The sequence below is a fragment of the Burkholderia dolosa genome, assembly GCF_902499135.1.
GTDB lineage: Bacteria > Pseudomonadota > Gammaproteobacteria > Burkholderiales > Burkholderiaceae > Burkholderia > Burkholderia dolosa.
Genome location: NZ_CABVPR010000015.1, coordinates 1 through 56,612, shown reverse-complemented (window position 1 = coordinate 56,612; position 56,612 = coordinate 1). Strand labels below are relative to the sequence as shown.

The 56,612-nt window shown below is 67.1% G+C and carries 53 protein-coding genes and 1 pseudogene (1 of these 54 running past the window's edge); 22 read left to right on the top strand and 32 right to left on the bottom strand.

The features are described from left to right. Together BUB20358_RS09530 and BUB20358_RS09525 are read left to right on the top strand one after the other, a co-directional pair. Positions 1-691: the 3' portion of a polysaccharide deacetylase family protein gene (locus BUB20358_RS09530; protein ID WP_035972245.1), read on the top strand. The gene continues 206 nt to the left of window position 1, outside the view; 691 of the gene's 897 nt are visible here — the last part of the coding sequence; the start codon falls outside the window, past its left edge; it ends in the stop codon at positions 689-691. Positions 692-797: 106 nt separating this feature from the next. Then, positions 798-1,259: a peroxiredoxin gene (locus tag BUB20358_RS09525; protein ID WP_006764169.1), complete on the top strand. Its 462-nt coding sequence runs from the start codon at positions 798-800 to the stop codon at positions 1,257-1,259. A gap of 212 nt (positions 1,260-1,471) precedes the next feature. Here the strand turns inward: BUB20358_RS09525 and BUB20358_RS28665 are convergent. Continuing rightward, positions 1,472-1,698: pseudogene (locus BUB20358_RS28665) on the bottom strand (hypothetical protein); the annotation flags it as partial. Between BUB20358_RS28665 and BUB20358_RS09520 the strand changes: the two are divergent. Both BUB20358_RS09520 and BUB20358_RS09515 read left to right on the top strand, forming a co-directional pair. Then, on the top strand, positions 1,594-3,393 hold the full coding sequence (locus BUB20358_RS09520) for a PhoH family protein (RefSeq protein ID WP_035972243.1): 1,800 nt from the start codon (positions 1,594-1,596) through the stop codon (positions 3,391-3,393). The pseudogene BUB20358_RS28665 and the gene BUB20358_RS09520 sit on opposite strands and share 105 nt — an antisense overlap. 236 nt (positions 3,394-3,629) lie before the next feature. After that, the gene (locus BUB20358_RS09515) at positions 3,630-4,736 is read left to right on the top strand and encodes a C40 family peptidase (RefSeq protein WP_035972242.1); all 1,107 of its coding nucleotides are present in this window, start codon (positions 3,630-3,632) and stop codon (positions 4,734-4,736) included. A gap of 237 nt (positions 4,737-4,973) precedes the next feature. Here BUB20358_RS09515 and BUB20358_RS09510 read toward each other — a convergent pair whose 3' ends face one another. The 10 genes from BUB20358_RS09510 to BUB20358_RS09465 form a co-directional block, all read right to left on the bottom strand. Further along, positions 4,974-5,984, bottom strand: a complete 1,011-nt coding sequence (locus BUB20358_RS09510) for an inorganic phosphate transporter (protein WP_006764167.1) — start codon at positions 5,982-5,984, stop codon at positions 4,974-4,976. Positions 5,985-5,994: 10 nt separating this feature from the next. Beyond that, the gene (locus tag BUB20358_RS09505; RefSeq protein ID WP_006764166.1) at positions 5,995-6,621 is read right to left on the bottom strand and encodes a DUF47 domain-containing protein; all 627 of its coding nucleotides are present in this window, start codon (positions 6,619-6,621) and stop codon (positions 5,995-5,997) included. A gap of 138 nt (positions 6,622-6,759) precedes the next feature. Beyond that, the gene (locus BUB20358_RS09500; RefSeq protein ID WP_006764165.1) at positions 6,760-8,142 is read right to left on the bottom strand and encodes a replicative DNA helicase; all 1,383 of its coding nucleotides are present in this window, start codon (positions 8,140-8,142) and stop codon (positions 6,760-6,762) included. A 135-nt stretch (positions 8,143-8,277) separates the two neighbouring features. Beyond that, complete coding sequence (gene rplI, locus BUB20358_RS09495; protein ID WP_006764164.1) at positions 8,278-8,730, bottom strand: 50S ribosomal protein L9; 453 nt, start codon at positions 8,728-8,730, stop codon at positions 8,278-8,280. A 27-nt stretch (positions 8,731-8,757) separates the two neighbouring features. Continuing rightward, entirely contained in the window at positions 8,758-9,033 is a 276-nt protein-coding gene (gene rpsR, locus BUB20358_RS09490; RefSeq protein ID WP_006486248.1) for a 30S ribosomal protein S18, read from the bottom strand. A 3-nt stretch (positions 9,034-9,036) separates the two neighbouring features. After that, on the bottom strand, positions 9,037-9,336 hold the full coding sequence (gene priB, locus BUB20358_RS09485; RefSeq protein WP_035972240.1) for a primosomal replication protein N: 300 nt from the start codon (positions 9,334-9,336) through the stop codon (positions 9,037-9,039). A gap of 39 nt (positions 9,337-9,375) precedes the next feature. Beyond that, positions 9,376-9,750 (bottom strand): 30S ribosomal protein S6, encoded by a 375-nt coding sequence (gene rpsF / locus BUB20358_RS09480; protein ID WP_006402295.1) that lies wholly within the window; start codon positions 9,748-9,750, stop codon positions 9,376-9,378. A 227-nt stretch (positions 9,751-9,977) separates the two neighbouring features. After that, complete coding sequence (locus BUB20358_RS09475; RefSeq protein WP_035972238.1) at positions 9,978-10,889, bottom strand: anti-sigma factor family protein; 912 nt, start codon at positions 10,887-10,889, stop codon at positions 9,978-9,980. Then, entirely contained in the window at positions 10,879-11,523 is a 645-nt protein-coding gene (locus BUB20358_RS09470; protein ID WP_035972237.1) for an RNA polymerase sigma factor, read from the bottom strand. Before BUB20358_RS09470 ends, BUB20358_RS09475 begins: the two co-directional genes overlap by 11 nt. Positions 11,524-11,677: 154 nt before the next feature. Then, entirely contained in the window at positions 11,678-12,589 is a 912-nt protein-coding gene (locus BUB20358_RS09465; protein ID WP_006764160.1) for a LysR family transcriptional regulator, read from the bottom strand. Positions 12,590-12,753: 164 nt separating this feature from the next. Between BUB20358_RS09465 and gcl the strand changes: the two genes are divergently transcribed. From gcl to lysM, 4 genes are all read left to right on the top strand, one after another. Continuing rightward, a complete protein-coding gene (gene gcl, locus BUB20358_RS09460; RefSeq protein WP_006764159.1) occupies positions 12,754-14,529 on the top strand; it encodes a glyoxylate carboligase in 1,776 nt (591 codons plus the stop codon). 46 nt (positions 14,530-14,575) lie between these two features. Beyond that, the gene (gene hyi / locus BUB20358_RS09455) at positions 14,576-15,385 is read left to right on the top strand and encodes a hydroxypyruvate isomerase (protein ID WP_006764158.1); all 810 of its coding nucleotides are present in this window, start codon (positions 14,576-14,578) and stop codon (positions 15,383-15,385) included. A 41-nt stretch (positions 15,386-15,426) separates the two neighbouring features. Continuing rightward, positions 15,427-16,317 carry a 2-hydroxy-3-oxopropionate reductase gene (locus BUB20358_RS09450; RefSeq protein WP_006764157.1) on the top strand — a complete coding sequence of 297 codons (891 nt, stop codon included), beginning with the start codon at positions 15,427-15,429 and terminating at the stop codon, positions 16,315-16,317. Between the two features lie 495 nt (positions 16,318-16,812). Continuing rightward, a complete protein-coding gene (lysM, locus tag BUB20358_RS09445) occupies positions 16,813-17,283 on the top strand; it encodes a peptidoglycan-binding protein LysM (protein WP_006764156.1) in 471 nt (156 codons plus the stop codon). Positions 17,284-17,373: 90 nt separating this feature from the next. Here the strand turns inward: lysM and BUB20358_RS09440 are convergent, their stop codons facing one another. Further along, the gene (locus BUB20358_RS09440) at positions 17,374-18,396 is read right to left on the bottom strand and encodes an asparaginase (protein ID WP_035972235.1); all 1,023 of its coding nucleotides are present in this window, start codon (positions 18,394-18,396) and stop codon (positions 17,374-17,376) included. A 285-nt stretch (positions 18,397-18,681) separates the two neighbouring features. Here BUB20358_RS09440 and BUB20358_RS09435 point away from each other — a divergent pair, with 285 nt between their 5' ends. The 3 genes from BUB20358_RS09435 (at position 18,682) to BUB20358_RS09425 (ending at position 20,555) form a co-directional block, all read left to right on the top strand. Next, a complete protein-coding gene (locus BUB20358_RS09435) occupies positions 18,682-18,972 on the top strand; it encodes a PsiF family protein (RefSeq protein ID WP_035972233.1) in 291 nt (96 codons plus the stop codon). A gap of 316 nt (positions 18,973-19,288) precedes the next feature. After that, positions 19,289-19,738, top strand: coding sequence for a hypothetical protein (locus BUB20358_RS09430; protein WP_035972231.1), 450 nt, complete (start codon positions 19,289-19,291; stop codon positions 19,736-19,738). Between the two features lie 229 nt (positions 19,739-19,967). Beyond that, on the top strand, positions 19,968-20,555 hold the full coding sequence (locus BUB20358_RS09425; RefSeq protein WP_006764152.1) for a BPSL1445 family SYLF domain-containing lipoprotein: 588 nt from the start codon (positions 19,968-19,970) through the stop codon (positions 20,553-20,555). A 93-nt stretch (positions 20,556-20,648) separates the two neighbouring features. Here the strand turns inward: BUB20358_RS09425 and BUB20358_RS09420 are convergent, their stop codons facing one another. From BUB20358_RS09420 to mltG, 9 genes are all read right to left on the bottom strand, one after another. Continuing rightward, positions 20,649-21,713, bottom strand: a complete 1,065-nt coding sequence (locus BUB20358_RS09420) for a glycosyltransferase family 4 protein (RefSeq protein WP_035972229.1) — start codon at positions 21,711-21,713, stop codon at positions 20,649-20,651. Positions 21,714-21,972: 259 nt separating this feature from the next. Beyond that, positions 21,973-23,154, bottom strand: a complete 1,182-nt coding sequence (locus tag BUB20358_RS09415; protein ID WP_006764150.1) for an AAA family ATPase — start codon at positions 23,152-23,154, stop codon at positions 21,973-21,975. A 27-nt stretch (positions 23,155-23,181) separates the two neighbouring features. Further along, positions 23,182-24,354 carry a mechanosensitive ion channel family protein gene (locus BUB20358_RS09410; protein WP_006764149.1) on the bottom strand — a complete coding sequence of 391 codons (1,173 nt, stop codon included), beginning with the start codon at positions 24,352-24,354 and terminating at the stop codon, positions 23,182-23,184. Between the two features lie 93 nt (positions 24,355-24,447). Continuing rightward, positions 24,448-24,804: a Rap1a/Tai family immunity protein gene (locus BUB20358_RS09405; RefSeq protein WP_006755340.1), complete on the bottom strand. Its 357-nt coding sequence runs from the start codon at positions 24,802-24,804 to the stop codon at positions 24,448-24,450. A gap of 130 nt (positions 24,805-24,934) precedes the next feature. Then, positions 24,935-25,636: an ankyrin repeat domain-containing protein gene (locus tag BUB20358_RS09400; RefSeq protein WP_006764147.1), complete on the bottom strand. Its 702-nt coding sequence runs from the start codon at positions 25,634-25,636 to the stop codon at positions 24,935-24,937. Between the two features lie 42 nt (positions 25,637-25,678). Further along, complete coding sequence (locus tag BUB20358_RS09395) at positions 25,679-26,458, bottom strand: TatD family hydrolase (protein ID WP_006764146.1); 780 nt, start codon at positions 26,456-26,458, stop codon at positions 25,679-25,681. Positions 26,459-26,592: 134 nt separating this feature from the next. Further along, on the bottom strand, positions 26,593-27,621 hold the full coding sequence (locus BUB20358_RS09390; RefSeq protein ID WP_006764145.1) for a DNA polymerase III subunit delta': 1,029 nt from the start codon (positions 27,619-27,621) through the stop codon (positions 26,593-26,595). A gap of 18 nt (positions 27,622-27,639) precedes the next feature. Further along, complete coding sequence (tmk, locus tag BUB20358_RS09385; protein ID WP_006764144.1) at positions 27,640-28,260, bottom strand: dTMP kinase; 621 nt, start codon at positions 28,258-28,260, stop codon at positions 27,640-27,642. Next, complete coding sequence (gene mltG / locus BUB20358_RS09380; RefSeq protein WP_035972228.1) at positions 28,260-29,279, bottom strand: endolytic transglycosylase MltG; 1,020 nt, start codon at positions 29,277-29,279, stop codon at positions 28,260-28,262. Before mltG ends, tmk begins: the two co-directional genes overlap by 1 nt. Before the next feature lie 77 nt (positions 29,280-29,356). Here mltG and ygfZ point away from each other — a divergent pair, with 77 nt between their 5' ends. Both ygfZ and BUB20358_RS09370 read left to right on the top strand, forming a co-directional pair. Further along, positions 29,357-30,391 (top strand): CAF17-like 4Fe-4S cluster assembly/insertion protein YgfZ, encoded by a 1,035-nt coding sequence (gene ygfZ / locus BUB20358_RS09375; RefSeq protein ID WP_006764143.1) that lies wholly within the window; start codon positions 29,357-29,359, stop codon positions 30,389-30,391. A 74-nt stretch (positions 30,392-30,465) separates the two neighbouring features. Further along, positions 30,466-31,311 (top strand): NRDE family protein, encoded by an 846-nt coding sequence (locus BUB20358_RS09370; RefSeq protein WP_006764141.1) that lies wholly within the window; start codon positions 30,466-30,468, stop codon positions 31,309-31,311. Positions 31,312-31,327: 16 nt separating this feature from the next. On the opposite strand, the gene BUB20358_RS09365 is transcribed toward BUB20358_RS09370, so the two are convergent. The 4 genes from BUB20358_RS09365 to BUB20358_RS09350 form a co-directional block, all read right to left on the bottom strand. After that, entirely contained in the window at positions 31,328-31,768 is a 441-nt protein-coding gene (locus BUB20358_RS09365; RefSeq protein WP_006764140.1) for a GNAT family N-acetyltransferase, read from the bottom strand. Between the two features lie 34 nt (positions 31,769-31,802). Next, positions 31,803-32,762 (bottom strand): alpha/beta hydrolase, encoded by a 960-nt coding sequence (locus BUB20358_RS09360; RefSeq protein WP_006764139.1) that lies wholly within the window; start codon positions 32,760-32,762, stop codon positions 31,803-31,805. Positions 32,763-33,173: 411 nt separating this feature from the next. Beyond that, complete coding sequence (locus tag BUB20358_RS09355; RefSeq protein WP_006764138.1) at positions 33,174-33,653, bottom strand: PaaI family thioesterase; 480 nt, start codon at positions 33,651-33,653, stop codon at positions 33,174-33,176. Next, positions 33,650-33,964 (bottom strand): Dabb family protein, encoded by a 315-nt coding sequence (locus BUB20358_RS09350; protein WP_006764137.1) that lies wholly within the window; start codon positions 33,962-33,964, stop codon positions 33,650-33,652. The genes BUB20358_RS09355 and BUB20358_RS09350 overlap by 4 nt, the downstream gene beginning before the upstream one ends. Positions 33,965-34,952: 988 nt before the next feature. Here BUB20358_RS09350 and BUB20358_RS09345 point away from each other — a divergent pair. From BUB20358_RS09345 to BUB20358_RS09330, 4 genes are all read left to right on the top strand, one after another. After that, on the top strand, positions 34,953-36,176 hold the full coding sequence (locus BUB20358_RS09345) for a leucine-rich repeat domain-containing protein (RefSeq protein WP_006764136.1): 1,224 nt from the start codon (positions 34,953-34,955) through the stop codon (positions 36,174-36,176). Between the two features lie 46 nt (positions 36,177-36,222). After that, positions 36,223-37,095, top strand: coding sequence for a DUF4232 domain-containing protein (locus BUB20358_RS09340; protein ID WP_123806833.1), 873 nt, complete (start codon positions 36,223-36,225; stop codon positions 37,093-37,095). A gap of 596 nt (positions 37,096-37,691) precedes the next feature. Beyond that, a complete protein-coding gene (locus BUB20358_RS09335; RefSeq protein ID WP_123806832.1) occupies positions 37,692-37,901 on the top strand; it encodes a hypothetical protein in 210 nt (69 codons plus the stop codon). 70 nt (positions 37,902-37,971) lie between these two features. Continuing rightward, positions 37,972-40,116: a glucosidase family protein gene (locus BUB20358_RS09330; protein ID WP_006764135.1), complete on the top strand. Its 2,145-nt coding sequence runs from the start codon at positions 37,972-37,974 to the stop codon at positions 40,114-40,116. 96 nt (positions 40,117-40,212) lie between these two features. On the opposite strand, the gene BUB20358_RS09325 is transcribed toward BUB20358_RS09330, so the two are convergent. The 5 genes from BUB20358_RS09325 to BUB20358_RS09305 all read right to left on the bottom strand — a co-directional run bounded on the left by BUB20358_RS09325 (position 40,213) and on the right by BUB20358_RS09305 (position 47,711). Next, positions 40,213-41,613 carry a GGDEF domain-containing protein gene (locus BUB20358_RS09325; protein ID WP_045552429.1) on the bottom strand — a complete coding sequence of 467 codons (1,401 nt, stop codon included), beginning with the start codon at positions 41,611-41,613 and terminating at the stop codon, positions 40,213-40,215. A 250-nt stretch (positions 41,614-41,863) separates the two neighbouring features. Further along, positions 41,864-43,042, bottom strand: coding sequence for an acetyl-CoA C-acyltransferase (locus BUB20358_RS09320; protein WP_006764133.1), 1,179 nt, complete (start codon positions 43,040-43,042; stop codon positions 41,864-41,866). Between the two features lie 49 nt (positions 43,043-43,091). Further along, a complete protein-coding gene (gene pncA, locus BUB20358_RS09315) occupies positions 43,092-43,724 on the bottom strand; it encodes a bifunctional nicotinamidase/pyrazinamidase (protein ID WP_035972224.1) in 633 nt (210 codons plus the stop codon). Between the two features lie 57 nt (positions 43,725-43,781). Next, on the bottom strand, positions 43,782-45,866 hold the full coding sequence (locus tag BUB20358_RS09310; RefSeq protein ID WP_006764131.1) for a 3-hydroxyacyl-CoA dehydrogenase NAD-binding domain-containing protein: 2,085 nt from the start codon (positions 45,864-45,866) through the stop codon (positions 43,782-43,784). A 201-nt stretch (positions 45,867-46,067) separates the two neighbouring features. Further along, complete coding sequence (locus BUB20358_RS09305; protein ID WP_035972222.1) at positions 46,068-47,711, bottom strand: 3-(methylthio)propionyl-CoA ligase; 1,644 nt, start codon at positions 47,709-47,711, stop codon at positions 46,068-46,070. A 145-nt stretch (positions 47,712-47,856) separates the two neighbouring features. On the opposite strand from BUB20358_RS09305, the gene BUB20358_RS09300 reads away from it, so the two are divergent. The 5 genes from BUB20358_RS09300 (at position 47,857) to BUB20358_RS09280 (ending at position 51,676) form a co-directional block, all read left to right on the top strand. After that, entirely contained in the window at positions 47,857-49,425 is a 1,569-nt protein-coding gene (locus BUB20358_RS09300; protein ID WP_035972219.1) for a protein adenylyltransferase SelO, read from the top strand. Between the two features lie 38 nt (positions 49,426-49,463). Then, a complete protein-coding gene (gene msrB, locus BUB20358_RS09295) occupies positions 49,464-49,895 on the top strand; it encodes a peptide-methionine (R)-S-oxide reductase MsrB (RefSeq protein ID WP_006764128.1) in 432 nt (143 codons plus the stop codon). 139 nt (positions 49,896-50,034) lie between these two features. Further along, positions 50,035-50,565 carry a septation protein A gene (locus BUB20358_RS09290; RefSeq protein WP_006764127.1) on the top strand — a complete coding sequence of 177 codons (531 nt, stop codon included), beginning with the start codon at positions 50,035-50,037 and terminating at the stop codon, positions 50,563-50,565. A gap of 1 nt (position 50,566) precedes the next feature. Then, positions 50,567-50,875, top strand: coding sequence for a BolA family protein (locus tag BUB20358_RS09285; RefSeq protein ID WP_006764126.1), 309 nt, complete (start codon positions 50,567-50,569; stop codon positions 50,873-50,875). An 18-nt stretch (positions 50,876-50,893) separates the two neighbouring features. After that, complete coding sequence (locus tag BUB20358_RS09280) at positions 50,894-51,676, top strand: peptidylprolyl isomerase (RefSeq protein ID WP_006764125.1); 783 nt, start codon at positions 50,894-50,896, stop codon at positions 51,674-51,676. A 150-nt stretch (positions 51,677-51,826) separates the two neighbouring features. On the opposite strand, the gene BUB20358_RS09275 is transcribed toward BUB20358_RS09280, so the two are convergent. Both BUB20358_RS09275 and purL read right to left on the bottom strand, forming a co-directional pair. Then, complete coding sequence (locus BUB20358_RS09275) at positions 51,827-52,378, bottom strand: GNAT family N-acetyltransferase (protein ID WP_035972217.1); 552 nt, start codon at positions 52,376-52,378, stop codon at positions 51,827-51,829. Positions 52,379-52,385: 7 nt separating this feature from the next. Further along, positions 52,386-56,450: a phosphoribosylformylglycinamidine synthase gene (purL, locus tag BUB20358_RS09270; protein WP_035972215.1), complete on the bottom strand. Its 4,065-nt coding sequence runs from the start codon at positions 56,448-56,450 to the stop codon at positions 52,386-52,388. Positions 56,451-56,612: the final 162 nt, after the last annotated feature.

The following is a 56,612-nucleotide window of genomic DNA, read 5'->3' as shown; positions in this document are numbered from 1 at the left end:
TTACGGCGTCAAGCAGCTGATGTACGGCGTGCTGCTGCCGGGCCCCGACATCGGCCGCCGCGCGATCGCCGACATGCGCGCGATCCACGAGGCCGGCTTCGAATGTGGAATCCACACGTGGGATCACGTGTACTGGCAGGACAACGTGCGCGCGCGCGATCGCGACTGGACCGCGCGTGAAATGCAGAAGAGCCATGCGCGCTTCGTCGAGATCTTCGGCGCGCCGCCCGTCACGCACGGCGCCGCAGGCTGGCAGATGAACGACGCGGCATTCGAGCAGATCGATGCGTGGGGGATGCGCTATGCGTCCGACGGTCGCGGCCATTCGCCGTATCTGCCCGTGGTCGGCGGCCGCACGCTGTCGCACGTGCAGATGCCGACGACGCTGCCGACGCTCGACGAAGTGCTCGGCGTCGACGGCATCGACACCGGCAACGTCGCCGCGCATCTGCTGCAGTTCACCGAAACCAATCCGCACGACCAGGTGTTCACGCTGCATGCGGAACTCGAAGGCCAGAAGCTCGCGCCCGTGTTCGAGCAGCTGCTCGCCGGCTGGCGCGCGCAGGGCCACACGTTTGCGACGATGGGCGACTACCACGCGACGCTGGACCGCGACTCGCTGCCATCGTACCCTGTCGCGTGGGGCGAAATTCCCGGCCGCTCCGGCGAACTGATCGTCCAGCCTGACTGAGTTCGCGCGCGAGCCCGCGCCGTACGCCCGCCGTGCGGGCGCTGCCGCCGCGCCCGCCGAACCGCGCCGCCGTCGCGGCGCCTTTCCATAACAACAGGAGAAATACGTGTCCGTCGAAGTTGACCGTCAAGTTCCCGAATTCACCGCACCGGCCACGGGCGGCGACATATCGCTGTCCGACCTGAAGGGCAAGAAGCTCGTTCTGTATTTCTATCCGAAGGACAACACGCCCGGCTGCACGACCGAAGGCCTGCAGTTTCGCGATCTCTATCCGAAGTTCAAGAAGGCCGGCGCGGAAGTGATCGGCGTGTCGCGCGACAGCCTGCGCTCGCATGACAATTTCAAGGCAAAGCTCGAACTGCCGTTCCCGCTGATTTCCGATGCCGACGAAGCGCTGTGCACGCTGTTCGACGTCATCAAGATGAAGAAGATGTATGGCAAGGAAGTACGCGGAATCGAGCGCTCGACGTTCCTGATCGACGCCGACGGCGTGCTGCGTCGCGCATGGCGCGGCATCAAGGTACCGGGCCATGTGGAGGACGTGCTAAGTGCTGTACAAGCGCTTTGAGGCGCGTTATATTGGGCCGCAATGAATGCCAGTTCGCCCCATATTTCTCGTAGCTGCGCCGGTGCCCGGTGCGTTGCTTGCCGGCACCTGACGCGCATCACGACGGTATCAGCCGAGCCGCATGTCCCGGTCCACGGGGCAGCGGCTTTTTTTATGGACTGCGCGCCGGCTCTCGGTCCGGCCCTTACCTCGTCAAGGAGCTGATCGACATTTTTAGGCGAACCGGCTAGACGAAATTCCTGTGCGCCACCGCGCGCAAACTGCATGCATCTCCGTCACGCAGGATGCGATCAGCGGCGCACGCCATGCGACACGATTCCTCCCGAGGGACACCATGCCTTTGCCTACTCCCCCCAGCAAGCTCGGCAGCCTGCTGCCGCCCGACGAATACAAGGCGAAAGCGCGGCCCGCGAAAGCCGCGAAGAAATCCGCCGAAGGGGACGCATCCACTGCCGGTGACTATGGCCCGGCCAGCGTGGCCCAACCGATGACCGAAGCCGCGAACACGGCCGCGCCGCTGCGTGCGGTCGCGTCGTCGACGCAAGACGCCGCAAGCGCATCCGCGCGCGGCCGCAAATCGAAGCAGACCGCCGCACTGCTGCAGCCGATGCAGGCGCCGCACGAACCGGCAGCGCCCGTCGCGCGCGACGACCAGCCGGCCGCCGCGAAACCGGCCGCCGCGCCCGCGCGCGATGCGGGCGCAGCGACGAGATCGCGCGGCCGCAAGAGCGCCGACGCCGAACTGCAGAAGCTGTTCGTGCTCGACACCAACGTGCTGATGCACGATCCGAGCAGCCTCTTCCGTTTCGAGGAGCACGACGTCTATCTGCCGATGATGACGCTCGAGGAGCTCGACAACCACAAGAAGGGGATGTCCGAAGTCGCACGCAACGCGCGCCAGGTCAGCCGCACGCTCGACGCGCTCGTCGCGGACGCGGGCCCGATCTCGGCCAGCATTCCGCTGTCGCGCCTCGGCAACCGCGACGCGCTCGGCCGCCTGTACTTCCAGACCAAGCTCGCCGACATCGCGCCGGTCGAAGGCCTGCCCGAAGGCAAGGCCGACAACCAGATCCTCGGCGTCGTGCGCGCACTGCAGCGCGACCGTCCCGACCGGCAGGTCGTGCTGGTGTCGAAAGACATCAACATGCGGATCAAGGCGCACGCGCTCGGCCTGCCCGCGGAGGACTACTTCAACGACCAGGTGCTCGAGGACAAGGATCTCCTCTACACCGGCGTGCGCGAACTGCCGCAGGATTTCTGGACCAAGCATGCGAAAGGCATGGAAAGCTGGCAGGACACGAAGACGGGCACCACGTACTACCGCGTCACGGGTCCGCTCGTCGCGTCGATGCTCGTCAACGAGTTCGTCTACCTCGAGCCGCAGAACGGCGAGCCGACGTTCCATGCGATCGTCCGCGAGCTGAACGGCAAGACGGCGCTGCTGCAGACGCTGCGCGACTACAGCCACCACAAGAACAACGTGTGGGGCATCACCGCGCGCAACCGCGAGCAGAACTTCGCGCTGAACCTGCTGATGAATCCGGAGATCGACTTCGTCACGCTGCTCGGCCAGGCCGGCACCGGCAAGACGCTCGTCGCGCTCGCGGCCGGCCTTGCGCAGGTGCTCGACGACAAGCGCTACAACGAGATCATCGTGACGCGCGCGACCGTGCCCGTCGGCGAGGACATCGGCTTCCTGCCCGGCACCGAGGAAGAGAAGATGCAGCCGTGGATGGGCGCATTCGACGACAACCTCGAAGTGCTGCAGAAGACCGACGATGCCGCCGGCGAATGGGGTCGCGCGGCGACGCAGGAGCTGATCCGCTCGCGGCTGAAGGTCAAGAGCATGAACTTCATGCGCGGCCGCACGTTCGTCGACAAGTATCTGATCATCGACGAGGCGCAGAACCTGACGCCGAAACAGATGAAGACGCTCGTCACGCGCGCCGGCCCCGGCACGAAGATCGTCTGCCTCGGCAACATCGCGCAGATCGATACGCCGTATCTGACCGAAGGCAGCTCGGGCCTCACGTACGTCGTCGACCGCTTCAAGGGCTGGGGCCACAGCGGTCACGTGACGCTCGCGCGCGGCGAACGTTCGCGGCTCGCCGATTACGCGTCCGATATCCTGTAACTCGGCACGCCGGCCGGTCGGCCGGCTCCAACGTCTGACGGCGCTCCCTTTGCGGAGCGCCGTTTTTCTTTTCAGGGTCGCAAGCCCGTTCGCGCAACGTCACGCAGCAACCACACTTAGCCGTCAAACTTCAAGTAAATTCTCAGGAATGGTTGCCTAAGCCCCGTCGGAGCGTCTACCATCGGGTCTGTCTGTCGTCATACGATTCGCGAGCGCATCGCTCGCCCGCCTCGTCCATGCTTCGAATCTGGGTTCCCGTCGCCGTCGTTTCGCTGCTCGCGGCCTGCTCGAGTGTGCCGCCGCAGTCGGCATCGCGCCCGTCGGGCATGAAGATCACGACGCCGCGCGCGTTCCCGCCGCCCGCCAATTTCCCGAAGTTCGTCGATCACAGCGTCGGCCAGGAAGAGATTTCGATCCAGGCGATGAGCCTCGTCGGCGTGCCGTATCGTTGGGGCGGCAACACGCCGACGAGCGGCTTCGACTGCAGCGGGCTCGTGCGATACGTGATCGGCCGCGCAGCCGACGTCGAGCTGCCGCGCACGACCGCCGACATGAGCAGCCGCGGCGTGCCGATCGAGCCCGACCAGATCGCGCCCGGCGATCTGATCTTCTTCAACACGACCGGCCGGCCGCATTCGCACGTCGGCATCTACGTCGGCAAGCTGCGCTTCGTGAACGCGCCGTCGACCGGCGGCACCGTGCGGCTCGACTACCTGACCAATCCGTATTGGGCGAAGCGCTTCGACGGCATTCGGCGCGTCGCGCCGTCGCGCGCGACGCCGACGCCGTTCGATGCGCCGACCTACGAAGCGCGACGTGACGAATCCGTTGCACCGGCCGCCGCGGTCGCCGCCGCGCCGGTTCCGGCACCGCGCGTATCGGGCGCACGGCCGGCGCCCGCGCCTGTCGCCGCTACGGCGTCGACGGCGGCGCCCCGCGCTGCCGCCACGGATCCGTTCGAGCCGCCGCCAGCGCGCATTGCCGCCGCGCGTCAGCAGGCCGAATCGGCCGGCGCGATTTCGCCGCCGGTTGCGACGGCAGCCACTGCCGCGACCGGCGCCGATACGTCGATCGACACGGCCTCGCAAGCGCGCGACGTGCCGGCAACGCCCGCTCCCGCTGGCGTGACGATCCCGACGATCGCGATCCAGCCGTCGGACGCGCTCGCCGCCGCCGGCGACAAGTTCGAGCCGCCTCCCGCGGCGCGGGCCGCTGCGCAGCAGGCGTGGTCGCGCGAGCCGGCTGCTGCGCCGGTGCAGATCATGCGCGCATCGACGCAATCGGCACCGGTCAATGCGGCCGCCGACGATCCGATCGCACGATTCGCGAACGGTAGCTATTGAGCCGGTCGCGCGCGCACGGTCGACCTCATCCCCGGCGCATCGCCGCACGCTTCGTCCCGCACCCTGAACGCATCGAGCGCACGAGCGCGCCGCGGCCATCACGAAGAAGCCGCATGCGCATCCACGTGTGCGCCCTCGCCCCGGAACTTCGAACGCCATAAAAAAAGCGCCGCAGCCTTTTTTCGGCATGCGGCGCTCGTCGCGTCCGGAAAGCGGCGACCGGATCGCGCGTTCGAATCAGAAAATCCTGTGACCGAGCCACCATCCGCCGGCCGCGATCAGCGCGGACGCCGGAATCGTCAGCACCCACGCCCACACGATGTTGCCGGCAACCCCCCAGCGCACCGCCGACAGCTTCTGCGTCGCGCCGACACCGACGATCGCGCCGGTAATCGTATGCGTCGTCGACACCGGAATGCCGAGGAACGACGCGAGGAACAACGTCATCGCGCCGCCGGTTTCTGCGCAAAAACCGCCGACCGGCTTGAGCTTCGTGATCTTCTGGCCCATCGTACGCACGATGCGCCAGCCGCCGAACAGCGTGCCGAGGCCCATCGACAGATAGCACGCGCCGATCACCCACGCGGGCGGCGCATCGGACGTCGCCGACGCGTAGCCGGACGCGATCAGCAGCATCCAGATGATCCCGATCGTCTTCTGCGCATCGTTGCCGCCGTGACCGAGGCTGTACAGCCCGGCCGACAGCAATTGCAGGCGCCGGAACCGCCGATCGACCTTGCTTGGCGCGGTGCGGAAATACAGCCACGACACGCCGAGCATGAACAGCGAACCGAGGATGAAGCCGAGCAGCGGCGAAATGAAGATGAACGCGACCGTTTTCATCAACCCGTCGAGGTTCAGCGAGCTCCAGCCCGATTTCGCGAGCGCTGCGCCGACGAGACCGCCGATCAGCGCGTGCGACGAGCTCGACGGAATCCCGTAATACCAGGTAATCACGTTCCAGCCGATCGCACCGACGAGCGCACCGAACACGACATAGTGGTCGACGATCTCCGGGTCGATCGTGCCCTTGCCGACGGTCTGCGCGACCTTCAGATGGAAGATGAAATACGCGATGACGTTGAATGCGGCCGCGAACACGACGGCCTGCTGCGGCTTCAGCACCCCGGTGGACACGACGGTCGCGATCGAGTTCGCCGCGTCGTGGAAGCCGTTCATGAAGTCGAATACGAGCGCGACGAGCACCAGCGTCGCGACCATCCATAGGGCGAGTTGTATCGAATGCATCGTGATCCGCTCAGGCGTTTTCCAGCACGATGCCTTCGATGATGTTCGCGACGTCCTCGCATTTGTCGGTGATCTCTTCGAGCAGCTCGTAGATCGCCTTCAGCTTGATGAGCGTCTTCACGTCGTCTTCTTCGCGGAACAGTTTCGACATCGCCGCGCGCAGCACGCGGTCGGCCTCCGACTCCCAGCGGTCGATCTCCTCGCACGCCTTCAGGATCTGCGCCGACTGCTTCATGTCGGACAGCAGCGCGACCGCCTGCTGCACGTGCTGCGCCGACTGCGTGACGATGTGCGCGAGCTGGCTCGCCTCCGACGTGACGGACTGGACGTCGTACAGCGACACGGCCGTCGCGACGTCTTCCATCAGGTCGAGGATGTCGTCCATCGTCGTGATCAGCTTGTGGATCTCATCGCGGTCGAGCGGCGTGATGAAGGTCTTGTGCAGCAGATCGATCGCTTCGTGCGTGAGCTTGTCGGCGGCCTTCTCGGCCGTCTGCACGTTTTGCTTGTGAATCTCGGCGTCGGCGAGATTGTCGATCAGCAGTTCGAGCTCGCGGCCACCGGAAACGATGTGCTTCGCGTGCGCGTTGAAGAGTTCAAAGAACTTGCCCTCGGTGGGCATGAATCGACCGAACATGGGATTCCTGAGAGGTGGTCAAACGACTGTCACGAAAACGGGCGACATTGTACCGTTTCCGGTCGCGGCGCGACGCGCGTATATGCGCGCGCCGGGATGGGATACAACGATTGGTGAAATAACGGTTTACAACCGGCCTTACTCGCCGTAAAAGTTCTGCGCCCCTGCAAAGTTGTCGAACTTCGTGTATTGCCCCAGGAACGTGAGCCGAACCGGCCCGATCGGGCCGTTACGCTGCTTGCCGATGATGATCTCGGCCGTCCCCTTGTCGGGGCTGTCCGGGTTGTACACTTCGTCGCGATAGATGAACAGGATCACGTCCGCGTCCTGTTCGATTGCACCCGATTCGCGCAAATCGGACATCACCGGACGCTTGTTCGGCCGCTGTTCGAGGCCGCGGTTCAGCTGCGACAGCGCGATCACCGGCACGTCGAGCTCCTTTGCGAGACTCTTCAGCGATCGCGAGATCTCCGAGATTTCGGTCGCGCGGTTTTCGCCTTGCGACGAACCCGACATCAGCTGCAGGTAGTCGACGATGATCAGGCCGAGCTTGCCGCATTGCCGCGCGAGACGCCGCGCACGCGAGCGCAATTCCATCGGGTTCAGGCCGCCGGTTTCGTCGATGAACAGTTGCGCCTCGCTCATTTTCTGCACGGCGTGCGTGAGCTTCGGCCAGTCCTCGTCGGTCAGGCGGCCGGTACGCATCCGGTGCTGGTCGAGCCGGCCGATCGAGCCGAGCATACGCATCACGAGTTGCGTGCCGGGCATTTCCATCGAGAACACCGCGACGGGTAGCCCGTACTCGACCGCGACGTATTCGCCGATGTTCATCGAGAACGCCGTTTTACCCATCGATGGCCGGCCGGCCACGATGATCAGTTCGCCGCCGTGCATCCCGGACGTCATCCGGTCGAGGTCAACGAAGCCCGTCGGCGTGCCGGTAACGTCGCTCGGGTTCGCGGTGTGGTACAGCGTATCGATGCGCTCGACGACCTGCGTGAGCAGCGGGCCGATCTCGAGGAAGCCCTGGTTGCCGCGCGCGCCCTCTTCGGCGATCGAGAACACCTTCGCCTCGGCCTCGTCGAGCAGTTGGCGCACCTCCTTGCCCTGCGGGTTGAACGCATCGGCCGAGATTTCGTCGGCGACCGACACGAGACGGCGCAGCACCGCGCGGTCGCGCACGATTTCCGCATAGCGGCGGATGTTCGCGGCGCTCGGCGTGTTCTGCGCGAGCGCGTTCAGATACGCGAGCCCGCCGACTTCGTCGGCCTTGCCGGACGTGGTGAGCGCTTCGTACACGGTCACGACGTCGGCCGGGCGCGTTGCCGCGATCAGCCGGCCGATGTGCTCGAAGATGATCCGGTGGTCGTAGCGGTAGAAGTCGCCCTGCGACAGAAAATCGGCAATCCGGTCCCATGCCGCGTTCTCGAGCAACAGGCCGCCCAGCACCGACTGTTCGGCTTCGACCGAATGCGGCGGAACTTTCAGCGATTCGATTTGAGGGTCTTGCGGCGCGTTCATGGGTTGGGATTATCGCGAATTAGGCAGGTGAGCGCTACATACGATTGCCGGCGAGCACGCAACAAAAAAGGCAGGCCCGGTTGCCCGGACCTGCCCTGTCGGGACGGCCAAGCCGCCCGGCATGATTGCGTACGCTTAAGCGTGGTCGCCGATCACGTTGATCGTGACGTCGACGACGACGTCCGTGTGCAGCGCGACCTGAACCGTATGCTCGCCGATCATCTTCAGCGGGCCTTCCGGCATGCGAACCTGCAGCTTCTCGACGTCGAAACCTGCCTTCTTCAGCAGTTCGGCGACGTCGCCGTTCGTGACCGAACCGAACAGACGGCCGTCGACGCCCGACTTCTGCGTGACTTCGAACGTCTGGCCGTTCAGCTTCTCGCCGACCGCCTGTGCGGCAGCCAGCTTCTCGGCGGCGACCTTTTCGAGCTCGGCGCGACGCACTTCGAATTCGGCGATCGCTTCCTTCGTTGCACGGCGAGCCTTGCGGTTCGGGATCAGGAAGTTGCGAGCGTAACCGTCCTTGACCTTGACGATATCGCCGAGGTTGCCCAGATTGGCGACTTTTTCCAACAGAATGATTTGCATTCGAATTCTCCTTATTGCGTCGCCTGATTACGCCTTGTGCTGATCGGTGTACGGCAGCAGCGCGAGGAAACGCGCACGCTTGATTGCCGTGTCCAGCTGACGCTGATAGTGGGCCTTCGTACCCGTCAGGCGAGCCGGCGTGATCTTGCCGTTTTCGCCGATGAAGTCCTTCAGCGTTTCCGTGTCCTTGTAGTCGATCTGCTCGACGCCTGCAGCCGTGAAACGGCAGAACTTCTTGCGCTTGAAGAGCGGGTTTTGTTGCTGACGACGCTTGTCGAATTTCTTACCAGTCGGGCGGGGCATGATTCAGTCCTTTCCAATGTCCTGCAATGCTGTGATGTGAAACACCAAGGTTCTCGCGTTGCGGCTCTTCTTTGCGAGGAAGCCCGTGAACAGCGTCTCGACGCCCATCTCACGACTTTCCAGGCTGCCGCTCGCGTCGCCGGCCGCCACCGCCTCGATCGTCATTTCGACCTGGCGGCGAATGCCTGCTTCGACGACTTCCGTGCGGTGATGCAACGTGGCGCTTGCGATCGGAACGCCGGCCGGCGTGTATCGCACCGGTGCGCGCTCGACGACGCTCGCCGTCAATTGCAACCTGTTCACGTGAGTGGCGCGCTCCTTGGTGGCTTAATGACTACGAGCTTAAGCCTGCGCTTCGGTCGGCTGAGCAGCAGCCGCCTTCTTGGCTTCTTCGCGCTGAACTTCCTTCATCATCGGCGACGGGCCGGTTTCGGCCTTCTTCATCTTGACGATGAGGTGACGCAGCACGGCGTCGTTGAACTTGAACGCGTGTTCGAGCTCGTCGAGCGTCGTCTGGTCGCACTCGATGTTCATGCAGACGTAGTGAGCCTTCGCGAGTTTCTCGATCATGTAGGCCAGTTGGCGACGGCCCCAGTCTTCGACGCGGTGGATCTGACCGCCGTGCGACGTGATCGTGGTCTTGTAACGCTCGATCATCGCGGGCACTTGCTCGCTTTGATCGGGGTGCACGATGAAGACGATTTCGTAATGACGCATTACACACTCCTTGTGGATAGAAGCCACCCGGGCGTCTGAACCGGTGTGGCAAGTGAGAAGCCGGAGATTCTAACCCGGATACGGGGCGCGTGCAATACGAATCGACAATTCGCGGCCGGATTCGGCCGTGTTTTCAACGACTTGAACGCGCGATCCGGTAGAAGCGGCCGGGATCGCGGCGACGAGAAAAACAGGGTCGGAGCGACAGGACACTTCCGACCCTTCCGTCACTCGCTGCGCGCGCCCGCGAGCCGCGCGTCGAGCGCCTCCCTGAACGCCGTCAGCGCCGACGGTTCCGCATCGGTCACTGCCCACCACGTCATTCCGGCCGCGTTCCAGCGATCGAGCGCGTAGCCTTCCGAGACGGTCGCGTACGGTTCGCGCCCCCGCCCTTCGGCCGACGGCAGTACATATACGTCGATCACGTGCTGCCGATAGCGGTACACGAGCACCGCGACACGGCGGCGCCCGACATAGTCGAGCCGGCCGCCGGCCAGCGCGAAGCCGCTCGCGGCGAGATCCTCGACCGGCGGCGCATAGTCGAGGCGGCCGTTGAACCATGGCTTGACCGTGTGCCGATCGGTCGAGATCACGTCGATGTCGCGCGCCGACAAGCCGGCCCGCACGTGGCTCGCAACGAGTTCGTCGACCATTCGGTCGGTGTCGGCGTGGCGCGCAGACAGCGCGACTCCGGCCGCCGCCGCGGCAATCGTCAATGCGACAGCCCAGCCCAGCGCCGGCCACGCCACGACATGCGAGCCGACGCGCGTGCCGTGGCCGGCGGCCGCCGAACGCGGCGATATGCCGCGACCGGCCGGCCAAGAGAACCAGCGGCGGCCGCGCGGCTGCGGCTGCGGTTGCGGCTGCGATCGAGATCCCAATTCCGATCGCCGCGCCGATTCCGCCCCGCTCGCACCGCTCTCGACCGGCAGACGCGCGAGGATGCCCGCTCGCAACCCATCGGGTGTGCGGTGATAGTCGGCCTGACGCACGGCCCGCGCGAGCGCAACGATCCGCTCGCGTTCGCGACGGCACGCATCGCACCGTTCGACGTGCCGCTGGACGCGCAACGCGTCGGGCGCCGACAGCTCGCGGTCGACGTCCGCGTCCAGCCACGCTCGCGCTTCGTTACAGTCCATCGATAGCCTCCGATGCGGTTCCGCCCGCCGCCGCGCGCGCTGTCCTCGTGCCGGACGACGACGCCTGCGCACCGTCGCCGAGCAGCGCGGCGAGCCGGCGCCGGCCGCGCGAGAGCCGCGACATCACCGTGCCGACCGGCACGTCCGCGATCGCCGCGATCTCCCGATAGCTGAGGTCTTCCATCTCGCGCAGCACGAGCACCTCGCGATATTCGGCCGGCAGCGTCGCGAGCGCGGCGTTCACGAGCCGGACGTTCTCGCCGCGCAGCAACTGCGCGAGCGGATCCTCGGTTGCCGGCTGCCAGTCGTCCGGAACGTCGGTGTCGTCGAGCGTGTCGGGCAGCGCGACTTCCTGCGCATGCGTGCGGCGGCGCCATTCGGTGTACCAGGTGTGGCGCACGATCGTCAGCAGCCATGGCCGCGCGTTGTCGCCGCGGCAGGCATCGACGAAGCGCAGCGCGCGCATGCACGCGTCCTGCACGACGTCGTCCGCGTCGCCCGCGCTGCCGGTCAGCCAGCGCGCGAGGTTGTACGCGGCATCGAGATGCGGCAGCACGAGCGTGCGAAACCGCTCGCCGCGCGCTGCCGCGTCGTCCGCTGCGCTGTCGTCCGCCGCCTGTCCGGCTTGCCCCACGTGACCTCCGTCGTCCCGGCGGCCGAAGCCGCGTCCGTTGCCGCATCGTGCCGGACTCGCCGACCGCGTCCGCTCGATCACCTTACCGCCGCTGCGTCGAGTTTATTCCCGCCGAACGCGGATGGAACGCAACAACCGAAGCGGCCCGCCGCCGTTACGGCGTGCTGCTCCAGTAGCCGGGGCGCGCGTACGCGTCGCGCAGATAGTCGATGAAATAGCGCACGCGCGCGGGCACGTAGCGCTGCTGCGGATAGACCGCGAGGATGTCGTAGTCGGGCAGCGCGTAGTCGTCGAGCACGGTTTCGAGCTCGCCGGTTTCGAGCTGCGCGGCAATTTCCCACGTCGAGCGCCAGCCGAGCCCGAGGCTCTCGGTCACCCAGCGATGCAGCAGCTCGCCGTCGTTGCAGTCGAGATTGCCGGTCACGCGCATCGTGACGATCTTGCCGTGGCGCTGGAAATACCAGCCGCGGTTCTGACCGCCCTGCAGGTTGAACGCCAGGCAGTTGTGCTTCAGCAGGTCGTCGAGCGACTTCGGGCGCCCGTGGCGGCGGAAATACTCCGGCGTGCCGCACACGACGCGCCGGTTCGACGCGAGCTTCACCGCGACGAAGTTCGGGTCGACCGCGCCGCCGATCCGGATCGACAGGTCGTAGCCTTCGCGCACCAGATCGACGACGCGGTCGGTCAGGTTGAACGACAGCTGCATCTCCGGCTTGTCGGCAAGAAAACCCGGCGCGTGCGGCGCGACGTGCTTGCGGCCGAACGCGGCCGGCGCCGACACGATCAGATGCCCGCTGACCGCGCGCCGCCCGGCGGCCAGCTCGTTCTCCGCCTGATCCCATTCGGACAGCAGCCCGCGGCAGCGCTCGAGGAACGCCGCGCCTTCCTCGCTGACGACGAGCCGCCGCGTCGACCGGTACATCAGCTTCACGCCGAGGCGCTTTTCCAGCGCGTCGATGCGCCGGCCGAGCACCACGGGCGACACGCCCTCCTCAAGTGCCGCGGCCGCGAGGCTGCCCGCGTCCGCGACGCGCACGAACGTCTCGATCTGCTTGAACCGATCCATCTGTCGTCTCCGCTGCGACGCCGGCCGAACGCCCGTCCGGTCGTCATTCCATACTTTTAGTTTCGAAATAAGCGACTTCGGCGGATCTTATCAAACCTTTCCTGCATCCCTAAAGTGTCCGCAACAGATCGATTCGCCAGATCCGCACATTCAAGGAGACATTCATGGCCAAGATGAGAGCCGTCGACGCCGCCGTTCTCGTGCTCGAGAAAGAAGGCATCCAGACCGCGTTCGGCGTGCCGGGCGCCGCGATCAACCCGTTCTACTCGGCGCTGCGCAAGTCGGGCGGCATTAGCCACGTGCTCGCCCGCCACGTCGAAGGCGCGTCGCACATGGCCGAAGGGTTCACGCGGGCCGCGCCCGGCAACATCGGCGTATGCATCGGCACGTCCGGCCCGGCCGGCACCGACATGATCACCGGCCTCTACTCGGCATCGGCCGACTCGATTCCGATCCTCGCGATCACCGGCCAGGCGCCGCGCGCGCGTCTGTACAAGGAAGACTTCCAGGCCGTCGACATCGAATCGATCGCGAAGCCCGTCACCAAGTGGGCGGTCACCGTGCGCGAGCCGGCGCTCGTGCCGCGCGTGTTCCAGCAGGCATTCCACCTGATGCGCTCGGGCCGCCCGGGCCCGGTGCTCGTCGACCTGCCGATCGACGTGCAGCTCGCCGAGATCGAATTCGACATCGACACGTACGAGCCGCTGCCCGTCTACAAGCCGGCGGCCACCCGCGCGCAGATCGAAAAGGCGCTCGCGATGCTCAGCGACGCGGACAAGCCGCTGATCGTGTCCGGCGGCGGCGTGCTGAACGCGGCCGCCGAGGATCTGCTCGTGCAGTTCGCCGAAACGGTCGGCGTGCCGGTGATCCCGACGCTGATGTCGTGGGGCGCGATTCCGGACGACCATCCGCTGATGGCCGGCATGGTCGGACTGCAGACGTCGCACCGCTACGGCAACGCGACGATGCTCGCGTCCGACTTCGTGCTCGGCATCGGCAACCGCTGGGCGAACCGCCACACCGGCAGCATCGACGTCTACACGAAGGGCCGCAAGTTCGTACACGTCGACATCGAACCGACGCAGATCGGCCGCGTGTTCGGCCCCGATCTCGGGATCGTGTCGGACGCGAAGGCGGCGCTCGAACTGTTCGTCGCGGTCGCGCAGGAATGGAAGGCGGCCGGCAAGCTGAAGGACCGCAGCGCGTGGGTCGCCGAATGCCAGCAGCGCAAGCGCACGCTGCAGCGCAAGACGCACTTCGACGACGTGCCGATCAAGCCGCAGCGCGTGTACGAAGAGATGAACAAGGTGTTCGGCCGCGACACGTGCTACGTGAGCACGATCGGCCTGTCGCAGATCGCCGCCGCGCAGTTCCTGCACGTGTTCAAGGCGCGCAACTGGATCAACTGCGGGCAGGCAGGCCCGCTCGGCTGGACGATTCCCGCCGCGCTCGGCGTGCGGGCGGCCGATCCGTCCCGCCCGATCGTCGCGCTGTCCGGCGACTACGACTTCCAGTTCATGATCGAAGAGCTCGCGGCGGGCGCGCAGTTCAAGCTGCCGTACGTGCACGTCGTCGTGAACAACTCGTACCTCGGGCTGATCCGCCAGGCGCAACGCGCGTTCGACATGGACTACTGCGTGCAGCTCGCATTCGACAACGTGAACGCGCCCGAGCTGAACGGCTACGGCGTCGATCACGTGGCGGTGGCCGAAGGCCTCGGCTGCAAGGCGCTGCGCGTGTTCAAGCCGGAGGAGATCGAGCCGGCGCTGAAGCACGCGCAATCGCTCGCCGAACAGTTCAGCGTGCCGGTGATCGTCGAAGTGATCCTCGAGCGCGTGACGAACATTTCGATGGGCGCCGAGATCGACGCGATCAACGAATTCGAGGCGCTCGCCGAAAAAGCCGAGCATGCGCCGACCGCAATCTCGATGCTCGATTGACACGCACGACCTTTTGACCGACTGACCGACCGAAGAGGCTTAGCTCATGCCGAAGTTTGCTGCAAACCTGACCATGCTGTTCAACGAGGTGCCGTTCCTCGACCGCTTCAACGCGGCCGCGCAGGCCGGCTTCGACGCCGTCGAGTTCCTGTTCCCGTATCCGTACGCGAAAGAGGAACTCGCCGAGCGGCTCGAAACGCATCGCCTGCGCGTCGTGCTGCACAACCTGCCGGCCGGCAACTGGGACCAGGGCGAGCGCGGAATCGCGTGCCTGCCCGATCGCGTCGGCGAGTTCCAGGAAGGCGTCGGCCGCGCGATCGACTATGCGAAGGCGCTGAAGGTGCCGCAGCTGAACTGCCTCGTCGGCATTCCGTCGGCGAGCACCGCGCGCGACAAGACGTTCGTCACGATCGTCGACAACCTGCGCTTCGCGGCCGATGCGTTGAAGCGCGAAGGCATCCGGCTGCTCGTCGAGCCGTGCAACAGCTTCGACATCCCCGGCTTCGCGCTGAACCGTTCGTCCGAAGGGCTCGACGTGATCCGCGCGGTCGGCTCGGACAACCTGTTCCTGCAGTACGACATCTATCACATGCAGCGCATGGAAGGCGAACTCGCCGCGACGATCGAGCGCAACCTCGCATCGATCGGCCACGTGCAGCTCGCCGACAATCCGGGCCGCAACGAACCGGGCACCGGCGAGATCAACTACGCGTTCCTGTTCGCGCTGCTCGACCGGCTCGGCTATGCCGGCTACGTCGGCTGCGAATACAAGCCGCGCACCACCACGACGCAAGGGCTCGGCTGGCTGCAAAGCGTCGCCGGCTGCGCACCGGGCTCGGCGCGCCGCGCCGCCTGAATTCCGCCGTTGCGTCATTCGCCCCTATAGGAGACTTTCACATGGCAATCATCGGTTTCATCGGACTCGGCATCATGGGCGCGCACATGGCGCGCAACCTGCTCAAGGCCGACCATCAGCTCGTCGTGAACGGCGCGTTCCCGGTCCCCGACGACCTGCGTGCGAGCGCGAAGGTCGTCGCGAACTCGACCGAAGTCGCGAAGAACGCGGACATCGTCATCTCGATGGTGCCGGACACGCCGGACGTGCGTAACGTGCTGTTCGCCGACGACGGCGTCGCGAACGGCCTGACGGCCGGCAAGCTCGTGATCGACATGAGCTCGATCTCGCCGCTCGACACGCAGGAATTCGCGAAGCAGATCAACGCGCTCGGCTGCGACTATCTCGATGCGCCGGTGTCCGGCGGCGAAGTCGGCGCACGCGAAGCGTCGCTGACGATCATGGTCGGCGGTCCGCAGAAAGCGTTCGAGCGCGCGAAGCCGCTGTTCGAGAAGATGGGCAAGAACATCACGCTCGTCGGCGACAACGGCGCGGGCCAGACCTGCAAGGTCGCCAACCAGATCATCGTCGCGCTGAACATCGAGGCGGTCGGCGAAGCGCTGCTGTTCGCCGCACGTTCGGGCGCCGATCCGGAACGCGTGCGTCAGGCGCTGATGGGCGGCTTCGCGGCGTCGCGCATTCTCGAAGTGCACGGCGCGCGGATGACGAAGCGCACGTTCGATCCGGGCTTTCGCATCGAGCTGCATCAGAAGGATCTGAACCTCGCGCTCGACGGCGCGCGCAAGCTCGGCCTCGCGCTGCCGCATACGGCAAGCGCGCAGCAGCTGTTCAGCGTGTGCGCATCGCACGGCGGCAAGGCATGGGATCACTCGGCGCTCGTGCGTGCGCTCGAGATCATGTCGAACTTCGAAATCGAGAAGACGCAGAACTGACCGGCGCGCGGCCGCGGCTCGGCGGCCGCACGACGGATGCGATACCGCGCGATCCGCCGCGATGGCGGACGCGCGACAGCGACAGAAACGAGCAATGCGGCCGCGAACGGTCGCAGCGGTGCGCGGCACGTTCGCGCATCACGGTGGGGCGCCCCGCCGCGCACGTCGAACGCATGCGCGATGGGGCGAAAAACGCCGCTCTGGGCTGAGAGCGGCGTAGTGGGGTCCGCAGCGGCACCCGGCGACGCCGGGGAAGCCTTGGTCGGTCAGACGTCGTCGTCGGGTGTCCGCCTGTCGGATTTCGCGTATTACATTTCTTGACGTTCGTACGCGCGATTTTTCATGCAATCGTCGCGGTAAACGCCTACACTTTCGCCACGCCTTCAGAGAAATCCGCCGCGCTTGCGCTTCACCTTCGGTGCCGCGCGTCCAGCGCGGTGTTCTTTTCGCCACTTCACGGCGCGTTTTCTTTTCAACCACCCAAGGAGTGCAACGATGGGTCTTCTTTCGTTTATCAAAGAGGCGGGTGAAAAAGTGCTCGGTCATGCCGACGCACAGGCGGCAGCAGATCCGAATGCCGCGAACCGGACCGCGGCCGACGCAATCAAGCACTACATCGACACGCAAGGCATCGACACGTCGAACCTGACCGTCGCATTCGACGGCGCATCGCGCACCGTCACGCTGTCGGGCAGCGTCGCTGATCTCGACACGAAGGCAAAGGTCAAGGTTGCGGCCGGCAACGTGCAGGGTGTCGCGAGCGTCAACGACGACAACCTGCAGCCGGACGATCCCGAAGTTCGATATCACGACGTGAAGTCGGGCGACACGCTGTCGGCGATCGCGAAGGAAGTGTATGGCGACGCGAGCAAGTATCCGGTGATCTTCGAAGCGAACAAGCCGATGCTGTCGAGCCCGGACCGCATCTACCCGGGCCAGAAGCTGGTGATTCCGCCGCTGTCCTGATCATCGGCGCGGAATCGTTTTGGCGAAATGGCAGGCCTGAGGCCTGCCATTTTTCATTGGCGGTGCGCACCGGCGATCGGTGCACGCCGATCACAGCGTGTCGAATGCGCGCTGCAATGCGTCGCGCGCGACGATGCCGTTCGCGAGCGCGAGCATCAGCAGCACGCGCGCCTTGAACGGACTCAGCGACCCGGCGCTCACGAAGCCGAGCGCATCGTCGTTCGCGGCGCCGTTGTGCATCACGTGCCCGGAACCGACACGCGACGCACGGACGACGGCGACCCCGGCGTGCGCGGCATCGGCGAGCGCCGCCTGCAGCGCCGCATGGATCGAACCGTTGCCGGTGCCTGCGACGACGAGCCCGCGCACGCCCGCTGCGACGAACGCATCGACGGCCGTGCGCGTCGCGCCCGCGTAGCTCGCGACGACCTCGACCGGCGGCCATGCCGTCGCGATCGTCAGCTGCGCACCGCGCGAGCGCGTGACGCGGCGCGCGAACTCGACGCGGCCATCCTGCACCCACCCGAGCGCACCGAGTTCCGGCGACTGGAATGCGTCGACCGCGTAAGTGCTCGTCTTCACGACATCGCGTGCGCCGTGGATCCGGTTGTTGAACGCGACGAGCACGCCCTGTCCGCGCGCGGCCGGATGCGCAGCGACCGTCACCGCATTGAGCAGGTTGAGCGGTCCGTCGGACGACAACGCGGTCGCCGGCCGCATCGCGGCGGTCATCACGACCGGCTTGTCGCCGTTCACGACCAGATGCAGCGCATATGCGGTTTCCTCGAGCGTGTCGGTGCCGTGCGTGATCACGATGCCGTCGATCGCCGGGTCGGCCATCAGTGCGTCGATCCGCGCGGCAAGCGTGTTCCACAGCGACAGCGCGAGATCCTTGCTGTCGATGCTCGCAATCTGTTCGGCGTGGATGTGAGCGACCGACGCGAGCGCCGGCACCGCGTCGAGCAGGAAACCGACGCCGAGTGCGCCGGCCTGATAGCCGGCCGTGCTGGCGGCGTCCGGCGCGGCGCCGGCGATCGTGCCGCCGGTCGCGAGCACGGCGATGCGCGGCAGCGGCGCCGCGGAAGAAGGAGATGCGGGATTCGGAGTATTCATGGCCGCGATTGTAATGGCTCGCGGCCAACGTTCGGCCGATTCGGCGCGAACCGCCGACCGCGGCCGCGCCGCGCGCACTTCGCGAATACCTAATGGTTTGTCCCGATCGTCCGGCCGCTTGCGCGGTCAACGCGGGCGTCGCACGTGACGTTATAGGAATGCCGTTCTGGCTTTTTCACATTGATTTGCCATAATCGGAGCACGCGGCGCGATGTGGCCCTATCCGGTTGCGATGCGCTGCGTAACGGCGTCGACAATACGCAATTCACCCATGGGAGTGTCGAAATGAAAATCCAATCGCTCGTAGCCGCGGTGCTGCTCGGCGGCGTGCTGGCTTCCCCCGCATTCGCGGCCAACAGCCAGCAGGACAAGATGAAGGCCTGCAACACGCAGGCAGCCGGCAAAACGGGCGATGAACGCAAGGCGTTCATGAAGGACTGCCTGTCGGCGAAGCCCGCGAAGAAGATGACGCAGCAGGAAAAGATGAAGGCGTGCAACACGCAGGCCGCCGACAAGAAAGGCGACGAGCGCAAGGCGTTCATGAAGAGCTGCCTGAGCAGCCAGCCGGCCGCCTGAGTTTCGGCGCTCCCGACGACAATGCCGCGCACCGCTTCGGCGGGCGCGGCATTGTCGTTTTCGTTGCATGCGCATCGACGTGTCGCGCGGTCGGACACGTCGCGCATGCCGGTCGACAACGGCCGCTGGGCGATCGCGGCACGGGCCGCGCGGGCCCTCCCCGCTCTTGGCGACCGACGTGCGAACGCCGCCACAGGGTGCGGCAATTCGCCGCGTTTTCTTCTATGATGGCTGCAACGCGGCCCACCCAAGTACAAGAAGCGCCATCGGGCCGCCCTCGACACGGACGCGCGTGCCGCGTCAAACGGAGGCATGGATGGCATGGAGACGACACCGCTGGTTCCGCCGTTGGCTGATCGTGATCGTGTTCTGGGCCGTGCCCGTCGCGATCGTCGCGGTACGCGAGATCCGCGAGGAAATGGCCTATAACAACGCCGATCTGCGGCTTGCGCTGACCACCTGGCAGCTCACCGACGCGCAGCGTGCGGCCGGCGCCGCCGCGAAGTGTCACGGCGACCCTGACGAAGCGCGCGCAGCCGGTTGCCCGGCCGACGTGCTCGCTGCGAATGCGCCGCGCCAGCAGGCGGCGCGCGACGAATACCGCGTGCGCCGCAATACGCTCGCCAGCTATCTGTGGCATGCGTTCGTCGGCTACTGGGTCGTGCCGGCCGCGTTCCTGTTCGCGTGCGGCGTCGTGATCGCGCTGATCCGCCGCGCGCTGCGCCGGCCGCCGATCAAGCCGCCCGTCCCGCCGGTTCCGCATTGACCGGCGACACGCCCGCCCCGCTTCCCTTCCGTGACCGGACGCACCACGCGCACAACGCGACGGCGCCTGCGCGCCGGTACGTCCGTTGGCACGCCGCGACACGCCGAGACGATTTGACGCTTTTTCATGTTCGGGTGAAAAGCAGCTGTAATCCGCTGTGATATAACTGCCGACGTGATCCGCTCCTTGAGCGAGACTCACTCCAAACGTCATCCGATGGAGAAGAACGATGCAAAAACGGAATCTTGTGCTGAAAGCCGCCGCCGCGCTCATCGTCGGCAGCCTCGCGCTCGCCGGCTGCACCACGACCCCCGACAAGCCCGACAACGCGGCGACGAACGCGTCGAAGCGTCAGGCGATCGACGCGAGCGTCGATGCGACGCTGTCGCGGCTCTATTCGACGGTCAAGGGTTCGCGTGAACTCGTCGCGAAATCGCGCGGCGTGCTGGTCTTCCCCGAGGTGCTGCAGGCGGGCTTCATCGTCGGCGGCCAGACCGGCAACGGCGCGCTGCGCGTCGGCGGCAGCACGGTCGGCTACTACAACACGTCGTCGCTGTCGGTTGGCCTGCAGGCCGGTGCGCAATCGAAGGCGATCGTGTTCCTGTTCATGACGCAGCAGGCGCTCGACGAATTCCGCAACTCGGACGGCTGGGCCGCCGGCGCCGGCGCGTCGGTCGCGCTCGTGAAGATGGGGGCGAACGGCGCAGTGGACACGAATACCGCGACCGCGCCGGTTCAGGTGATCGTGCTGACGAACGCAGGCCTGATGGGCGACGTGTCGATCAATGGCACGAAGGTCACGAAGCTGAAGATCTGAAGCTGCATCGCCCGCACCGTGCAGGCGCGGGCGATGCCAAAACGGCGATGTCGTCGCGGACATCGCCGTTTTTTTATCCGCGTGCGCGGCGCGTCACGTCGTCGAATCGATGACCTTGAAGCGCGAGCGCTTCTGCGCGCGGATCACCGACTGATAGACGTCGACGTACTGCTGCGCCATCCGGCGCGACGTAAAGCGTTCCTCGAAGCGCTGCCGCACGCGCACGCGCGGCAGCAGATGGAGCCGGTTCACCGCGGCCACCGCGCTGATCTCGTCCTCGACGATGAAGCCGGACACGCCCTCGTCGATCACCTCCGGCACCGCACCGCGATTGAACGCGATCACCGGCGTGCCGCACGACATCGCCTCGATCATCACCAGACCGAACGGCTCGGGCCAGTCGATCGGAAACAGCAGCGCATGCGCGCCGGACAGGAACTCGGCCTTCTGGTGATCGGCGATCTCGCCGATGTATTCGACGTGCGGCAGCGCGAACAGCGGCTTGATCTCGCGTTCGAAGTATTCCTCGTCGGCCGCGTCGATCTTCGCGGCGATCCGGATCGGCAGCCCGCATTGGTGCGCGATGCGGATCGCCGTGTCCACGCGCTTCTCCGGCGAGATGCGGCCGAGAAACGCGAGATAGCGCGGCTCGACCGGCTGCGGCAGATACAGCGTGTCGGGCAGCCCGTGATAGACGGTGGTCAGCCATTTCGCCTGCGGCAGCGGCTGGCGCTGCGAATTCGAAATCGAGATCACGGGCGCCGTGTTGAACGTGTCGAACACCGGCTGCTGCTCGGGCAAATCGAGCCGGCCGTGCAGCGTCGTCACGTACGGCGTTTCCTGACGGTTGAACACCGAAAACGAGTAGTAATCCATGTGGAAATGGAGCACGTCGAAGTCTTTTGCCCGACGCGCGACCGTCTCCATCAGCAGCATGTGCGGCGCGACGCGGTCGCGGATCGACGAGTCGAGCCGCAGCGCGCGCGGCCATACGGGCTCGAGCTTCGCGCGCGTCGTCGAATCTCCGCTCGCGAACAGCGTCACGTCATGGCCGAGATCGACGAGCGCCTCGGTGATGTACGACACGACGCGCTCCGTGCCGCCGTACAGCTTCGGCGGCACGGATTCGGTCAGCGGCGCGATCTGCGCAATTCTCATGATCCTCGTCTCCTGTGCTGTGCGGGCGCGGTGCGCCCGTGTCGCGTGCAAAGCGGGCCGGCATCGCGCCGACCGGACATTTCGTCATTATTCGCGATCCCGATGCGCGGGACCTGGCGTCTTTCATTTTATGGGCGTTGTTACAGACGCGATACATTCGGCGTCGTGTGCCGCGTACCGGCGCGAAGATGGGACCAATCGATTCTTCGCAACCGATAGCGATCGCGATAGCCGAAGCGCGGGCATGCGTGCCTGCCGGTCAGCGCGACGGCCATTTCCACGGCGGCAGGTCGCGCGTATCGGCATCGACGAGCGCGGTCGCGCCGAGCTGCTTGTCGAGCACCAGCGATTCGCAGTCGGCGTCGCGTTCGAGCGTCGCGATGAGCCGCGCCGCATGCGACACGACCAGCACCTGCGAGCGCCGCGCGGCCTGCGCGATCAGGCGGCCGAGCGCCGGCAGCAGATCGGGATGCAGGCTCGCTTCCGGTTCGTTCAGCACCATTAGCGCGGGCGGGCGCGGCGTCAGCAGCGCGGCGGCCAGCAGCAGATAGCGCAGCGTGCCGTCGGACAACTCCGCCGCCGCGAGCGGCCGCAACAGGCCCGGCTGGCGCATCAGCACGTCGAAGCGGCCGCGGCCGCCCGCATGGTCGATGACGACCGACGCGCCGGGAAACGCATCGTCGATCGCCGCATCGAGCGCCGCGCCGTTGCCGATCTCGCGAATCGTCTGCAGCGCGGCGGCGAGATCGGCGCCGTCGTCGGCCAGCACCGGCGTGTGCGTGCCGATCTGCGACTGGCGCGCGGGCGCCTGCGCGTCGGTGCGGAAATGATCGTAGAAGCGCCACGAGCGAATCCGTTCGCGCACGGCGATCATCTCCGGCGACCCGACCGGATCGGCGAATTCGGTCATCATGCTGTCGAAACTCGCGACCGGCTGCGGCACCGTGCGCCAGTCGCCGGACGCGGTGCGCGTGCGGATCTGCGCGCCGTGCCGGTCGACCAGCAGCGCGGACGGCCGCAGCACGTCGCCGGCCCAGATGCATTCGCGCTTGACGACCGGATCGAGCGCGAACTGCGAGCCGCTCGGCACCGGCAGCCCGAGATCGATCGCATAGCCGAAATCGCCGCATGCGAAGCCGAGCTTCAGGCTCACCGGCCGGTTGCGCACCGTGCCGGTCACCGGCGCGTCGCCGGCCAGCATCGCGCGCGAAAAGCGCTCGGGCCCGGCCCACAGCGTCGACGGCAAGCCGCCCTCGCGCGCGAGCGACGGAATCACGCGGCCCTGTGCGGTATCGGCGAGCAGCCGCAGCGCGCGGTACACGCTTGACTTGCCGCTGCCGTTCGGCCCGGTGACGACGTTGAGCGCGGCAAGCGGCACGATCAGCTCGCGCAGCGAACGGTAATTGGCGACGGCGAGCGTCTTCAGCGCGATGGTGGTCATGGATGGCAGCGATTGTGCGCGGTGCGCTCAGCGCCCTTCGGCCGACTTCGGATCGGCAGCCGTATTGGCCGCCGTGCTCGCCGCAGGCGGTCGCGCATGCGGCCGCTCCGGGTTCGGCGCATCGGGCGCTCCTTCGTGCGGATAGAGCTCCATCCGGCTACGCGGCAGGCATTGCGGATAGTTCGCCTGCAGATACGCGATCAGCCCTTCGCGCACGCGGCAGCGCAGGTCCCAGCATGCGGACGAGTCGGCCGCGCTGACGAGCGCACGCAGCTGCATCGTGCGCTCGGTCGCATCGGTCACCTGCAGCACCTGAACGCGACCGTCCCATTCCGGCGCCGCGTGCACGAGCCGCGCGAGTTCCTCGCGCAGCGGCTCGAGCGGCGTGCAGTAGTCGACCGACAGAAACACCGTGCCGATGATCTGCGAGCTGCTGCGCGTCCAGTTCGCGAACGGATTCTCGATGATCCACTGCAACGGCACGACGAGGCGCCGCTGGTCCCACAGGCGCACCGACACGAACGACCCGGTGATTTCTTCGATGCGCCCCCACTCGCCCTGGATCACGACGACGTCGTCGAGCCGGATCGGCTGCGTGAGCGCGATCTGCAGCCCGGCGATCAGGTTGCCGAGCACCGGACGCGCGGCGATACCGGCGACGAGACCCGCGACGCCGGCCGACGCGAGCAGACTCGCGCCGATCTGCCGCACGTTCGGGAACGTCATCAGCGCGGCGCCCGTGCCGATGATCACGATCAGCACCATGATCGTCCGCACGAGCACCTTGGCCTGCGTATGAATGCGTCGCGCGTGCAGGTTGTCGGCCGTATCGATCGGATGCGCCTGGATGATCGCGTCGCCGACGCCCGCCGCGAGCCGCACGAGCAGCCACGTCAGCGACACGATCGAGCCGACGGCCGTCGCCGTGCGCACGCCGCGCACGAACGATATGCCGTCGTCGGCCTGCAGCCACACGAATTCGAGCGCGAGCAGCGCGAGCACGACGAGCGACGGCTTGTCGATGTAGCGCAGGATCACGCTCATCAGCGGATACGGCTGCGCGATTCGTTTGACGATGCGTGCGCCGAGACGATGCACGATCGCCACGACGACGACGACGATGACCGACACGGCGAGCGCGCCAAGCCATGAATGAAGTGGCGCATCGGCGATGCGCTGCAGTTCCTCGAGTGAAATCATCGGCGCCCGGATGCTTCCGTTATGAGGCGCGAGGCCTCGTGCTGAATGCGTCGGCGCTGTCCGGGCGGCGCATGCGCCCGGACACGGCATCGATCAGCTGCCGCCCCTGCAGGGAAACGCCTTGCCGAGACCGAGCGACACCGCGGTACTCGCGTTGTAGTCGGCCAGCTTCGGGTTCTCCGCGATGTACTTGCGCACCGCGTCGGTCATCTGCTGCGCCCGGATGTCGGGCGGCAGGCAGAAATACTGTCCGACGCGCGGCCCGGTGGTGCCGCCGATCGCGTCGATGGTGTTGTAGACGCCGTCGGCGGCGCCTTCGATGTAGGCTGCGCACGACGCCCGCGACTTGACGTCCGTCTTCGCGCACAGCCGGTCGAGATCCGCGCCCGTGAAAGCCGCCGCCGACAACGGCACGGCAAACGCCGCGGCACAAAACATAGCCCGCAACATGGTGTTCCTTATGTCAATGCGGTTCGAGACCGCTTGCTGCGCTGACCGGTGCGGCGCCGGACACGCGTCTCGCCGGCCGTCGCCCGACCGGCCGCGTGCCCTGCCGCACCTCCCCGGCCGCACCAAACCGTTATTTTGCACTCTTTTGCGCATCCGCCGGCGACGATGCGCCGATGCGCACGGTACGCTTGCTCAGGATGTCGATCGCGTCCGGCGCCTTGTAGTGCTTCGCGAAGTCGAGCGCGGTGAGCCCGAGCTGGTTCTTCACCTGCGGATCGGCGCCCTGGTCGAGCAGCAGGTTGACCGTCGACGCATGGTTGCCGCGCGCGGCCATCATCAGCGGCGTCGTGCCGTTCGGCGACGCGGTGTCGATATACGCGTCGTGGTCGAGCAGCACCTTGACGACGTCGTCGTGGCCGTTGGTCGCCGCGTAATGCAGCGGCGCCCAGCCCTTCTTGCTGACTTCCGCGCCCTTGTCGATCAGCAGCTTCACGAGCCCGACGTCGCCGTTCAGCGACGCGAGCATCAGCGCGTTCTCGCCGGCCTTGTCGGTCTTCTCGAGGTCGACGTTCGGCGCGGTCGCGAGCGCGGCGGCGACCTTGTCGGACTTCTCGCGCGCGGCGATCACGAGCAGCGGATCGCCGTTCGGCGCGAGCGTGTTCGGGTCGAGGCCGTTCTTCAGCTGCTTGCCGATGTCGGCGATGTCGTCGAACTTGACCGCCTTGACGATCGCGTCGAGCGATTCGGCGTGCGCGCCGGCGGCGCCGAACAGGGCGCTCGCGACGAGCGCGGCGGCGACGAGTGCGCGTGCGGACAGATGTTGGGTCGTCATTGTTGTGGGCTCCTTCCCTGGGTTGTCGGCTGCGCCGCGTGCTCAGCGCGCGATCTTGAACAGCCGGAAAAAGTTTCGTGTCGTTGCGTCGGCAAGCGTTTCGACCGGAATGCCGCGCTCGGACGCGATAAAGCGTCCGACATGGCTCACGTACGCAGGTTCATTCGGCTTGCCGCGATACGGCACCGGCGCGAGGTACGGCGAATCGGTCTCGATCAGCAGCCGGTCGAGCGGCACGCGGCGTGCGACGTCCTGCACGTCCGTCGCGTTCTTGAACGTGACGATGCCCGACAGCGAGATATGGAAGTTCTGCGCGAGCGCCTGCTCGGCAACCGGCCACGGCTCGGTGAAGCAGTGCATCACGCCGCCCGGCACGTGCGCGCGCTCCTCGGCCATGATCCGCAGCGTGTCTTCGGACGACGCGCGCGTATGGACGATCAGCGGCTTCATCGTCGCGGTCGCCGCGCGGATGTGCGTGCGGAACCGTTCGCGCTGCCACTCCATGTCGGCGATCGACCGGCCTTCGAGACGGTAATAGTCGAGGCCCGTTTCGCCGATCGCGACGACTTTCGGATGCGCGGCGAGTTCGACGAGTTCGGCGAGCGTCGGTTCCCGCGCATCCTCGTGATCGGGATGCACGCCGACCGACGCATAGACGTTGTCGTGCGCCTGCGCGATCGCGAGCACGTCGGGCAGCGTCTCGAAGTCGACGGACACGCACAGCGCGTGCGTGACGTCGTGCTCGCGCATGTTCTCGAGCACGGCCGGCAGGCGGTCGGCCAGCCCCTTGAAATTGATGTGGCAGTGAGAGTCGACGAACATCGTGTTTCCTGAATACGTGAGGCAGCGCTCATGCGCGCGCCGGTGTGCGTCGGCCGGCGGCCGGTGCGGGCCGGCACGAGGCGCGGACGTGGAAGGCGGTCATCGTTTCGCAACGCATGAGAAACGATGCCGGCTCACGCGAACATTTCCCGATATCCGAGAAACAGTTCCTCGAATACGAGCCGCGCGTTCAGCGGATGGTTTTCGACGGTGCGCTGCCGCGTGACGGCCTTCATGAAGCGCGCGAACGCGTTCGCGTCGACCGATTCCGCACAGCGCGCGAGCGCCGCCGCATGCGCGGGAAAATAGCGCGGCGCGCCCGCCATGCGCTGCGCGAGCAGATCGTACAGCCAGCGCTGCAGCCAGCCGAGCACGAGCGGCACCGGCAGCTTCTGCAGCGTCTCGCCGCACGCGAACGCGTCGCACGCGGCGCCGGCCGCAAGCTGATTGAGCGTGAAGTCGCGCAGCGGGCGGTTCTCGTCGCTCGCAAGCGCGAGCGCGGCGAGCGGCGCGCCGCCGGCTTCGGCGAGCAGCGCATGCGCGTCGTCGACGCGTTGCGCGGCGAGCCACGCGGCGGCCGCGTCCGGCGCCGGCACCGCCATCGGCCACTGCCGGCAGCGGCTGACGATGGTGGGCAGCAGACGATCGATGCGCGCCGACACCAGCAGGAACACGACGCCGGCCGGCGGCTCCTCGAGCGTTTTCAGCAGCGCGTTCGACGCGGCGACGTTCAACGCCTCCGCCGGATACAGCACGACGACGCGCGCGCCGCCGCGATGCGAACCGACCCCGCAGAAGTCGAGCAGCGCGCGCACCTGCTCGATCTTGATTTCCTTGCTCGGCGCGCGCGTCTTCTTGCCGCCGTCGTCCGCGTCGGCCGGCTTCGCGTCGTCCGCGGCGCCCGGCGCTTCGCCGGCAAGCGCCTCGGGCAGCACGATCCGGTAGTCCGGATGATTGCCCTGCGCGAACCACGTGCACGCCGCGCACGTGCCGCACGGCTCGCCGTTCGGCTGCGGCGACTCGCACAGGAAGCCCTGCGCGAGATGCTGCGCGAACTGCAGCTTGCCGATTCCGGCCTGACCGTGCAGCAGCAGCGCATGCGGCCATTGCGCGCGCAACTGCTGCAGGCGGTTCCAGTCGTCGGTCTGCCACGGATAGATCATCGGTGCATTCCTCGCGGGTTACAGCGCGGCGAGCACGCGCTCGAGCTGCTGCCGGATCTCGGCGATCGACTGCGTCGCGTCGACGATCACGAAGCGGTGCGGCGCCTCCTCGGCGCGCCGCAGATACTCGCCGCGCGTGCGCGCGAAAAACGCGTCGGACTCGCTTTCGAACTTGTCGGGCGCGCGCACCGCGCCGCGGCGCTCGCTCGCGACCTGCGGCGCGACGTCGAACAGCACCGTCAGATCGGGCTGGAAGCCGCCCTGCACCCAGCGCTCGAGCGTTTCGAGCTTGTCGCGCGGCAAGCCGCGGCCGCCGCCCTGATACGCGAACGTCGCGTCGGTGAAGCGATCGGACACGACCCAGTCGCCGCGCGCGAGCGCGGGCTCGATCACGCGCGCGAGATGCTCGCGGCGCGCGGCGAACATCAGCAGCGCTTCCGTCTCGAGATCCATCGGCTGGTTCAGCACGATGTCGCGCAGCGTCTCGCCGAGCTGCGTGCCGCCCGGCTCGCGCGTGACGACGACATGGCGGCCGGCCGCGGCCAGCTTCTGCTGCAGCCGCTCGCAAAACCAGTTCAGGTGCGTCGTCTTTCCCGCGCCGTCGATCCCTTCGAACGTGATGAATTTACCGCTCGCCATCATTGACCTCGTATGTACTTGTCCACGGCCTTGTTGTGATCGCCGAGCGTGTCGGAGAACACGCTCGTGCCGTCGCCTTTCGCAACGAAATAGAGCGCGCTCGTCTGCGCCGGATTGACGGCCGCCTGCAGCGCAGCGACGCCCGGCAATGCGATCGGCGTCGGCGGCAGCCCGCGTCGGGTGTACGTATTGTAAGGAGTGTCGATCTGCAGGTCGCGCTTGCGCAGACGGCCGTCGTACGCGTCGCCGAGCCCGTAGATCACCGCCGGGTCCGTCTGCAGCGGCATCCCGATGCGCAGCCGGTTCGCGAACACCGCCGCGACGAACGCGCGGTCCGACGCGTGGCCCGTTTCCTTTTCGACGATCGATGCGATCGTCAGCGCGTCGTAAGGCGTCTTGTACGGCAGACCCGGCGCGCGCGCGGCCCACGCCTCGTCGAGTCGCGTCTGCATCAGCCGGTACGCGCGCCGATAGATGTTCAGATCGCTCGTGCCCTTGTCGAACAGATAGGTGTCGGGAAAGAACAGCCCTTCGCCGCTGCCGCGCCGGATCTCGCTGTCCGATGCGCCGATCGCGCGCAGCAGCTCGGCATCGCTCATGCCGGCCGTCGTGTGCGCGAGATCGGGATTCGCGTCGAGCTCCGCGCGCATCCGCTTGAAGGTCCAGCCCTCGATCACGGTCGCGACGTACTCGTTCACGTCGCCGCGCGCGATTTTCTGCAGCACTTCGTAAGGCGTGACGCCGGTCTTGAATTCGTAATTGCCGGACTTGAGCCGGCTCGACAGCCCGAGCACGCGCGTCATCGCGACGAACGCGAAAGGCTGGATCGGCACGCCGCCGCGCCGCAGCTGCTGCGCGACGCTCTTCACGCTGCTGCGCGGCTTGATCGTGACGTCCAGCGACGCCGCGCCGAGCAGCAGCGGCCGGGTCGCCCAGTAATATCCGCCGCCCGCGCCGGCAGCGGCCACAACGACGGCCAGCACCGCGATCGCCGCGGCGCATTTCTTCAGTAGGGACATGGAAACGTGACTTGGGTAAGACCCATATAATACTTGCTCGCCTCCGTCAAAGTCAGAGTTGACTGTTCCCTCATTCCATGAGCACACCGTCCGTTTCACCGGCTGCCCAGGCCGCTTCCGCCTCGCTCCCCGTTTTTCCCCGTCCGTCCGCCGCCGATTTCGACGCGCCGGCCGCCTGCATGCCGCTCCCGCAGTTCGGCGTGATCGACGTGGCCGGCGACGACGCCGCGACGTTCCTGCACAGCCAGCTGACCAACGACATCGAGCACCTCGATGCGGCGAGCGCGCGGCTGTCCGGCTACTGCTCGCCGAAAGGCCGGCTGCTCGCGTCGTTCCTCGCGTGGCGCGCCGGCCACGACGTGCGCCTGCTCGTGTCGAAGGACGTGCAGGCGGCCGTGCAGAAACGGTTGTCGATGTTCGTGCTGCGCGCGAAGGCGAAGCTGACGGACGCGAGCGAAGCGCTCGCGGTGGTCGGCTTCGCGGGCGACGTGCGCGATACGTTGTCGCGCATCTTCGACGCGCTGCCGGACGGCGTGCACGTGAAAGTCGACGGCCCCGCCGGCGTGCTGATCCGCGTGCCGGACGCGGCCGGCCGCAAGCGCTATCTGTGGATCGGCCCGCGCGCGGAAGTCGACGCGCGCATCGCCGCGCTCGGCGATGCGCTGCCGGTCGTGTCGCCGGCCGTGTGGGACTGGCTCGACGTGCGCGCCGGCGAGCCGCGCATCACGCAGCCGACGGTCGAACAGTTCGTGCCGCAGATGGTCAACTTCGACGTGATCGGCGCCGTTAACTTCCGCAAGGGGTGCTACCCGGGCCAGGAAGTGGTGGCGCGCAGCCAGTACCGCGGAACGATCAAGCGCCGCACCGCGCTCGCGCACGTCGCGGGCGAAACGGACGTCGCGCACGCCGGCGTCGAGCTGTTTCACGGCGACGATCCGGGCCAGCCGTGCGGGATGATCGTCAATGCGGCGCCCGCGCCCGGCGGCGGCGTCGACGCGCTGGTCGAGATCAAGCTCGCCGCGCTCGACAGCGGCACCGTGCACGTCGGTTCGGCCGACGGTCCGGCGCTCGCGTTCGACGCGCTGCCGTACGCGTGGCCGACGGAAGCATGACACGCTGACAACCCGTTCGCGCACCGGCGCGCATTGCCGCCGGCGTCGCGGACGTTTCCTGCGAGATTCGCCTGATGTGCCTGATCGCCTTCGACTGGCAGCCCGATGCTGCCTCCGGTCCCGTCTTTACGCTGACGGCCAATCGCGACGAGTTCTTCCGTCGCACGAGCGCGCCGCTGTCGTGGTGGGAAGACGTGCCGGGCGTGCTGGCCGGCCGCGATCTCGAAGCGGGCGGCACGTGGCTCGGCGTATCGCGCGACGGCCGCTTCGCGGCGCTGACCAACTACCGCGCGCCGTTCGACATCCGCGCAGGCGCGCCGACGCGCGGCAAGCTCGTGTCCGATTTCGTCGGCGGCACGCCCGTCGCGCCGCTCGCCTACCTCGAACAGCTTGCCGAGCATGCGGCCGTCTACAACGGCTTCAACCTGCTCGTCGGCGACTGGAAACGGCGCGAACTCGCGTGGTTCTGCAACCGTGCGCCCGAAGGCGAAACCGGCGTCGCGGCGCCTGTCCTGGTCACGGCCGGCGTGCATGCGCTGTCGAACGCGCGGCTCGACACGCCCTGGCCGAAAGTGGTGCGCAAGCGCGCGGAGCTCGGCACGCTGCTGACCGACAACCCGACTCCGTCGCTCGACGAGTTGATCGAGCTGATGCGCGACACGCACGTCGCCGACGACGACGCGCTGCCGCACACCGGCATTCCGATCGAGCGCGAGCGCGCGCTGTCGGCCGCGTTCATCGAGACGCCCGAATACGGCACGCGCGGCACGACCGCGCTGCGTGTGACGATGAAGGAAGGCGTGCGCCTGACGGTCGAAATCAAGGAACGCTGCGACGACGACGGCTCGCACCGTACCGTGCGCCCCGGCACGTTCGAGCGCGCGTTCACGTTCGATATCGACGCGACGCGGCCGCGCTGAACGCGTGCAACGCGCTTTACGGCGCGCGCGCCATCTCGACGTGCGGCACACCCGCTTCGACGAACGGCTCGCCGATCGCCGCAAAGCCGTGCCGCAGATAGAACGGCACCGCCGAATCCTGCGCGTAGAGACGCACGACGGCGTCGCCGCGGCGGCGGGCCGCGTCCAGCAGCGCGGCGAGCACGGCCGATCCGATACCCTGCCCGCGCGCATCGGCCAGCACCGCGACGCGGCCGATCGTGCCGGACGGCAGCAGCCGCCCCGTCGCCACCGCGCGGCGTGCGCCGGTGGCCGGATCGATCCGGTACGCGACCGCGTGCACCGACAGCGCGTCGTCATCGTCGAGCGCCCATTCCGGCGGAATCTGCTGCTCGCGCACGAATACCGCGTCGCGAATGCGCGCGGCATCGCCGCCCAGCGTCGCCCAGTCGCCCGTTTCCACTACGCGGTCCGTCATCGCTCGCCTCCTGCGGCGTCGGCGCCGCCCGCCGTCAAACGTCGTCGAACGCCGCCTTCAGCGCCGCGACCGCATCGGCATGGGCGGCGCGCACTTCCGGCACGTAGCCGCCCATCTTGAAGAATTCGTGAATCATTCCCGGATAGCGGACCAGCGTGACCGTATTGCCGGCGGCGCACAGTTTGTTCGCGTACGCAGCGCCCTCATCGCTCAGCGGGTCGTATTCGGCGATCGCGATCCAGGCCGGCGCGACGCCCGCGAACGACGGCGCGCCGCGCGTGCCGTCGAGCGGCGCGAAGCGCCAGTCGTCGCGATCGGCCCGATCGCGCACGTATTGCGAGAAAAACCACTGGATCGTGTCCTGCGACAGCAGATAGCCGTTCGCCAGCCGCGCGTGCGATTCGGTGTCCTGGTAGCCGGTCACGCCCGGATAGATCAGCATCTGCAGCGCAAGACGGATGCCCGCGTCGCGCGCGAGCACCGCGCAGACGGTCGCGAGCGTGCCGCCGGCGCTGTCTCCGCCGACTGCCAGCCGCGACGCGTCGATTCCGAACGACGCCGCGTTGCGATGGAGCCAGCGCAATGCGTCATCGGCGTCGTTCACCGCGGTCGGAAACTTGTGCTCCGGCGCGAGCCGGTAGCCGACCGACAGCACCGCGCATTGCGCGTCGCGCGCGAACATCCGGCACAGCGCATCGTGCGTATCGACGCTGCCGACCGTGAAGCCGCCGCCGTGGTAGTAGACGAGCGCCGGCAGCGGCTCCGCGAGGCTCGGCGCGACCGGCAGGTACAGCCGCGCGCCGATCGTGCGGCCGTCGCGCGTCGGCACCACGCATTCGTCGACCGCGTGCATCGGCGCGGGCGCCACGTCGAGAATCGGCGCGCTCTTCTCGTATGCGGCACGCGCCTGCTGCGGCGTCTGGTGGTGATAGGACGGACGTTTTGCGCGCTCGATCATGTCGAGCACCTGGGCAATCTTCGGATTCAGCGGCATCGGTGAAGACGGCGCACACACGGCGCCGTGAACGATCAAGCGTCACATGATGCCATGTCCGCGTCGGACGGGCTGGACGCGCTGCTTGCGGAATTGCGGCCCCTTGGCAGCCGGAGAAACGCTTCCGGCGGCCGCGTTCGTTCGAGCCCGTACGCGATCGTCTCGCCGTCATGCAGCGGCTGCGTCGCGACGAGTTCGCCCGGCCGGCGAGCGCGGGCGCCCGCGCGTCGGCGTGCTCGAACGCGGTGAAGCGCGGTATCGTCGGCTGCGAGTGCAGGATCCGCGCCCGATCCGCGAGCGGCGCGGCCGCGCCGTGGCCGCACGAGGCGATCGTTCCGCAAGAAGACGCGGGCGCGTGTCGTCGAGCGAAGCGGCCCTGCCGCTACCGGACAGCGCCGCGCCCTTGCGCGCTTACGCGTCGCTCGGACCGGGCTGCACGTCCGGCGCCGTGCGCGTGCGTTGCCGCTTGATGTCGCGGCCGACCGCGAGCCGCCGCATGTACTTGAACGTGCCGAGCGCCTTCGCGACGAAGTTGCCGTCGCTGTCGCGCACTTCGCCTTCGCAATACGCCATCGTCGTCGAGCGATGCATTACGCGCCCGTACGCGCGCAGCTCGCCACGCCCCGGCTGCATGAAGTTCACCTTCATCTCGACGGTGACGACGCCGACGCCGTCGTCGGTCAGGCTGCGCGCGGCCATCGCGAGCGCGATGTCGGCGAGCGTCATCGTCACGCCGCCGTGCGCGATGCTCCACGTGTTCATGTGCCGCTCTTCGAGCGCCAGCGCGATCTCGCTCGCGCCGTCTTTCGCGGACACGAGCTGCACGCCGAGCAGATCGACGAACGGGCTTTCGATCGACGGACCGTCCGTCCGGGATGCCGTGTCGCTCATCGCGGGCCGTCGACCAGATAGTCGACGCACTGGCGCGATTCGACCACGTTGACGACGAACTTCTTCACTTCCTGGTGAACCGGATGCACCTGGTACGCGTCGAGCGCCGCGCGATCCGCGAAATCGGATACGAGCACGACGTCGGACGTCGCTTCGAGGCCCGGCGTCGCGACGCCGACGTCGAGCTGCAGGATGCCCGGCACGATGTCGCGGCAGCCTTCGAGCTTTTCCTTGAGCTTCAGCGCGTTCTGCGCGCGCGTCGCGCCTTCCGCCGATTCCTTCAACTTCCACATGACGATATGTCTGATCACTTCGTTCGCTCCTGTCCGTGGCGGTTCGGCGATTGGCCTGGCACCCTTGCCAGTCGGCCGCCGGCCGCCCTTTCATCGTTCGCTCACGCTCGTCGGAAATCGCGCCAAGCCGAGAAAAGCGGGTATCCAAACGCGCAGGCTTTGAACTTCCAGCGACGATAGCGGCTTTTTCCGTGTCGCGTACGGAAGTCCGGATCCGACGAGCGAAAGCAGGCGACAAGCGTACCAAACTTGCCGACGGCAATGGACTGTATCTCGAGGTCCGTCCACGTTGGCCGATAACCGCCGCTCGGATGCCGGCGCGATCCTCCGCGCTGGCATCAGACATCAGAACAGTCCGACGGGCTGCGCCGAATCATCCCAACCGAAGACGATCAACGCGTTGCGCGCGACGCCCTTGGCCCGCGTCGGCCGGGTGCTGAATGGGCACTGTCTCGATGTGAAATTCGCCGGACACGCGACGAACTTTGGCTGGTCGTTCAAGCCCACAGCGTCGATAAGAAGCACTATCACTATTCCCGATCATGCAGGAAGGTAACTGTCAGTTTCTATAGTTTGGAACGATGGTTTTTCGTGTTCTTATCTTTATCGGGCTACGCGTATTTTGTGCCTCGGTATTCGCTCGTAGCGGCATCCTGGTTGCCATTAATGCTCGGACCGCGTTAGCCGTCCGAGCATGAGACACCAGACGCCGGCCGCTCGTATTAGCCAGGACGGAAATGAAAGCGTGTCTTGGTACAGCACGGCGGACTGCGCTGCCCGATTCTTGTAGTTGAGTCCCGCGTCGGATGCCGCGCGCATTTGTCAGTGCCGGAAAATGTTTGCCGACGCGGCATTTTCGCGCGTCATGCCGCATCAGCTGAATTGTTTTTGCACGACCCGTTCCGCACGCCGAATCCGCGACTGGCACGTCGGATTACGCCGGCCACGATTTCAGCGACCCACCATCGGAATCGCGATATTCGCGATTTAAAGTAGAGGATCGCGCATGAAAGCCCTTGCTTTCTGCTTGCCGGCCGTCACCGCGCTCACGCTGCTGTGCGGCCCCGTCACGTCCGACGCGCAACCGTCCGAGCGCGCGAAGCACGCTGCATCGTCGGCACCTGTGTGCCCGACTTACACGCAAGACGGTGTGGTCTATGCGGACATTCGAGACCGGCACCTGCTGAACGCGCTCGATACGTTCATCGTGCCCGACAAGGCACTGGGTACGCCGCTGACACCGGACGAACTCGCTCACAATCTTCCTTTCGCGCTCGACCTCTCCGAAAACGGCGGATGGCTGATATCCGATCTGAGCGGTATCCAGTGCGCATCCAGCCTCGGCATACTCGATATCGGCAACAACCGTGTCTCCGATTTCACGCCGCTGTCGGGCATGACGAGCCTGCACGAGCTGCTGGCGGACAACAACCGCGTCACGAACGCGAGCCTCGACAGTCTCACCCATCTGCCCAACCTTCGGCTCTTGTCGCTGGCACGCAACAAGATCAGCGACATCCGTCCGCTCGTCGCGAACCTTGCGCAATTGGCGTCGCTCGATCTTTCGAGCAATGCGATCACCGACATATCCGCACTCGCGGCGCTCCCGCTCTCGGAGCTGTTTCTCAGCTCGAACGCGATATCGGACCTGTCGCCGCTGTCGAAGATCTCCACGCTCGAAAACCTGTCGCTCGACGGCGTCGGAATGTGGGATCTATCCATACTGAAGCCGCTTGCCCAGCTTCAAAACCTTTCTCTTGCCGGCAATCGCATTCAGGATCTCTCGCCGCTTGCGGATCTGCAGCAATTGATCAGTCTGAACCTGGACGGCAATCGCATCACCGATCTTTCGCCGCTGATCGCGCTGGTTCAGCGCGACCACACCCTCGAACAACTGCAACTGGCGAACCAGACGCCGACCCTGCAGTGCGCGACGACCGTATACGAGCGGGCCGAGATGCGGCTGAGCGATCTATGGAAGCAGTTCAAGCTGGGAAGCGGGCAAAAGAATCTGCATATCACCGGCCCGAATCCGGCTCACGGCGGCCCGACGCGGATGTACGACACGGACAAGATCGTCTGGAAGATCGCCAGCGGTCAAACAGTGGTGCCCGTCAACGTCGAGGCAAGCACGAACATCGCCAATTTCCCGGCGCTTTATTCGGCCTACGCGACGATCCCTCTGGCACCACTGGGCTGTCCGGGTACCGCGACCGGGGCGCGCCAGTGAGCGTCCTTTATCATTGCGTTCAATCGAACCCACCAGCCGGCAAACCATGAAACCCATCGCTATCGGCACTAGCGTGTGTAGTCTCTCGGCATTGGCGCTGACGCTTCTGTTCCAGGGATCCGCTGTGGGCGCCGACGCGACGCCGGGTCAACCGTCGGTCGAGCGGATTACGCCGCATTGCGGCGCTGCCGACGGCCCGGCGCTTGCCAACGCCGACACGATCGCCGCGGGCCGATTCGCGAAGGCCGTGTGTCCCCGCCCCGAGATTCTTGGCACGCTAAAGCGTATCGATACACTCGCGCAACGACTGATGCCGCAATTGCAGCCGGCGTGGCGCGCGACGCTGAACGCACAGCAAGCCGCCTTCGCGCAGACCGCCAATAACTGCCCGAGCGATCAAGCCGGGCTCGCGCGATGTCTGGCCGACGCAATCGATCAACGCCTGAAAGACCTCGAAGACCTGCAAGCCGGCATCGAAGATCCGGCACCTCCATGCACGTCTGCGGACGTTTCCATCGTCGATGCACATGCCGGCGACGCCGGCATGTCTCATCAATTTTCCGCCTGGCTGTTCCGATATCACGGATCGTCCAGATGCCGGATAAGCGGATATCCAGCGATAGCCGTCTCCGACGTCAGCGGCCGCCCTCGCCCTTCGCTCGCCGTCTATTCCGGCAATACCTATTTCGCGCAGATGACGGGCACACCGCTCCCGGTGACGCTTTCCGCCGCGAACCGATCGGCGTGGTTCGGTATCGAGACCGCGTCCGCGTGCGATCCGCCGTCCTCGCTGACGGTCAAGGTCGCGTTGCCCGGTTCGACAACGTGGCTGCATACACTCTCGTTCCCTTACGCGAACTGCGCGGTCACAGTCACGCCCGTTGCTGCGATGTCGACGTTGCACGCGTTTCTGCAGTAGCGCCGGGACCGTATTGCTGTTCGTTGCCACGTCCGGGTCGGCGTTGGCGCGATAGGTCGCGTCGACGGGATTCGCGATTGAACCGGACGATCGGGGCCGGCGGCAGCGGCTTGCCGCGACAATGCGCGTATCGAATCGTTGCCTGCGTCGGCTTGCGACGACGATGCGCGTTTTTTGCTGCGTCGATGTGCATGGCGCGCGGCCCGCAGGCCGTGGTAGCAGGCCGAACAAACCTGGCGGTTCGCACGAGTGCAGCATTCGGTTCGCGGGCGCCGCAGCGACAGTCGGGAACATACGTTGCTCGTGTTCGCGCACCGCCTTTGCAACGCATGTCGGCGTTGCCCGATAACGACAGGAAATGAATACGGATATCGAACGTATGTCCGGCATCAATTGCCGAACAAGCGATTTTCTCGGCCACCTATTCCGCGCGTATTCCTATTTCGTCTCGTCCCGCCCATTAATTCGCATATTTTACCTATCGCCGCAGTAATAATTGCAACGGCACCGGCAATTAAATTCAATAGAAAAGCGCCGATCACGATTGACGCCCACTTTTACAGAAAACTAGAATCGCGTACGACGACTCGCATTTCATGTCTTCGCGCCATGAAACCATCGTTCCGTTCATAAGGAAAGGAGGCGTTCTCCAGCGACTGGTCCTGCATCGCGGCGACGCACTGCCGTTTCGTTTCATTCCTTTTCGGTATTTATCGATCGCCCGATTATCTGCCGCTCAATTCATCAATCCGCGCGCCGCGTTGCAACCGACACCGCAAATTCGTCCGAATAGCCGCATTCCATAACGATACGAAGCCGATATCCGCGCATTAGAACATTCCGATAAAAACCGCAGTCATCAGGAGGGTCATCAACATGCATCGCTTTGCGAAGTCGCTGTGTGTCGCGCTCGTCAGCGCCGGCCTGCTTGCCGCGTGCAACGACGACGACGTCAAATCGACCGCCACGCCGCCGTCGTCGAGTACCGCGCTGTCGTTCCGGATGGACACCGGCGGCCAGATCAACGCGTTCTTTCGGCAGGATCAGGTCGCCGCGCACCTGCTGGTGCGCTCGTCGACGAAGCCGCGCCTGCTCGTCGTGTTTCCGGCCGGCAACAGCGGCACCGGCGTGTGGTTCGACGACACCGCGCAGCCGGTGAACTGGAATCTCGACACGCCGCCGTCCGCGCTGTCGGCGCCCGACCCGCACGGCCGGCCGCTGTACGGAATCGGCGCGGACGTGTCGGTCGACACCGACACGCTGACGATCCGTCAGGGCCTGCTCAGCAACGTGCGCTTCCTGCGCGACTTCAACGGCAACGCGACGATTCCGCAGCAGATCGTCACCGCGCCGGCAGTCCAGGGCAGCACCGTGCAATGGCAGCGCGATCGCGTCGACGGCGCCCCCGGCTATGCACTGCGCATCACGCTGCGCGACGGCGGCACCATCGCATCGGCTGCCGGCGGCAAGCTCGTGCTGCGTGCGCCGGCGGGCTCGCGCACGCTGAAGCTGCACGTCGACGCGTTGACGGGCGAGATGCCGCTCGCGCCGATCACGCACGCCGATCTGTTCGCGCCGTCCGTGAATCCCGACCCGGTCAGCCAGAACGTGCTCGAATTCCTGAGCTTCCACGACAAGCTGCTCGCGGGCTCGTGGCAATACGACACGTACTTCGGCCGCGACACGCTGATTTCGGTCCGCATGCTGATGCCGGTGCTCCAGCCGGCGGCGATCGAGGCCGGCCTGTCGTCGGTGCTGAGCCGGCTGTCGGACGACGGCAAGGTCGCGCACGAAGAAGGCATCGGCGAATTCGCGCTGATCGACAACCAGAAGAACGGACGGTCGAACGACGCGTCGCCCACCTACGACTACAAGATGATCGACAGCGATTACCTGCTCGCGCCGATCGCGGCCGCGTGGCTGATCGACGATCCGCGCGGTCAGGCGCGCGCGGCCGAGTATCTCGCGCAACGCGGCAGCGACGGCCGCACCAACGGCAGCCGACTCGTCGTCAATCTGCTGCACGTCGCGACGACCGCGCAGCCGTTCGCGCAGCAGCCGTCGGTCGCGAACCTGATCCGGCTGCGGCCCGGCGAAATCGTCGGCAACTGGCGCGACAGTACCGACGGGCTCGGCGGCGGCGTCTACCCGTACGACGTGAATGCGGTGCTCGTGCCGGCCGCGCTGCGCGCGGCGAACGCGTTCCTCGCGCGCGGGCTGCTCGATCCGTACCTCGATGCCGGCCAGCGCGCGACGCTCGCGAACACGGCAGCCGAAGCGGCGACGTGGGAGCAGCAGGCGCCGCCGCTGTTCCAGGTGAGCGTGCCGGCCGCGCAGGCGGCTGCCGACGTGGCCGCCTATGCGCCGTCTGCCGGCGTGCCGGCCGGCGCGGCGCCGACCGCGCCGCTGACGTTCTACGCGCTGTCGCTCGACGCGCAGGGCAACCCGATCCCGGTGATGAATTCGGACGGCGGCTTCGCGCTGTTGTTCGGTACGCCGCCGGATGACGAACTGCAACGGATCGTCGCCGACGTCACGCGGCCGTTCCCGACCGGGCTCGTCACCGATGTCGGGATGCTGATCGCGAACCCGGCCTATGCGAGCCAGGCGCTGTGGCCGAAGTTCACGAGTTCCGCGTATCACGGCACGGTGATCTGGTCGTGGCAGCAGGCGATGTGGGTCGCCGGGCTCGATCGCCAGCTCGCGCGTCAGGACCTGTCGGCCGCCACGCGCTCGCTGCTGTCGCAGGCGCGGCAAACCGTCTGGCAGGTGATCTCGAACGGACGCGACATGCGCACGTCCGAGATGTGGACGTGGTCGTACGTGAACGGTCAATACCAGGCCGACGCGTTCGGCACGCGCAGCGCGGATGCGACCGAGGCGAACGCCGCGCAGCTGTGGAGCACGACGTATCTCGCGATCCGCGATCCGCAACTGCGTGCGGGCAAGTACTGGTGGCAGGCGTCGCAGTCGACGCCCGACACGCAGCCGCAGCGCGCGACGGCCGTCGCGTCGCGATAGTTGCAACCGCAGCGCGAGCGCCCGGCCGCTCGCGCTGCGCGCAGGCCGGGCGACGTCGGCGGCGGCGCGCCTGCCGCACGTAACGGCGTAATGCCGTCAGTGCGCGACCACGCGATTGCGCCCTTCCCGCTTCGCCTGATACAGCCGCTCGTCGACGACGCGCAGCAATGCATCGACGGTGCTGCCGTCGACGCCGTACTGCGCGACGCCGACGCTGACGGTCACCTGCACGCGCTTGAAATCGAGGCCGAACGGCGCGCTCGCGATCGACGAGCGCACGCGCTCGGCGGTCATCCGTGCGCCTTCGAGCGGCATCTCCGGCAGCAGCGCCATGAATTCCTCGCCGCCGACGCGCGCAAGGCCGCCGGCCGGCCGGATCGCTTCGAGACACTGACGCACGACGCCGCGCAGCACCTCGTCGCCGATCTGGTGTCCGTACGCGTCGTTGATGTGCTTGAAGTTGTCGAGATCGAGTGCGAGCAGGCAGAACGGCGTGCCGTCGCGTTCGGCGCGCACGATCTCGCGCTCGACCTGCGCGATGAACTGGCGGCGGTTCGACGCGCCGGTCATCGGATCGGTCGCGGCCATGTATTCGAGCTTCTGGTTCGTGCGGCGCAGTTCCTGCAGCGCGCTCTCGGTGCGCGCCATCGATTCGGCGAGCCGGCTCATCAGATCCTGCTGGCTGTAGATCGCCGAGAACGAGCGCGTGGTCTGCAGCGCCTGCACGACGCCGTAGCTCAGCAGAAAAAAGCCGCCGGCGAAGATCGCATGCGCGAGCCACCACATGTGATTCCACGGCTTGCCGAGGATGAACGCGAACGACGACAGCGCGAACGCCATGATCGACACGCCGTAGATCACCATCAGCGGCGAGCGGATCCGCCGCGCGAGCATCAGCGCGACGTTGAGCAGCGAAAACACGAGCGCGCCGCCTTCCATCGACAGCCGCGTGCCGAGCGCACCCGCGACCGGCGAATACGCGATGTACGCGACCGCCACGTCGACGATAACGAACAGCACGATCCACGGCACCCACGTGCGTGCGCTCGTGCGTTTGTCGGCGCGATCGGGCGGCCGCGAATACGACAGCAGCCCCGTGAACAGCAGCACCGACATCACGAACCGCGACGCGGGGCCGTACAGCAGAAACAGCCAGATGTTGTGGTGCGCCATGCCGGTGAACATTCCGTGCAGCGCATAGATCATCGCGAAGCCGAGAAACCCGAGCGTGAGCCAGCGCAGCAGCGGCTCGCCGGACGACCGGTAGCAGACCCACGTCACATACGTGACGAACGCGCCCTCGAGCGTCGCGGCGGCGATTGCGAATTCATGGAAGGTATGGTTCTCGAACAGCGTGCGTGGATCGCTGAAGAACCACAGATAGGCGATCAGATAGGCAGGCAGCAACGCGAATCCGATCAGCAGGCATTTCGCGTAGAGCTTCGCGGCCGCGCTGACGACGCGCGGCGGTTCCCCGGCGGCATAGGTCGTACTCATTCGGTCCCCGATCGGTCTGCTGCGTGGTTCGAACGCTCGCGGCGCCGGAATGCGCGATGAGGCGCTGCGCCGGCTGCCGGACACGCGCGTCGCGCCTCGGCAGCGTGCGCGCGGCGGCCCCGTCTTGCCGAAAGCCCGATGTCAGAGCAAGTATAGGTGGGGCGATTCGTTTGACAAGTGAGGGGAAACGGCAGCGTCGTCGTCGTTCTGCGTGCTGCGGCGCGGGCGTTGCGCGCCGCCCGCGCAAAGATCAGACGATTTCGAACAGCCCGGCCGCGCCCTGTCCGCCGCCGATACACATCGTCACGACCGCGTATTTCACGCCGCGCCGCTTGCCTTCGATCAGCGCGTGACCGGTCAGCCGCGTGCCGGACACGCCGTACGGATGACCGACCGCGATCGCGCCGCCGTTCACGTTCAGCCGCTCGTCGGGAATCCCGAGCGTGTCGCGGCAGTACAGCACCTGCACCGCGAACGCTTCGTTCAGCTCCCACAACCCGATGTCGTCGACGCTCAGCCCCGCCTGCTTCAGCAGCTTCGGCACCGCGAACACCGGCCCGATTCCCATTTCGTCGGGCTCGCAGCCCGCGACCGCGAAGCCGCGGAATACGCCGAGCGGCTGCAGCCCTTCCTGCTGCGCGCGCTTCGCGCTCATCACCACGCACGCGGCCGCGCCGTCCGAGAACTGGCTCGCGTTGCCCGCGGTGATCACGCCGCCGGGCAGCGCCGGCCGGATCTTCGATACGCCGTCGAGGGTCGTGTCGGGCCGAATGCCTTCGTCGGCCGACACCGTCACTTCCTTCGTGAACAGCCGCCCGGTCGCGTTGTCCGCGACGCCGGCACGCACGGTGATCGGCACGATCTCGTCGCGAAAGCGGCCGGCTTCTTGCGCGGCCGCAGCCTTCAGCTGCGACTGCACGCCGTACTCGTCCTGCCGCTCCTTCGCGATCCCGTAGCGCTTCGCGACGTTCTCGGCCGTCTGCAGCATCGTCCAGTAGATTTCGGGCTTGTGTTCGAGCAGCCAGCCTTCGTACGCCATGTGCCGGTTCATCTCGTTCTGCACGCACGAGATCGACTCGACGCCGCCCGCGACGTACACGTCGCCTTCGCCGGCGATGATCCGCTGCGCGGCGAGCGCGACGGTCTGCAAGCCGGACGAGCAGAAGCGGTTCACCGTCATCCCCGGCACGGTGACCGGCAACCCGGCGCGCAACGCGATCTGCCGCGCGATATTGCCGCCGGTCGCGCCTTCGGGGTTCGCGCAGCCGACGATCACGTCCTCGACCTGCGCGGGGTCGAGCTTCGCACGCTCGAGCGCCGCGGCGACCACGTGGCCGCCGAGCGTCGCGCCGTGCGTCATGTTGAAGGCGCCGCGCCACGACTTCGCGAGCGGCGTGCGGGCGGTCGATACGATTACGGCTTCGGTCATGCGAGTCTCCTTCGGTCCTGCCGGATGTCCTGAATCGAACGGAAATGCGCTACGCGCGCGGGCGCGCGCCGGCCGCCGTCGCGCGCGCGACGCCCGCTGCCTGCAGCTGCTGCCACGCGTGCGCGAGCGACCCGTTCAGGTCGATGGCGCGGCACGCATCGTCGATCACAGCGGCGTCGAAGCCGGCCGCACGCGCGTCGAGCGCCGACCACGCGACGCAATAGTCGGTCGCGAGCCCGCAGCACCACACGCGCTTCGCACCGAGCTCGCGCAGATAGCCGGCCAGGCCCGTGCGCGTCGTGCGGTCGGCTTCGACGAATGCGGAATAGCTGTCGACCTGCGCGTTGCCGCCCTTGCGGATCACGAGCCGCGCATGCGGGATGTCGAGATCGCGATGCAGCGCCGCGCCTTCGGTGTCCTGCACGCAGTGCACGGGCCACAGCACCTGCTCGCCGTACGGCAGCGCGAGCGTCGAGAACGGCTCGCGTCCCGGATGGTTCGCCGCGAACGATACGTGCTCGCGCGGATGCCAGTCCTGCGTCAGCACGACGTGGTCGAAGCGCTGCGCGAGCGCATTGATCGCCGGCACGATCGCGTCGCCGTCGGGCACCGCGAGCGCGCCGCCCGGCATGAAGTCGTATTGCACGTCGATGACGAGCAGCACGTCGTCGGTGCGTGTCATTGCATCTCTCCTTGCGAAACGTGACGCGTTGCGCGGCCGACGACGCGGCCGACGTCGTCAGCCGTTGAAACCGCGGCCGGCCTTCGCGAGCTCGACGATCGACGGCGCGATCTGCCATGCGTCGCCGTTCGGCGCGGCCGCGTAGCGGCGGATCGCGCGCTCGACGTTGTACAGGCCGACCATGTCCGCGTACAGCATCGGGCCGCCGCGCCAGATGGGAAAGCCGTAGCCGGTCAGATACACCATGTCGATATCGGACGCCTTCGACGCGATCCTTTCCTCGAGAATCTTCGCGCCTTCGTTGACGAGCGCGTACACGAGCCGCTCGACGATCTCGTCGTCGCCGATCGTACGCCGCGCGATGCCGCGTTCGTTCGAATACGCGCGCACCATCTCGTCGACGAGCGCCGACGGCCGTGCGCGGCGCTCGCCCGGCGCGTAGTCGTACCAGCCGGCGCCCGTCTTCTGGCCGAAGCGGCCCTGCTCGCACAGGCGGTCGGCGATCTTCGAATAGTGGAGATCGGGCTTCTCGACGTAGCGGCGCTTGCGGATCGCCCAGCCGATGTCGTTGCCGGCGAGGTCGCTCATCCTGAACGGCCCCATCGCGAAACCGAACGCCTCGATCGCGCGATCGATCTGCGCGGGCAGCGCGCCTTCCTCGAGCATGAACAGCGCCTGGCGGATGTACTGCTCGATCATCCGGTTGCCGATGAAGCCGTCGCACACGCCCGACACGACGGCCGTCTTGCGGATCTTCTTCGCGACGGCCATCACGGTCGCGAGCGCGTCCTTCGCGGTCTGCGCGCCGCGCACGACCTCTAGCAGCTTCATCACGTTCGCGGGACTGAAGAAATGCATGCCGACGACGTCGTGCGGCCGCTTCGTGAACGACGCGATCCGGTTCACGTCGAGCGTCGACGTGTTCGACGCGAGGATCGCACCCGGCTTCGCGACTTCGTCGAGCCGGCGGAACACCCGCTCCTTCACGTCGAGCTCCTCGAACACCGCTTCGACGATCAGGTCCGCGTCCTTCAGATCGTCGTACGACAGCGTCGGCGCGATCAGCGCGATGCGCGCGTCGCGCTGATCGTGCGTGAGCTTGCCCTTCGCCACCTGGGCGTCGTAGTTCTTGCGGATCGTCGCGAGGCCGCGCTCGAGCGCTTCCTGCGTCGTCTCGAGCAGCGTGACGGGCAGCCCCGCGTTGACGAAGTTCATCGCGATTCCGCCGCCCATCGTGCCCGCGCCGATCACGCCGACACGGCGGATCTCGCGCACCGGCGTGTCGGCCGGCACGTCGGGAATCTTGCTCGCCGCGCGCTCGGCGAAGAACGCATGCCGCATCGCGCGGCTTTCCGGCGTCATCATCAGCGCGACGAAGCCTTCGCGTTCCGCGGCGCTGCCCTTGTCGAAGCCGTGCAGCACGCCGGCCTCGATCGCGTCGATGCAGCGGTGCGGCGCAGGGAAATTCGGCGCGGCCGCCTTCACCGAATTGCGCGCGAACTGGATGAAGCCCGCCGCGTTGTCGTGGACGATCTTGCGATCGCGCACGCGCGGATGCGGCCCCGGCCGCGCGCCGACCTTGCGCGCGAACGCGAGCGCCGCATCGAGCAGGTCGCCGCCGGCGATGTCGTCGAACAGTCCGCTGTCCGCGAGCTGCTCGGACGGCACCGGCGTACCCGACACGATCATGTTCAGCGCCGTTTCGAGGCCGACCGCGCGCGGCAGCCGCTGCGTGCCGCCCGCGCCCGGCAGCAGGCCGAGCTTCACTTCGGGCAGCGCGATCTGCGCGCGCGGCGCCGCGATCCGGTAATGCGCGCCGAGCGCGAGTTCGAGGCCGCCGCCCATCACGACGCCGTGCAGCGCCGCGACGACCGGCTTCGCGCTCGCTTCTACCGCGCGGATCACGGTGTGCAGCGTCGGCTCCTGCAGCGCCTTCGGCGTGTTGAATTCGGTGATGTCGGCGCCGCCGGAGAACGCGCGTCCCGCGCCGGTGAGCACGATCGCCGCGATCGACGGATCCTGCGCGGCGCGATCGAGCGCGTCCATGATGCCGAGCCGCGTCGACAGCCCGAGCCCGTTGACCGGCGGATTGTCGAGCGTGATGACGGCCACGCCGTCGCGAGTCGAATAGTCCACTGCCATCTGCCTGCCTCCATGCATCGCGCGCCACGGCGGCTGCGCTTGATCGTGCGCGGTCGAACGGCCGCATGTCCGGATCGAACGCAGGCAGCATACAACGAAAAAGAACGGTCGTTCAATTTGAATTTGCATGCCGGTCCGGCAAGCGGACCGGCACGCGCATCGGCGGCCGCGATGCAGGCCGCGGCGGCTCGCGCGAACGGATTACGACGCGCAGACCGCCGTCGGCAGCACGTAGTCGCGGAACATCTCGCGCAGCTTCAGTTTCTGCAGCTTGCCGGTCGCGGTGTGCGGCAGCGATTCGACGAACACGACGTCGTCCGGAATCCACCACTTCGCGACCTTCCCTTCGTAGAACGCGAGCAGCGCGTCGCGCGTCAGGTTCGCGCCGTCGCGCGGCACGACGACGAGCAGCGGCCGCTCGGTCCATTTCGGATGGGCGCACGCGATGCACGCGGCCTCGGCGACGCCCGGATGCGCGATCGCGACGTTCTCGACGTCGATCGAGCTGATCCACTCGCCGCCCGACTTGATCACGTCCTTGCTGCGATCGGTGATCTGCAGGAAGCCGTCCGGATCGATCGTCGCGACGTCGCCGGTCGGGAACCAGCCGTCCGAGAGCGGCGATTCGTCGCTACCGAAATAGTGGTCGATCACCCATGGGCCGCGCACCTGCAGTTCGCCGAACGCGACGCCGTCCCACGGCAGCTCGCGGCCGTCGTCGCCGACGATCCGCATGTCGACGCCGCAGATCACGCGTCCCTGCTTCTCCAGCAGCCGGCGCTGCGCGTCGAGCGGCCGCTGCGACTGCGCCCAGTTCAGCTTCGCGAGCGTGCCGAGCGGCGACAGCTCGGTCATTCCCCATGCATGGATCACGCGCACGCCGTATTCGTCCTCGAACGTGCGCAGCATCGCCGGCGGGCACGCGGAGCCGCCGATCACCGTACGGTTCAGCGTCGAGAAGCGCACGCCCGCATCGCGCATGTAGTTGAGCAGGCCGAGCCACACGGTCGGCACGCCGGCCGAAAACGTCACGCGCTCGGCCTCCATCAGCTCGTACAGCGACTTGCCGTCGAGATCCTTGCCGGGCAGCACGAGCTTGCCGCCGGTGAGCGGCACCGCGTACGGCAGCCCCCACGCGTTCACGTGGAACATCGGCACGACCGGCAGCACCGCATCGAGCGCGGACAGGTTCATCGCGTCGGGCAGCGCGGCGCCGTACGCGTGCAGCACCGTCGATCGATGCGAATACAGCACGCCTTTCGGGTTGCCGGTCGTGCCCGACGTGTAGCAGAGCCCCGACGCCTGCCGTTCGTCGAGGCGCGGCCAGTCGTAGTCGCCGTCCTCCGCTTCGACGAGCGTTTCGTAGCAGAGCAGCGGCGTTGCGGCCGCCGGCACGTGCGCGGCGTCCGTCATCGCGATCCAGCCCTGCACGTGCGGGCACTGCGGCGCGATCGCGTCGACCAGCGGCGCGAAATTGATGTCGAAGAAGACGTAGCGGTCTTCCGCGTGATTGACGATGTATGCGATCTGCTCGGGAAAGAGGCGCGGATTGATCGTGTGGCACACGGCGCCCATGCCGCCGATCCCGTAATACGCCTCGAGGTGCCGATAGCCGTTCCATGCGAGCGTGCCGACGCGCTCGCCCGTCTCGACGCCGAGCCGCGCAAGCGCCTGCGCAAGCTGCTTCGCGCGCCGTTCGCAATCGCGGTACGTGTAGCGATGCACGTCGCCTTCCACGCGCTTCGACACGATCTCCGTGTCGCCGGCATATCGCGCGGCATGCGCGATCAGCGACGACACGAGCAGCGGCATGTCCATCATCTGGCCCAGCAACGGTTTACCCATCGTCTCGTTCTCCCTGAAGGACGCGAAGCGGCGACTCGCCGGCACGCGCCCGTCAGCGGCCCGCACTGGCGTCGCGCGGCGCGCGGCCGCCATGCGGGCGGCGCGGCGCCGCCTTACAATATCGACTTACCCAAAGGCGCTCAACATGTCGTTTTCCCGAAGCGCAGCCGATGCGGCTGACACCCTCCCCGACCTCGCCGCGACGCTCGCCGCCCCCGCCGAACGCGCATTCGTCACGCTGGGCCCCGCGTTTCAAACGCGTCTGCCGGCCGCACCGCTGCCCGCACCTTACGTCGTCGGCTTTTCCGACGACGTCGCGCGGCTGCTCGGGCTGCCGGAATCGATCGCCGCGCAGCCCGCGTTCGCCGAGCTGTTCGCCGGCAACCCGACGCGCGACTGGCCGGCCGACGCGATGCCGTACGCATCGGTCTACTCGGGCCACCAGTTCGGCGTATGGGCCGGCCAGCTCGGCGACGGCCGCGCGCTGACGATCGGCGAGCTCGCCGGCACCGACGGCCGCCGCTACGAGCTGCAGCTGAAAGGCAGCGGCCGCACGCCGTATTCGCGAATGGGCGACGGCCGCGCGGTGCTGCGCTCGTCGATCCGCGAATTCCTGTGCTCCGAGGCGATGCATCATCTCGGCATCCCGACCACGCGCGCGCTGACGGTCGTCGGCTCCGACCACCCGGTGGTGCGCGAGGAGATCGAGACGGCGGCCGTCGTCACGCGCGTGTCGGAGAGCTTCGTGCGCTTCGGCCACTTCGAGCACTTCTTCTCGAACGATCGGCCGGACCTGCTTCGCGCGCTCGCCGATCACGTGATCGACCGCTTCTATCCGGCCTGCCGCGATGCCGACGATCCGTACCTCGCGCTGCTCGAAGCCGTGACGCTGCGCACCGCCGATCTCGTTGCGCAATGGCAGGCGGTCGGCTTCTGCCACGGCGTGATGAACACCGACAACATGTCGATCCTCGGCGTGACGCTCGACTACGGACCGTTCGGCTTCGTCGACGCGTTCGACGCGAACCACATCTGCAACCACTCCGACACGAGCGGCCGCTATGCGTACCGGATGCAGCCGCGCATCGCGCACTGGAACTGCTACTGCCTCGCGCAGGCGCTGCTGCCGCTGATCGGGCTGCAGCACGGCATCGCGGACGACGATGCGCGCGCCGAGCGCGCGGTCGACGACGCACAGGCCGTGCTCGCGAAGTTTCCGGAACGCTTCGGCCCCGCGCTCGAGCGCGCGATGCGCGCGAAGCTCGGCCTCGAGCTCGAACGCGAGCACGACGCAGAGCTCGCGAACCAGCTGCTCGAAACGATGCACGCGAGCCGCGCGGATTTCACGCTGACGTTTCGGCGGCTCGCGCAGCTGTCGAAGCACGACGCGAGCCGCGACGCGCCGGTGCGCGATCTGTTCATCGACCGCGACGCGTTCGACGCGTGGGCGAACCTCTATCGCGCGCGGCTGTCCGAGGAAACGCGCGACGACGCCGCGCGCGCCGCCGCGATGAACCGCGTGAACCCGAAATACGTGCTGCGCAACCATCTGGCCGAAGTTGCGATCCGGCGCGCGAAGGAGAAGGATTTTTCGGAAGTCGAACGGCTCGCGCAGGTGCTGCGCCGGCCGTTCGACGAACAACCGGAGCATGAAGCGTATGCGGCATTGCCGCCCGACTGGGCCGGCTCGCTCGCAGTGAGCTGCTCGTCGTGACCCGCGCGACTCGACCGACCGATCAGGAGAACCCTCACATGGCACACGATTCCGACGACAAGACCTACCCGTACCGGAAGGACGACGCCGAGCTGCGCCGTCGCCTCACGCCGCTGCAATACGAGGTCACGCAGCATGCGGCGACCGAGCGTGCGTTCACCGGCGAATACACCGACACCGAAGATCCGGGCATCTACAAGTGCGTCGTCTGCGACACGCCGCTGTTCGAATCGGGCGCGAAGTTCCATTCGGGCTGCGGCTGGCCCAGCTACTTCAAGCCGCTGAACGGCGAGGTGATCGACGAGAAGATCGACTACTCGCACGGGATGGTGCGGGTCGAGGTGCGCTGCAACCACTGCGGCGCGCATCTCGGCCACGTGTTCGAGGACGGCCCGCGCGACAAGACCGGCCTGCGGTACTGCATCAATTCGGCTGCGTTAAACTTCGAGTCCCGACCCGAGAACGAATGAGCGGCGCCGGGCGGATCGGCGGGGCGACCCTCACCGGGCGGCGTTCTTGCGCCGCGCCGATCCGCGACGGCGGCGCCCCGGCGGGTTCCTACAACGGTGAAAGGCCGCATGCGCGGCCTTTCACGCAGCTGCGAGCGCCATGAAATTCCTGTTCGATCTGTTTCCGATCATCCTGTTTTTCGCCGCCTTCAAGGTCTGGGGCATCTTCACCGCCACCGCTGTCGCGATCGCCGCGACGCTCGCCCAGGTCGCATGGGTCGCCTTCCGGCACCGGAAGGTCGACACGATGCTGTGGGTCAGCCTCGGCGTGATCGTGGTCTTCGGCGGCGCTACCCTCGTGCTGCATGACGAGAAATTCATTCAATGGAAACCGACCGTGCTGTACTGGCTGTTTGCGATCGGCCTGCTCGCCGCGCGCTACGCGTTCGGCAAGAATCTGATCGAGAAGATGATGGGCAAGCAGCTCACGCTGCCGCATCCCGTGTGGGACAAGCTGAACGTCGCGTGGGCGCTGTTCTTCGCGGTGCTCGGCATCGCGAACCTGTACGTGGTGCACAACTTCACCGAATCGCAGTGGGTGAACTTCAAGCTGTTCGGCACGACGGGCGCGATGGTCGTGTTCATCATCCTGCAGAGCCTGTGGCTCACGAAGTACATGAAGGACGAATGACATGACGGACGCCTTTCTGCACGCATCGCCCGACAAACGCATCGCGCTGATCGAGACGCGCCTGACCGCCGCGCTCGCGCCGCAGTCGCTCACGGTGCGCGACGACAGCGCGCAGCATGCCGGTCACGCCGGCGCAGCCGCGGGCGGCCACTACACGGTCACGATCGTGTCGGCTGCGTTCGCGGGCAAGCCGCGCGTCGCGCGGCATCGGCTGGTGTATGATGCGCTCGCCGATGCGATGCAGCGCGGCATTCACGCGCTCGCGATCGTGGCTTACACGCCCGAAGAATTCAACGAATCTTCAATCTAGTCTCATTAGGAATTCCCGATGATCCTGACCTCTCCCCGCCTGTGGGTCGCGGCGGCTGCGTTCGCAGCGGCGCCGGCATTCGCCCAGAACATCGCCGTCGTCAACGGCACGCCGATTCCGAAGTCGCGCGCCGATGCGATGGTCGCGCAGCTCGTCCAGCAAGGGCAGACCGACAGCCCGCAACTGCAGCAGGCCGTGCGCCAGGAGCTGGTGAACCGCGAAATCCTGATGCAGGAAGCGATCCGCGAAGGCATCCCGAATCGTCCGGACGTGAAGGCGCAGGTCGCCGTCGCGCAGCAGACGGTCGTGCTGCGCGCGATGATCGAGAACTTCCTGAAGAAGAACCAGCCGACCGACGCCGAAGTGAAGGCGCGCTACGACGAGCTCGTCAAGGGTGCGGGCGGCAATCGCGAATATCACCTGCATCACATCCTCGTCGACAGCGAGCAGCAGGCGAAGGAGCTGATCGCGAAGATCAAGGCCGGCGCGAAGTTCGAGGATCTCGCGAAGCAATACTCGAAGGATCCGGGCTCGGGCAAGAACGGCGGCGACCTCGACTGGTCCGATCCGAAGGCGTACGTGCCGGAATTCGCGGCCGCCGCGCAGAAGCTGCAGAAAGGCCAGATGACCGATCAGCCGGTGAAGACGCAGTTCGGCTGGCACATCATCCGCGTCGACGACATCCGCGACATCGCGCCGCCGCCGTTCGACCAGGTGAAGGCGCAGATCGCGCAGCAGATCGTCCAGCAGAAACTGCAGGCATTCGAGGAAGGGCTGCGCCAGCAGGCGAAGATCCAGTAACGCCCGCGCACGGCACACGCCGTTGCACGAAGAAAGCCGCTCCCTGCGAGCGGCTTTTTTTATCGCGGTGCCGCCGACAAAAAAGGCCGCCCGATCGACGATCGAGCGGCCTTCGGCTGGCGTGCGACGGCGGATGTCCGACGCGGATCGCTACGCGTGATCGCGGTGGAACGCGTCGTGATAGCGCACGGAGCCGGACGGCCGCAGCGCCGCTTCGTCGAACGGCAGCGCCAGAAAATACTCGCGCGGTGCCGACGGAAACACGATGTCGTCGAACTGCGCGAACCCGAAACGCGTGTAGTACGCGGGCTCGCCGAGCACGACGCAACCGCGTGCGCCGAGCCGGCGCAGCGCGTCGAGCCCGGTGCGTACGAGCCCGGCGCCGATGCTCTGCCGCCGGCAGTCCGGCAGCACCGCGAGCGGCGCGAGGCCGTACCATTGCGCGGCCTCGGCCGTTTCGGCGCCGATCGCGACCGGCGAAAACGCGACGTGGCCGACCACCTGCCCGTCGCGCTCCGCGACGAGCGACACGGTGAGCGCGCGGTCCGCGCGCAGCGCAGCGACGATCTGCCGCTCGAGCTGCCCGCCGCGCGGCTCGCCGGCGAACGCGGCGACGATCACGCGACCGATCGCCTCGACGTCGGTCTCGCGTTCGTCGCGCAGCGTGACGACGTCGACGCGCGCGTTCGGGTCGAAGAACATCGGCCGATCAGCCGATCCAGCGGCGCGCGTTGCGGAACACACGCATCCACGGGCTCGCGTCGTCCCAGCCTTCCGGATGCCAGCTCATCGTCACCGTGCGGTGCACGCGCTCCATGTGCGGCATCAGCACCGTAAAGCGGCCGTCGGCGGTCGTCACCGACGTGATGCCGGCCGGCGACCCGTTCGGGTTGAACGGATAGCGCTCGGTCGCCTCGCCGCGATGGTCGACATAGCGCATCGCGACCGCCACGCGGTCGATGTCGCCCTGCTGCGAGAAATCCGCATAACCTTCGCCGTGCGCGACCGCGACCGGAATCCGCGAGCCTTCCATTCCCGCGAAGAAGATCGACGGCGACTTCTCGACTTCGACGAACGAGAAGCGCGCTTCGAACTGCTCGGACTTGTTGCGCGTGAACTTCGGCCACGCGTGCGCGCCGGGGATCATCGATGCGAGGCTCGACAGCATCTGGCAGCCGTTGCAGATGCCGAGCGCGAACGTGTCCGGGCGCGCGAAGAACGCCGAGAACATGTCGGCCAGGTTCGCGTTGAAACGGATCGTCTTCGCCCAGCCTTCGCCGGCGCCGAGCACGTCGCCGTACGAGAACCCGCCGCATGCGACCGCGCCCGCGAAATCGGCGAGCGTCGCGCGGCCCGCGAGCAGATCGCTCATGTGCACGTCGTGCGCGTCGAAGCCCGCACGGTCGAACGCGTAAGCCGTTTCCAGATGCGAGTTCACGCCCTGCTCGCGCAGGATCGCGACGCGCGGCCGTGCGCCCGTCGCGATGAACGGCGCGGCGACGTCTTCCGCCGGATCGAAGCTCAGCACCGGCGAGATGCCCGGATCGGCCGCGTCGAGCAGCGCGTCGTATTCGGCGTCCGCACATGCGGGGTTGTCGCGCAGCCGCGCGATGCGCCAGCTCACTTCGCTCCATGCGCGATGCAGCTCCGCGCGCGGCGCGTCGAAGATCTTCTTTGCGTCGCGGTACACCTCGATCACGTCGCGGTCGTTGACCGTGCCGATCACGTGCGAGCACGCGGACAGCCCGAACTCGCGCAGCGCGCCGAGCACCGCGTCGCGCTCGGCCGCGCGCACCTGCACGACCGCGCCGAGCTCTTCGGAGAACAGCGCGCGCAGCGTGCGATCGTCGCGGCGGCCGCTCGTCTGCTTCGCCCAGTCTTTCGCGTCGCCGTAATCGGATTCGTGATCGGCGTCGAGCGTCAGCATGTCGACGTTCAGCGACACGCCCGCGTGGCCGGCGAACGCCATTTCGCAGACGGTGGCCCACAGGCCGCCGTCCGAGCGGTCGTGATACGCGAGCAGCTTGCCCTGCGCGTTCAGCGACTGGATCGCGGCGAAGAAACGCTTCAGGTCTTCCGGATCGTCGACGTCGGGCGTGTCGTTGCCGACCTGCTGCGTGACCTGCGCGAAGATGCTGCCGCCCATCCGGTTCTTGCCGCGGCCGAGATCGATCGCGATCAGCACGCTGTCGCCCGCGTCGGCGACGCGGCGCAGCTGCGGCGTCAGATGACGGCGCACGTCTTCGACCGGCGCGAACGCAGAGATGATCAGCGACACCGGTGCAACCACCTCCTTCGCGACGCCCTGCTCGTCCCACTTCGTCTTCATCGACAGCGAGTCCTTGCCGACCGGGATGCCGATCCCGAGCGCCGGGCACAGCTCCATGCCGATTGCCTTCACCGTGTCGAACAGCGCGGCGTCCTCGCCCGGCGTGCCGCACGCGGCCATCCAGTTCGCGGACAGCTTCAGCTTGTCGAGCGACGCGATCGGCGCGCTCGCGATGTTCGTGATCGCCTCGCCGACCGCCATGCGGCCCGACGCGGGCGCATCGATCACCGCGAGCGGCGTGCGCTCGGCCATCGTCATCGCCTCGCCGCGGAAGCCTGCGTAGTCGAGCGCGGTGATCGCGCAGTCGGCGACCGGCACCTGCCACGGGCCGACCATCTGGTCGCGCACCGACGTGCCGCCGACCGAGCGGTCGCCGATCGTGATCAGGAACGACTTGCTCGCGACCGTCGGATGCTTGAGCACGTCGACCGCGACTTCGGACAGCGCGATGCCGGTCACGTCGACCGGCGCACGCTCGGTGCGCACGCGCGCGACGTCGCGATGCATGCGCGGCGGCTTGCCGAGCAGCACTTCCATCGGCATGTCGACCGGGTATTCGGCTGCGCCGGTCGCCTGATCGTCGACGAGCTGCAGCTGCCGCTCGTCGGTCGCGACGCCGACCACCGAGAACGGGCAGCGCTCGCGCGCGCAGATCGCCTCGAAGCGCGGCAGGTCGGCCGGCGCGATCGCGAGCACGTAGCGCTCCTGCGCCTCGTTCGACCAGATTTCGCGCGGCGACAGCCCCGATTCCTCGAGCGCGACCTTGCGCAGCTCGAAGCGCGCGCCCTTGCCGGCGCCGTCGACGATCTCGGGGAACGCGTTCGACAGGCCGCCCGCGCCGACGTCGTGAATGCTGAGGATCGGGTTCTGCGCGCCGAGCTGCCAGCAGCTGTTGATCACTTCCTGCGCACGCCGCTCGATCTCCGGGTTGCCGCGCTGCACGGAGTCGAAGTCGAGCTCGGCCGTGTTCGCGCCGGTCGCCATCGAACTCGCGGCGCCGCCGCCCATGCCGATCCGCATGCCGGGGCCGCCGATCTGGATCAGCAGCGAGCCGGCCGGCACGTCGTGCTTGTGCGTGTGCTGATCCGCGATGTTGCCGAGGCCGCCCGCGATCATGATCGGCTTGTGATAGCCGCGCACCGTGCCGCCGACGTTCTGCTCGTACACGCGGAAATAGCCGCCGAGGTTCGGGCGGCCGAATTCGTTGTTGAACGCGGCGCCGCCGAGCGGGCCGTCGATCATGATCTGCAGCGGCGAGGCGATCCGGTCCGGGCGCCCGTACGGGCCGTGCGCGTCGTTCGGATTGCGCTCGGCGAGCGGCTGCGCGGCGTCGCGCGCGTTTTCCCACGGCTGGCGTGCGCCGGGCAGATCGAGGTTCGACACGGTGAAGCCCGTGAGGCCGGCCTTCGGACGCGCACCGCGGCCCGTCGCGCCTTCGTCGCGGATTTCGCCGCCCGCGCCGGTCGCCGCACCGGGGAACGGCGAGATCGCCGTCGGGTGGTTGTGCGTCTCGACCTTCATCAGCGTGTGCGTGAGCTCGACGTGACGGCCGTAGCGCTCGCCCGGCTCGCCCGGCGCGCCCGCGCCGCGCGGGAACCAGCGCTCGGCTTCGGCGCCCATCATGATCGACGAGTTGTCCGAATACGCGACGATCGTGCCTTGCGGGCTCAGCTTTTCCGTGTTGCGGATCATCGCGAACAGCGACATGTCCTGCGCTTGCCCGTCGATCGTCCACTGCGCGTTGAAGATCTTGTGGCGGCAGTGCTCGCTGTTCGCCTGCGCGAACATCATCAGCTCGACGTCGGTCGGATTGCGTTCGAGCTTGCGGAACGCGTCGACGAGGTAGTCGATCTCGTCGTCGGCGAGCGCCAGCCCGAGCTCGACGTTCGCGCGCTCGAGCGCGCCGCGGCCGACGCCGAGCACGTCGACGGTCGTGAGCGGCTTGGCCGGCAGTTCGTCGAACAGGTGCTTCGCATCGTCGCGCGCCGCGACCACGCTTTCGGTCATCCGGTCATGCAGCGCGGCCGCGACCGCTGCGCGCGCATCGTCGGACAGCGCCTTCTTGCCGCCGAGCAGCCCCGACTTCAGCGTGACCGTGAACTCGATCCCGCGCTCGATGCGGCGCACGTGCGCGAGGCCGCAGTGCTGCGCGATGTCGGTCGCCTTGCTCGCCCACGGCGACACCGTGCCGAAACGCGGTAGCACGACGAAGGTCTCGGTCGCGCCCTTCTCCGCCGCCGGCTCGAACGGCGCGCCGTAGTGCATCAGCGCGTCGATGCGCGCGCTGTCGTCGGCCGACAGCGGCTGCGCCGAATTGACGAAATGCAGATACCGGCCGCGCACCGCGACGATGTTGGCGTCGATTTGCCTGAGCGTGTCGAGCAGACGGGTTTGACGGAAATCGGAGAGGGCCGAAGCGCCGGGAAAACACGAGAAGTGAGCCATGGGCTGGACTGACGTCGATGAGTCGCGCTAGGTGGCGACGTGGGGCGAAAGGAAGGCCGTAATTATACCCGGAAGTCGCTCGCCCCAGACCGCCCGATCGGCGCCCGCGATGCGCGTCGGCGGCGCCTGCCCGCGTGCCGCGCGACGCCGCCCGGCGCGGCT

Excerpts from the sequence above, each read along its gene's own strand:
- hyi (WP_006764158.1), top strand. The coding sequence starts at position 14,576 with ATGCCGAAGTTTGCTGCAAACCTGACCATGCTGTTCAACGAGGTGCCG.
- BUB20358_RS09430 (WP_035972231.1), top strand. The coding sequence starts at position 19,289 with ATGGCATGGAGACGACACCGCTGGTTCCGCCGTTGGCTGATCGTGATC.
- BUB20358_RS09300 (WP_035972219.1), top strand. The coding sequence starts at position 47,857 with ATGTCGTTTTCCCGAAGCGCAGCCGATGCGGCTGACACCCTCCCCGAC.
- lysM (WP_006764156.1), top strand. The coding sequence starts at position 16,813 with ATGGGTCTTCTTTCGTTTATCAAAGAGGCGGGTGAAAAAGTGCTCGGT.
- rpsR (WP_006486248.1), bottom strand. The coding sequence starts at position 9,033 with ATGCCCCGCCCGACTGGTAAGAAATTCGACAAGCGTCGTCAGCAACAA.
- BUB20358_RS09465 (WP_006764160.1), bottom strand. The coding sequence starts at position 12,589 with ATGGATCGGTTCAAGCAGATCGAGACGTTCGTGCGCGTCGCGGACGCG.
- purL (WP_035972215.1), bottom strand. The coding sequence starts at position 56,450 with ATGGCTCACTTCTCGTGTTTTCCCGGCGCTTCGGCCCTCTCCGATTTC.
- rplI (WP_006764164.1), bottom strand. The coding sequence starts at position 8,730 with ATGCAAATCATTCTGTTGGAAAAAGTCGCCAATCTGGGCAACCTCGGC.
- BUB20358_RS09435 (WP_035972233.1), top strand. The coding sequence starts at position 18,682 with ATGAAAATCCAATCGCTCGTAGCCGCGGTGCTGCTCGGCGGCGTGCTG.
- gcl (WP_006764159.1), top strand. The coding sequence starts at position 12,754 with ATGGCCAAGATGAGAGCCGTCGACGCCGCCGTTCTCGTGCTCGAGAAA.
- BUB20358_RS09400 (WP_006764147.1), bottom strand. The coding sequence starts at position 25,636 with ATGACGACCCAACATCTGTCCGCACGCGCACTCGTCGCCGCCGCGCTC.
- BUB20358_RS09320 (WP_006764133.1), bottom strand. The coding sequence starts at position 43,042 with ATGACCGAAGCCGTAATCGTATCGACCGCCCGCACGCCGCTCGCGAAG.
- BUB20358_RS09500 (WP_006764165.1), bottom strand. The coding sequence starts at position 8,142 with ATGAACGCGCCGCAAGACCCTCAAATCGAATCGCTGAAAGTTCCGCCG.
- BUB20358_RS09520 (WP_035972243.1), top strand. The coding sequence starts at position 1,594 with ATGCCTTTGCCTACTCCCCCCAGCAAGCTCGGCAGCCTGCTGCCGCCC.
- BUB20358_RS09420 (WP_035972229.1), bottom strand. The coding sequence starts at position 21,713 with ATGAGAATTGCGCAGATCGCGCCGCTGACCGAATCCGTGCCGCCGAAG.
- BUB20358_RS09395 (WP_006764146.1), bottom strand. The coding sequence starts at position 26,458 with ATGTTCGTCGACTCTCACTGCCACATCAATTTCAAGGGGCTGGCCGAC.
- BUB20358_RS09280 (WP_006764125.1), top strand. The coding sequence starts at position 50,894 with ATGATCCTGACCTCTCCCCGCCTGTGGGTCGCGGCGGCTGCGTTCGCA.
- BUB20358_RS09410 (WP_006764149.1), bottom strand. The coding sequence starts at position 24,354 with ATGATTTCACTCGAGGAACTGCAGCGCATCGCCGATGCGCCACTTCAT.
- BUB20358_RS09510 (WP_006764167.1), bottom strand. The coding sequence starts at position 5,984 with ATGCATTCGATACAACTCGCCCTATGGATGGTCGCGACGCTGGTGCTC.
- tmk (WP_006764144.1), bottom strand. The coding sequence starts at position 28,260 with ATGGCGAGCGGTAAATTCATCACGTTCGAAGGGATCGACGGCGCGGGA.
- BUB20358_RS09365 (WP_006764140.1), bottom strand. The coding sequence starts at position 31,768 with ATGACGGACCGCGTAGTGGAAACGGGCGACTGGGCGACGCTGGGCGGC.
- mltG (WP_035972228.1), bottom strand. The coding sequence starts at position 29,279 with ATGTCCCTACTGAAGAAATGCGCCGCGGCGATCGCGGTGCTGGCCGTC.
- BUB20358_RS09275 (WP_035972217.1), bottom strand. The coding sequence starts at position 52,378 with ATGTTCTTCGACCCGAACGCGCGCGTCGACGTCGTCACGCTGCGCGAC.
- BUB20358_RS09425 (WP_006764152.1), top strand. The coding sequence starts at position 19,968 with ATGCAAAAACGGAATCTTGTGCTGAAAGCCGCCGCCGCGCTCATCGTC.
- BUB20358_RS09325 (WP_045552429.1), bottom strand. The coding sequence starts at position 41,613 with ATGAGTACGACCTATGCCGCCGGGGAACCGCCGCGCGTCGTCAGCGCG.
- BUB20358_RS09330 (WP_006764135.1), top strand. The coding sequence starts at position 37,972 with ATGCATCGCTTTGCGAAGTCGCTGTGTGTCGCGCTCGTCAGCGCCGGC.
- BUB20358_RS09505 (WP_006764166.1), bottom strand. The coding sequence starts at position 6,621 with ATGTTCGGTCGATTCATGCCCACCGAGGGCAAGTTCTTTGAACTCTTC.
- BUB20358_RS09285 (WP_006764126.1), top strand. The coding sequence starts at position 50,567 with ATGACGGACGCCTTTCTGCACGCATCGCCCGACAAACGCATCGCGCTG.
- msrB (WP_006764128.1), top strand. The coding sequence starts at position 49,464 with ATGGCACACGATTCCGACGACAAGACCTACCCGTACCGGAAGGACGAC.
- pncA (WP_035972224.1), bottom strand. The coding sequence starts at position 43,724 with ATGACACGCACCGACGACGTGCTGCTCGTCATCGACGTGCAATACGAC.
- BUB20358_RS09370 (WP_006764141.1), top strand. The coding sequence starts at position 30,466 with ATGTGCCTGATCGCCTTCGACTGGCAGCCCGATGCTGCCTCCGGTCCC.
- BUB20358_RS09440 (WP_035972235.1), bottom strand. The coding sequence starts at position 18,396 with ATGAATACTCCGAATCCCGCATCTCCTTCTTCCGCGGCGCCGCTGCCG.
- BUB20358_RS09340 (WP_123806833.1), top strand. The coding sequence starts at position 36,223 with ATGAAACCCATCGCTATCGGCACTAGCGTGTGTAGTCTCTCGGCATTG.
- BUB20358_RS09415 (WP_006764150.1), bottom strand. The coding sequence starts at position 23,154 with ATGACCACCATCGCGCTGAAGACGCTCGCCGTCGCCAATTACCGTTCG.
- BUB20358_RS09515 (WP_035972242.1), top strand. The coding sequence starts at position 3,630 with ATGCTTCGAATCTGGGTTCCCGTCGCCGTCGTTTCGCTGCTCGCGGCC.
- rpsF (WP_006402295.1), bottom strand. The coding sequence starts at position 9,750 with ATGCGTCATTACGAAATCGTCTTCATCGTGCACCCCGATCAAAGCGAG.
- ygfZ (WP_006764143.1), top strand. The coding sequence starts at position 29,357 with ATGAGCACACCGTCCGTTTCACCGGCTGCCCAGGCCGCTTCCGCCTCG.
- BUB20358_RS09355 (WP_006764138.1), bottom strand. The coding sequence starts at position 33,653 with ATGAGCGACACGGCATCCCGGACGGACGGTCCGTCGATCGAAAGCCCG.
- BUB20358_RS09475 (WP_035972238.1), bottom strand. The coding sequence starts at position 10,889 with ATGGACTGTAACGAAGCGCGAGCGTGGCTGGACGCGGACGTCGACCGC.
- BUB20358_RS09405 (WP_006755340.1), bottom strand. The coding sequence starts at position 24,804 with ATGTTGCGGGCTATGTTTTGTGCCGCGGCGTTTGCCGTGCCGTTGTCG.
- BUB20358_RS09305 (WP_035972222.1), bottom strand. The coding sequence starts at position 47,711 with ATGGGTAAACCGTTGCTGGGCCAGATGATGGACATGCCGCTGCTCGTG.
- BUB20358_RS09360 (WP_006764139.1), bottom strand. The coding sequence starts at position 32,762 with ATGCCGCTGAATCCGAAGATTGCCCAGGTGCTCGACATGATCGAGCGC.
- BUB20358_RS09290 (WP_006764127.1), top strand. The coding sequence starts at position 50,035 with ATGAAATTCCTGTTCGATCTGTTTCCGATCATCCTGTTTTTCGCCGCC.
- BUB20358_RS09390 (WP_006764145.1), bottom strand. The coding sequence starts at position 27,621 with ATGATCTATCCGTGGCAGACCGACGACTGGAACCGCCTGCAGCAGTTG.
- BUB20358_RS09310 (WP_006764131.1), bottom strand. The coding sequence starts at position 45,866 with ATGGCAGTGGACTATTCGACTCGCGACGGCGTGGCCGTCATCACGCTC.
- BUB20358_RS09450 (WP_006764157.1), top strand. The coding sequence starts at position 15,427 with ATGGCAATCATCGGTTTCATCGGACTCGGCATCATGGGCGCGCACATG.
- BUB20358_RS09335 (WP_123806832.1), top strand. The coding sequence starts at position 37,692 with ATGTCTTCGCGCCATGAAACCATCGTTCCGTTCATAAGGAAAGGAGGC.
- BUB20358_RS09345 (WP_006764136.1), top strand. The coding sequence starts at position 34,953 with ATGAAAGCCCTTGCTTTCTGCTTGCCGGCCGTCACCGCGCTCACGCTG.